Genomic DNA, 57,671 nt, shown 5'->3' on the forward strand with positions numbered 1-57,671 from the left:
CTGGGCCGCTGAAGAATGGAGAATGATACTCGTACTATGAGTTGAAATTCAAGATTCTTCCGATTCAAACCAAAATTTGTGTTGGAGGGGTTTTTTTTATGGGTAAAATCAAGTTCGTTTCTATAAATCAATCAAACAATCAATCTAAGGGAGGAAACAAAATGAATAAATCATTTTTCAAAAAAATCGTTGTAAGTGCTGTGGCTTTCGGTATCGCTGCAACTGCACTTAGCACACAGTCATTCGCTGCTACTGATGCAACTGTTTCAGGTGGATCATTAACAGGTGGAGGAGTTACTTTTGCTCCACTCACCGCTACACTTGATGGTTCTAAAGTTACAACAGCTGCAGATTGGAAAATCGGTGAAATAATTGATGCTCGTGGTACTGGTGATGGTTGGAACCTAACCATGACTTTAAAACAATTCAAGGAATATGACACAGTAGCCAACGATTATGTAACTAATGGTAAAGTATTGCCTGCTGGTTCTCTGAAAGTATCAACAGCTCCTACAATTTCAAAGAAAGATTCTACTTCTTCTGAAATAACAACAATCACGCCTGTTGGTTTAGAAAAAGAACTTGATACTGGAAGCCCTGTAAACCTATTATCTGCTGCTGTAGATGGCGGTATGGGATCTTACACGTTCGGTGATTTAGGTGTACAATTAACAATTCGTGCTGATGCATATGCAAAAACTTACAAAACAGATGCAACTGTTACTTTAAACACTGCTCCTTAATAAACGGTTAATTTTCTTAAAGTCCTCCAATACTAAGGGGGACTTTTTTTATAGGAGTGGTTATATGAAATACCGAAAAATCCTTTCGATATTGTTTCCCCTAATAATCATATTTTTCCCTTCTTTTATGATTTATGCTGAAGGAAATGATTTTGAATTTCGGGTGGAACCTATTTTTCCTGAATCCCAAATTGGAAATCAAGGTTATTACCACTTCAAAGGTAAACCGAATGAGACGATTACGTTACAAGCAAGAATAATTAATGACAGTAAAAATGAGTTGATAGTTAATATCCGCAGTTTGAATGCTTATAGTGGAAATCAGGGCATTATCTATCAAGAAGAACCTATTTTAGAAGGAGCCTCAATCACAAATGACTCCTTTCAATTTAAAAAGGCAACCACAAACCCTTCTTCTGAAGTAACCGTTGGTCCTTTGGAATCAAAAGTTGTGGAGTTTACGATAAAAATCCCTGAAATAAACGGAACTCTACTTGGTAGTATGGAATTTCGAGTCTTTCAAGGAACAGAAGAATTGACACAAAAAGAAGAAAATTCCCAGCTATTAATTGATCAATATAAAGCAGTTAATCTTGGAGTACAAGTGGATGTAACAGATTATAAAGAAACACAGACTCTAGCGCTAGAGGATCCATTATACTCTCCCGAACAAATGGCTATCATGGTTCCTATTGACAATTCTCACCCTGTTATCGTGCCTAATATAACAGGAACGTATAAGGTTACAAAGAGTAAAGATGAAGCCTTTTCCCTTACAGGGGACATTCCATCATTTAAAATGGCTCCGATGACAGCCTTTCATTACCCGATAAGATGGTCAGGAGAAGCTTTAGAGAGCGGTGATTACCATGTCACGTTTACACTTGATGTGAACGGAAACACTCAAACCTATGAACAATCCCTAACCATTAAAAATGAAGAAATAAAAGAAACCCAACAGAAGATGGAAGAACGTGGAGAAGTAACGGTTGCACCTAAAACATTCCCATGGACAACTGTAATAATTGGTATCCTAGTGGTCGTTATTGTGATTTTGCTTTTGTTGACGAGAAAACCTAAAACCCAAAGGAAAGACCGTAAGTATCCTGGTCAAGATCCAAATGGAGCTTAAAGCTTTATCAAGATAAATGGGGTAACCTACGCATAGGCTCCGGATAGCAACCAGCAAGGTATTAAATGAAAAGAAGTTGATTCTCTATATAGGGTAGGGAATCAACTTCTTTTCTCCTTTGATTGGACTTTTTAGATATCTTGTTATTGGGATGGAAAATGTAAAAGAACGAGAGAACTGTCCGCTTGTTTACTTAATAAAAAAATCGGCCACGGCGAAAACGAAAACCAGGGCCACGACGAAAACCAAAGCGAGGACCAAAAAAGGGACCTCGACGGAAACGGAAACGAGGACCACCTACGAAAAATGGCATAATAAAACTCCTCCTTTATCAAATGATAATGTAGGTTATGCCACAAAGGGGTTCGGGGACTGAGACAAACATGGAGAAATCTAAAAATCAGGTGAATTATTTCATATTGAGAATCTAAAAAAATCCTCTGTAACCCACAAACAATTCTCCACCATAATCATCAAGTGTAGATTGAATGAATGAAATGAGTTCAGTTTTATCATTTGTATTCATGTATGTCTTTGTAGATTCCACCAGTTTTTCACACATATCTTTATCATAGGATTTAAGGTTTCTTACCATCCACTTTCCTTCACCAAGCCATTTTCCATTTGCCCTTAAAATCAGTTCAGTTAGCGTATTTATTACCTTATTTAAAATAAATAAACTTTCGGCAAAGTCTTCTGAGCTTTTAAAGTCTGACAAAAAATCTGTAATTTGATACCTTACATCATTTATTTTGTCTTCATCCCATGGCTGTGGACCCTGTTCATACAGTGCTTTTGCCTCTTTTTGGAGTCCCTTTCCATTCCCTTGTTTATCTTCTATAAGCAGACCCTCGGCACACATTTTAATGATGGTGGGCATCCCTCTATATCTAGCTGTTTGAAATTCAAACTCTAAAGATAAAGGCGTGTAAATAAATGCTTCTATTTTCCACCCAAGAAAATGATAACATTCAAGTCTTGGTGTTTCTTTTTCATCAATAATAATTAAATCTATATCAGATTCTGTCGTTACATTTCCAGAAACTGCACTACCACCTACCCAGACGATATCGGATTCAGGATAGTGGGAAACGATAAACTGTTGAGCTATTTTCTTGATTGAGTCCCTCAAATAAAACACCTCCCATACCAAGATATTCACCTAGATGATTAGTGTTCTATAACATTGGTAGTAACTGTAAAATAAATCCTGACCATTTTTCTAAGACCCTCAATATACTTTAGCCAAACCAGCAACATTCCAAAATCAACTAAATCAAAAAAGGTCAGCCCCCACTTTCATTAGTATTTAAAGTGAGGACTGACCCTTTTATTTAACGAACTGCAACAGGTTCTTCAAGTAGCTTCAAATTTCCATCATTCATTTGATAAACTTTGTCGCAATATTTTAATAAGCGTTCATCATGGGTGACCATGATTGCAGCTTTGTTTCGAGACTTCACACCTTTAGAAATAAGCTCGACAATTTCAAAGGCACGCTGTGTATCAAGACTTGCGGTAGGTTCGTCAGCAAGAATGATGTTCGGATCATTCATGAAAGCACGAGCCACCGCTGTTCGCTGCCGTTCTCCACCTGATAGTTGATCAGGAAATTTTTTCAGTTTATCTCCTAATCCTACTTCCTCTAACAACTCTTTAGCAAAAAGCTTATCTTCATTTGTAATAGAGCCTTTCATTTTCTTTACAACCAAAAGTTGATCAAGAACCGTTAAATATGGAACTAGATTTGAGGTTTGTAAGATAAAACCAATTTGCTCCAATCGCAATTTAGAAAGGTCCTTCTGCTTCAAATCGGATAAATGGACCCCATTAATTGTGACGTTTCCTTCAGAAGGTTGAAGAAGGGCACCTGCAATCGAAAGGAAAGTACTCTTTCCAGATCCTGAAGGACCAATTACAGCCACAAATTCGCCGGGGTTAACCGAGATGGAAACATCGTTTAAAGCTATAAACGTATTGTCTCCTTCTTTATAATACTTGGATACATTTTCAAACTGAATTCCATTCATTACTCAACCCTCCCAATCGCTTGAAGTGGATCTATCTTTGTTATTTTTCGAACAGAAAGAAGAGTACTCAATACAGACACGACTAATAATACAAGCGCATAGATGAATACGAGCATAGGATCAAGCGCAAAAGGCATCGCTTCTGGTAAAATCGCTGCTGTTCCATACGTGAGTAAAACTCCTAAACCAATACTAATAATAGCTAGCAAGAATACTTGGGAAACGACAGCTCGTCCAAGAAATGAATTACTTGCGCCGATCGCTTTCATAATTCCAAACTGATTCGATTTCTGCAACGTGATGACATAGAAGAAAACGGTTATGACAACAGCTGAGATTGCCAGGAGAAAAGTAAGCATCATCATGATCGTTCCATTTTCAGCCGTGTAGCCAGGTAGTCCATTAATTGCTTCTTGTTTCGTTGTTGTTTCAATTCCTTCTACTGATTGATCAATGTCTTCTGGAATAATATTTTTCCCTTGAAGCATAATGGCATTAACCGGGCTGTTGATGCCCATATCTGAACCTGGTGCAGCAAAATGAATCGTACGCCATAAGTCCATCTTCATAAAAATAGCTGGCAAATGGTTAAAGGATTGGTCTTCAACAAAACCAATGACTTTAATGACTTCAGTTGTGCCTTCAATTTCAAGGGTATCGCCTAGTTTAATACCTTTATTCTGTAACACATTATTGACGATAACCTCTTTGTCTTTTCCTTTTGTGAGTGGATTCCCCTCAATAACTTCAGGTTCTAAGAATGTTCCTGGATTGATACCAAGAAGGGAGACATCGATTTTTTCATCATCAGATGTTGCATTTTCTTTAAGCACCACTGCTGTACGAGTGCCCATTGGTGCTACATCGTTTACATGTTCCTGATTTTTGAGTTCTTCGGTTAAATCTTCAGATATGACCGACCTTAGCATAGAATGACGCGCACCGTCTTCAAAGACAACATAATTAGCCTCCATATTTTTGAAAGCTGAAGCACTTAGTGAAGAAAGGCCATTCCCTAGTCCCGATAAAATAAAAACAAGCCAGGAGATTAACACTAGAATCATACCAATCATAAAAAAACGTAATTTTGCATGCTTTAATTCTCTTAATGCAAGAAACATATTTTCACCTCTTTGTTTAATTTACTAGATTTTTGAAAATGTACTTGAAGCCCAGAAGTTACAGAAGTGTAACTTTTGATAATAGTAGGACAAATGTGCTACTTGTTCAGTGTAATCAAAAGTAACACAAGTGTCAATTATTTTTCATTAAACATTCCACTACATAGAAATTCCATAACTAAATTCTTCCAGTCTTGTTCGGGTAATTGAGAATAATTAGGGATATTAACCGTTTGAAAAATAAACCCTAAAATAAGGTGATTGGGAAATTCAGATTTTAACAATTTGTCTCTTTTTCCCAATTGGACAAAATCATTTAAATAGGAATACATTTTTTCATGTTGGGTCTCTAACAGTTCAAGAGCCTCATTCACTTTTACATGATTGGATTTTTGAATTTGAAAGATCATTGAAAGAATTTGATGGATTCTACTATATTTAAAAATTACCCCAAGTAAATAATCCAATTGATCCTTGAAGAGAGGATACTCCTTCATTTTTTGAAGATCCAGCAAGAATCGTTCCATTTCTTCGACCATATATTCCGTAATCAATTCATCTTTATTATCAAAGTACTTATATAATGCTGCCCTTGTTACATTCAATTGTTCAGCCAGCAAGCCAAAATGAAATCCATTATAGCCATATTGCAATAATAGTTGATTGGTTGCCTGATACAAATCGCTTTTTGTAAATTTACTTTCACGTCCCATCCTATCACCCCTTTTATCATTATAAGCGAAATAAAGAGAATTTCCGATAAAGATCGTAATGGAATATGACTCATAGTTTTCCTAATGAAGAAACTTCTAAAATGGCAGCATTTTATCCCCTGTATTTAATTGCTAGCCCTTTTAAGAAGTTTCTGGCGAAATTATCTCCGCATTCTTTATAATTCTTATGTCCTTCTTTTCGTAATAAAGCACCTAGTTCTCCTTTTGTTACCCTTAACCCTGCACAGTCAAAAATATCTAGCATATCCTCAGTCGTTAACGCCAGTGCGATTTTGACTTTCTTTAAAAGGAGGTTATTCACGTTTCCACTTGTCTTTAGAGGAGGTTCTGGTAGATTCGGCTGTCCTGGTTTAGGCTCTTGTTTTCCCCTTTTGTAAATAATAAGCCCATTTAAAAAGGAGTCTAACATACTGTGAGTACATTTTATTTGATCTTCGTTCTCATAATCATCATCGTCGTATGTCTTTGTAAGGATTTTTATCACCTCTGGTACGGTTACTTCCACGCCACCAAGTTTAAAAATCTCAACCATTTCTTTATTTTTTATTTCTAATGCATACCTCAACCGAATTAATATATCGTTATTATCCATTCTTTGAGCTCCCTTTTTTTCAATTAGTAGTCATTCAACTTTGGTTATGAAGCCATTCTTTCGGCTGTCTTAGTAGCTTTATTCCCTTTTCCACGATGATTCAAAACAATAATACCGATTGCGACCATGGCAATAGCCACTAGTTATTCTTTCACCCGGTATGAAAATAGCAGACAGGATGGTGTCAACTCCTAAAAAATCATTCCACAAATAAGTATATCCTATTGCATTGTCAGGGTTTTGGCAATGTATGTTTTTGGGAATACCAAGGGAACATCGAATTTTAAGAGTGCTCGGCACTCCCCAATTTTTTGTTTCACAGAAGCCTCCACGAAAAAAAAGATGCCTGGCAAACAGTGTAACATAACCAGTTAAACACTGTTGTCAGGCAAGATTGGTTTATTTTTTTAACTAGCAATCGACTGCTTTGTAGATTTCTCCTTCTCTATAAACCTTCCAATGATTGCTCCACCGATGAATCCAATTATTGCTGGAATTAACCATGCGAACCCATTACTGCTCAATGGAATCATCCCAATTAAACGAGATATAAATGGTATATTTATAGCCGCTGTCAATGCTTGAGCAACGCTAATAATCACTGTTAATAACACGGCACCTTGAAAGGAGGCAGCGTTTGGTAAGTGCTTATGGAAAATCCCAACCAATATGACCACGATACAAATCGGATAGATTGCCTCATAAAGCGGAGTTGCTAAAAATACGATTCGATCTACACCTAATAATGCAATGGCAATGCCAAGGACGCAAACGATGGCCGCTGTTGTTTTATAACTTAGCTTTCCATTTGTGAAACCATCAAAAAATTGAGCAACAGCTGTAGTCAAGCCAATCGCAGTAGTCAGACATGCTAATGCCACCACAATCCCTAATCCGTAGAGCCCGCCTGTACCTAATATCGATTCTACAATTCCTAATAATAGTTCAGCCCTATCTACGTTTTGAGGATACATCCCACTAACTGAAGCCCCTAAATATAAAAGACCCGAATAGATGATAACTAAAAAGATAAAGGCGATAAGCCCGGCAAATGCGGTCATTTTATTTCTTTCCTTTACAGACCGGTATCCTTTGCCAACAATATGTGAAATAAACACACTTGCAACCATAAAACTTACTAATAAGTCTCCTGTTTGATATCCGCCAAGAAATGCATTAACAAAACTACTTGAAATTTCTGTGTCCACTGGTTGTCCAACTGGATTAATGACTCCACTTATGATGATAGCAATTAAAATGACAACTAATGCAGGTGTTAAAAAAGTTCCCACTTTATCGATAACATTGTTCCTGTCATTTACAAAATAATAAGTTAACGCGAAGAAAATGATAACAATAGGTGCTGCTGGAATCGATGGGAAAACTGCCTGAAAACCTAATTCATGGGTAACAGCCCCCGTTCTCGGTATGGCGATAAAGCTTGAAAATAACATGATGCCCAGGAGTATCCATTGCGAAAATTTAGGATGCACTTTTTTAGTCAGTTGATCTACAGTACCACCTGCATAAGCGATAATATAAATCGCCATTATAGGGAAAAAGACCCCTGTAATAATGAATCCGATGTTCCCGCTAAGCCAGCCCGTCCCGGACTGTAGCCCTAAAAATGGTGGAAAAATTAAATTCCCTGCCCCAAAAAATGTGGCAAAAAGCGCAAGCCCAATAATACTACTATCTTTTAGAGTTTTTTTCATATGTAAGTCAGCCTTTCTCTTTTAATGTCTCAATTTGCTTGAATCCTTTTCTAAGTAGTACATATTTCATAAATATTAGGAAATAGTATAAACTATCTTCTTCCAATAATTGATTCTACTATTCCTCCTTTTCTGAAAAGTCTGGATGCACTTCACCTGATTGTCGCGCTCACTAAACCCCAGGTAGGTTAGCCTCGCTTTGTTCTCAAGAGGTGAACTTAACCTATTATACGTTTTTACTTTTTTAGAATCATATTTTGTTAGTCAAATATTTTTATAATATACCATATATTTTTAAATAGTGGAAATTTTGAGAATGAAGGATAGTACTGTGGGTCACACCGATATGGTTCACAATCATATTTGAGAGGCAAAAAATTTGCATAGAGACAAAGTCTAACGAGTTCAGTTTATAGAGAGAAGAACGTATTATACACATAAATTTTGCAAGTAAATTTCCACAAAATTAATAAAGTACCCTTTAGGTAGACGCTTTTTGAATGTCTACTCTACAGGGTACAGTTAGCTAAAATGATTGGTCTAAATCCACAACTCAGGTTGGCTAAATGTGATACAAAAGATCAGCAACTACTAAAATTATTTCCTTAGTTCCAGGATGGAAAGTAAAAATCAAATGAAATTTACCTTGAACACCTACATCATAAAAACCTCCCAACCCCGAAAAATTCTCCTTCAATAAGTCACTCGTTACATTGTATACATAACGCTTTTCATCTAATTTAAATTCTTCCTGCACAACAGAGTCTTTTGGTAAATGATCCTTTAATAATTGGAATGCCTCCTCTGGTGTGGTAGGATTTTCTTCTCCCTGAAAGTAATACGTAGATTTTACACAGATTCCATTATCCCCTAAACAATTGACTTTTATATCATCAAGTACATATTCACGGGAAACGGAACTCGTTTCAACCAACTCCATTTGTTTTTCTATAAATGAATACGAGTCCATTATGCCTCCTTTAAGACTGGTTGAAACTTCATCCTCTGGTAACTTATCAGCCTCAACTTCAGCCTCAGGTAATTGATCAACCCCAGCTTCAGTAGGATCCGTTACATGCCAAACCTCATCATCTTGCTTTGGGCTATCGTCTTTTCCAAAATAAAAAAAGATCATAACTACAGCAATACACAAAACCAAATAACTAAGGAACCTGACAATCTTTTTCAAATGGCTTTCTCCCCCTCGAAAAAACTACTATCTAAAATTGGCGGCTAGTTCTAACAATTTATTAAAGTCTATGAATATAATATCAACAAAATTAACTTTTCTCAATATTCAGTCGTATAACACGTACTTAATTTGACTATTCAGACATAAAAAAGTGCATGACCACCAATGCATGAACGCTTTAGTTTACTGAAGGTCAGGCACTGTAATTTACTTATTCATCACCAACTTTGCAACTGCCTCAACATGTCCGGATTGTATGTAGCATTACATGGAGTGCTGGTGACTATAGCACGTAAAAAAAGAAGGAGAAGGTTTAAAATCCAACCTTCTCCAAATACAACCCCTCAGCATCTGCCATACGACCTGTTTGAATTCTTTCTTTAGATTCAAGAATACTTGGTATTGCAGTAGCGTCTTTTTCACCTAACCCTACTTCAATTAACGTTCCTACAATTTTTCTCACCATATTGTAAAGGAAGCCATTGCCTCGCACTTTGATTTCGATAAAACCCGCATTTTTCTTTATCTCAAGTGAGTATATTTCTCGCACCATCGACTTTTTCTTCGACTTGGCATTTGAATAAGAAGTAAAGTCATGCTTTCCTAAAAAATGTTGAGATGCTTTTCTCATTTTTTCGATATCCAGCTTTTCCTCTACATGCATACTGTACTTTCGCATGAAGGGATGTGTATATGGCTCGTTCCAAATCTTATATAAATAGGTTTTATCTTTCGCATTATAGCGTGCATGAAAACGATCGTGAACGAACGTTACATCCACAACGCTAATGTCATTGGGAAGATATCTGTTTAAATACTGCATCACTTCATCTTCCGTTGCGTGTTTGCGCATCTTAAAATTAGCGATCTGAGCAAAAGCATGTACACCTGCATCCGTTCTTCCAGATCCAATGATTTCAATCTTTTCTCCTGCCAGCTCTGTTAATACATTTTCAATTTTCCCTTGAATCGTATTGTCACCATCACCCAGTCGCTGCCACCCCTTATAACGGCCGCCATCATACTGAATGGTTAATTTATAATTGTTCATTGCTTTCTCCTTGTGTAATTACTTTATTGCTTAGTTATCTACAGTAGTTTGTTATTTACTTTATCATTTCGGTTTCCCTTCCAAGCGTAGCCATTTGTTTAGCATGTTGAAACTTCTTTTCTTTTTCCAACCATTTTGTTAATGCTTTTATCGTAGAGGCCATATCTTGTAGCTTTGTTTTACTGACTCTATCATTTATCTTATATATTCCATTTGAAAGAAACTCTTGCCAAAAAGAAAAATTACACTCGTCCCAATTCTTTACTTTGCTTCTTTCCAAAACTTCTCTTATATCATAAAGACTATTTTGGTATTTTCTTTTAGTACCTTCAGACATCCCATCGGTTTTTTCTTTATAAAAATTAATGAGATCCTTTGTATAGAAGTTATCAATCGTTTTCGGAGTAAAGCCTAAGTTTTCATAAATCGGTATATCCTGTTCCAAAATAACCGTTTTACGTTGTTCCTCATTAAGTACCGGAAGAAGTTTTGAATGACGCTGCTTTCCGCCTGTAACAAAAGGTGAAAACTCCAAGCCTAATTCTCTTCTTACAGTATTAAAATCAGCTGTGATCTCTACATTTCCATATTGTTGATAAACAAGGAGATATGAGGCATATTCCGATTGTTTTAACCATACTTCAGCTAAATCTTCCTTTCCCTTTTCAACTAATTGCCTTAATGACAAATTATCAAACATTGGAATCGGCTCATCTACTTGTAAATTCCATTTATTTTGAGCAATTATTGCAAAATATTCTGGTACACCCTTTTCAAAAGAAAGTGATAGTTGTTGCACTTCAGCATTTAACGGTAAGGTAATTCGTTCCTCTTGATCATCTACCAACTGAAATGCTCCTCTAGCCTTTTGCAGTTTTTTTAGAAACTGGTTAACGATACTCAGGTTAGTAGAGACAAAGGTTAATGATTTGTTTTTAAGTTCCATGCTGGCCAGAACTTCCCCAATATGAAGATTGCCCTCTAGTTCACTATCTTTATAAATTTGTATATTATCCAGCCAAACTAGTTTTTTATTAGAATCCTCCCAAGTATCAATCATCAAACATTCTTCGTTATATAAGAAATTCTCCCCAACCACTTTGTCATTAAGTAGGAATTTATAAGTATATTGAACCAATTCCTTTTCACCTAAATCTTCGTCTCTTTCATCTCGTAAAGCTACCAGTAATTCAGGATAGTACTCAATAAATATTTGTTCGTGATCCAGTCCTGTTTGCTTCATTAGACTTTGTACTAAAATTGTCGCTTTATGAAATCCATTTGGACTTGCAAGAGTTCTAACACCATTAAAATAAAATTCGTCTTCGAATAGTTCAAGTAAAGCTAACGTACTATACCAGGGAGTAAGGAATTGAATATTTTCATGATAGGCAGATACTAGAAACTTTTCTTTTGTGAAAAAGTCCAGAAAAACTACCTGAGAATCCGTTTTATCAATAGCTTGAACAAGCCTTGGTCTAAGCTCGTCCCATCTTTTAGCCATTACTAGCTCTTCCCCTGAGAGTCGCTGCCCTTTTTCGGTTAAAAACCACTCAATCCCACGCATACCATTTTCATAACGGTAGAAAAAATAGAGCCAAAAGTCAAAAAGTCCACCTAGGTCTTTATCAGACTTCAATTTTGCTCTATCTTTAAATTCGGATTTCAATCGGTAATAAAGATTACCTGAAACATTCTCATAGATAAAGTCACTGAGTAGATTCACTAGACTAAGCTTTTGTTGATAAAATTGCTCTACTTTAAATTCTCGTAACTGCACGACGTTATTCTTTTTCATACAACATTTCTTATACTTTTTCCCACTCCCACAAGGACATGGATCATTTCTTCCAACTGTCATTCATATTCCTCTTTCTGCTTTAAATAAAATATAAACGGTATTTACGCTTCGCTTGGAAGCAGCCTGACCCCAAGTGCGTTACTACTTTAGCTTACTGGGGATCAGGCACCTCTACCCTATTAAACAAAGCAGTCCTTATTGACTGCTTTTACTAAAATTATTCATTGTTATTCTTATAATCTTTAATAGGTTCAGAACTAATTCCAAATAATTGCTGCATGTAATTCTGCCTTTCATTTAACACACGTATAATTCGAATTTTATCTAACTCAAGACGGTAAAATACATAATTCTTTTCCGAAAACAAGTATCTGTATTCTGTTGGAACATTAATGACCTTTCCCAAATCAATACCTGAAAACGGATATTGTTCGAGTCTTCTAATATCGGATGTAATCTTTTTCAGGACTTTTATCGTAACATCCTCTCCCCAATCATTAGATATATAATTACGGATATTTTGTTGTAAGTCTTCCAATGCAGCTGGTGAATATTCTACCTTTAGCATAGTTATAAACCTAAGTGCGTTTCAACATCATCTGAAGACAACCATCCTTGTTCTCTGGCTAATTTCTCTCCGGCCTCTAGTTTTGTCAATAATTTGACTGCAGCTTTTAATTTATCTAATTCCTCAAGTTTTACTATTGCGTATTCTCCACGTCCGTTTCTAGTTAAGTAAACTGGACTACCTTCTGCAACTTCATTGAGTACCTCTGTGTAATTTCTTAAATCTGAAACCGGCTTAATATTTGTCATAGTCACATCCCCTTATAATTAGTATACGTCATATGTTGTAAAATAACACCTCAAACTAACATGTTTTTTTGCAGCAACCCCTGTTATCAGTGGCGCTGGATTAAGACGTTCACATTCAATAAAGACATCGAAAGTAAGGCCTGACCCCCAGTACGCTAATGCTCTAATACAAAGGGGGGGAGTCCCTTTAATTATTTGCTTTTATGATATTTTTAGTTTTGTGTACTGAAAATATAAAAGCCTGTGAAATTTACGACAAAATTTCACAGGCTTTTTCATTTTAGAGGATTGTTTTATCCCAACCTCTATCTTTATAAAAAGTAAACGTACATTTATTCAAATACTGCTACTAAGCGTCCTTTTACTTCATGATTTTTCAGTTTTTCAATCCCTTTGTCGACCTCTTCAAACGGGATTGTGATAAGAGCTGGACTCATTTTTCCAGTAGCGAAGCAATCATATACACCTTTTAAGTCTTCTACGGAACCACCATTGCTTCCTAAAAGCTTAATTTCTTTTGTAATCATTAAGTAAGTATTGATAGTAGATTCTAATTTACCCATACCAACAATGACAACTGTTCCTTTTGGTCTTACAGCTTCTAGTGCGTCAGAAGTTGTTTGTCCAAATCCAGCAAAGTCAACAATGACGTCACATTCTGCTTCTTTCATATCTAGAACAGTATCGTAAACTTTATTAGCTCCTAGTTCTTCAGCAAGTTTTCGAGCTTCTGGAGATACATCTGTAGCGTATACTTCGCAACCTTTAATCAATGCCATTTGTAGAGCAAATTGACCAAGTCCACCGATACCGATAATTCCTAATTTCGTACCTTCTTTTGCTTGTCCAATACTGAAAAGAGCACGATACGCTGTGATTCCAGCATCTGTTGAAGCTGCCCCTTCTACAAAGGAAACGCCTTCAGGAATGATCACTAATTGATCTGCTGGAACACGTACTTTTTCTGCATACCCACCGTCATAGTTATACCCAGCAGTTACTTTTGTTTCTCTATTCATTGGGTTAGCCCCAACGCGGTCACCAACTTTAATACTTTCAACGCCTTCACCCACTTCAATAACAACCCCAGCAAACTCATGCCCCATAATAACAGGACCATTTGGGAAAAGTGGCATCCAGCCTGGATCTTGTAATGCTGCAACGTCTGAATGGCATAGACCAGCAGCTTTAACGTCAATCACAACGTGACCTGGAATCGCTTTCGGATCTTCTTTTTCAATCAATTCTAGTGGTTTATTTGTACCTGAAAATAGCCAACCTCTCATACTATCTCCTCCAAATTGTTCAAATATTATTTTTTAATAATTCTATCTACACTTATAGTTTACTAGGTTTCGCTTTCTGTAAACCATCCTTAATATTTGCTATAATGTTGAAGAAACCAACATTTTCATCAAATCTGTCTAATAGGAGAGGAATATGATGAAATCCAATTCCACCCAAGCGATACGGACAAAGAATTTCTTAAAAAAGGCATTTATTGAAATGGTACATAAAAAGGGATTTAGTGCTGTTACGGTGAAGGACATCGTTGATTATGCGCAATATAATCGAACAACCTATTATGTGTATTATCAAAACATATACGAGCTTGTTGAAGAGTTAATGGATGAGATGTTTGAATCCATTCAGTATTACAGCATGTCTAAATACCAAAGCGAGAGTCGGGTAAAAGTAGAAGAGTTAACAACAAACTCCTTCGATTTGTTGTATTATATTTACGATCACCGTGATTACTTTACATTATTATTTTTAGAAGATACCTTGCCACATATTCACCAGCAACTGCCTGAAGCGATATTTAATTTATTGAAAAATAAATTTGATATTCAATACGATGTGTCTTCTGTTGATGATTACCACCAAAAACGTTATATGGCATATGGTACGGCGGGGCTAATTACGGACTGGATTGCGCATGATTTTGATGTGACACCCGGTGAAATGACAGATCGTCTCATACGTATTTTAAATACCTTTGCAAGAGGGTTTGTTATAAAAGAAATTGACACTTAACAAACGTTAGAAATATGTATTTTCATATGTTGCGTGAATAGATGATTATTAATAACCTTGTAAATTAAAGAAAATGACGTTTGCCAATTCATACGATATTTCTTATATCATCATTTAAAATTAGTTGGGAGATATACTCACCTTTATAAGTAAAAAGAACGAATTCCACCAAAAATTGGAATTCGTTCTTTTAATGTAATTATGATAACTCCAACTGCGCTACCGCTTCGACTTGGCTTGAGTGCTAATTCCCAGATTATTTTAAAACTAACTGCAACACACACTCCACATGGCTTGAGTGGTGATTGCAGACACATTGATGTAGTAGTGTTTACCTTTTTCACTTGTATTTACTTATGATGAGGTTCTCCGTAATTGACCAAAATGATTTATACAAAGAACCATAACACATACTTAGCATAAAAAATCATCCAATATCTTCCCTGCCGTTAGTGTGTCGAAGCAAAAGCAGTGGAGGTTGAAAGGAATGCTAGCAATGTCTGAAGTTAATTGTATCAAAATATTACAACTCATAACTCTCAACCTATAAATGAAATTTAAAAACATTTGGGATCAATTGGCGAACTGCAAATATGAATATGATGTTCATTTTCTTCATATAATTAACCATATTTTAACCCTACTGTAACTTGTATCAATGGAATATTTTGTACAATAAAACTAAAAAGTTTAGGAAAACGGTAGGCGTTGTTATTAAAAGAGACTATTGATGATTTGGTTGGGATGACGGAAAAAAGGCGCCTAATCTCAAACAAATTAAGAATGGCCCCCAATGGAGATATTTTCCTGTTATAATCTATGTGATTAGGAAAGGAGGAAGTTTGATGGGAAGAAATAGCATTAAAACAGGAAATGAAATTATTATTCCAGAAAATCCTGTATCCTCGTATTTATTTAACAACACACGTTCTGCTTGGATTTGGTTAATTATCCGTTTGTATGTTGGATACATTTGGTTGACTTCAGGATTAGGTAAATTTGGAAACCCAGCTTGGACAGGAGAAAATGCCGGTACAGCCATTAAAGGCTTTGTTGGTGGAGCGATTGAAAAATCAGAAACTAGCGGTGATGTTGTAGGCTGGTATGCAATGTTTTTAGAAAACATGGTACTGCCAAATGCAACTGTCTTTTCCTATATGGTTGTATTTGGAGAAATAGCAGTTGGCTTAGGATTAATCTTAGGACTGCTCACAGGAATTGCTGCTTTCTTCGGAAGTATTATGAATGCTACATTTTTATTTGCAGGTACATTAAGTGCAAACCCTGTACTCTTTATTCTTGCAACCTGGCTAGTTCTAGCTTGGAAGGTAGCAGGCTGGTATGGACTAGACCGCTGGGCATTACCACGTTTAGGTACACCATGGACACGAAACAAACAATAAATTTAGTCACCATCTTTTTTATCACCAGAAGCAGGATTTCCACTTAACAGGAACCTGCTTCTTCTTTTATAATCACTTCACATAAAGACTTGATTCTTTTCCTACATTTGTTTCCAGTACCATTTCAATGAAATTGAAATATTAGATTTTTTGATAGTCTAAGAGATGTTAGGATATTGACATTGTAGTCTCCATAGTGTCATCTGCTAGCACGATGAAGTTGTATTGAGAACCTAGAGAAACGTCTAAGCAAGTGGCAATACTTCCTAAAGCAACGAAAATAGCTCAGATTTTTTGGATGTTTCTTTTCGCTGCTTGCTAATACTTTCCGCGAAATATTCCTCTTCTTCTTCTAATTCCTGATAGTATAACTCCTCCAATTTTTCTGGTTAATACCCCGTAAAAATAGGCAAATGGATTATCAACTGTATTCCTCTTTAGCTTGATAACCATTTGTTTAAAGGCTTTGATTGATAGCTCAATCATATCTAGACATTTTCCGTCACGGTTGTTTTTACTAGCTGCAATGGTCGACATTTTCCAGTACTCTTCGATTATGCTTGCTTCAGGAAAAAATGGTTTTACTGCTTCCACAAAAGAAACAGGAACCCGATCACTCGTAAATGTGAAATCTAGAGGAGCGTCTTTACGTTCTTTTATATTTTGTTTAGTTTTAAAAGGATTACTAGTTTCATTATGGTGGTTCAAAATTTCCTTTTTAGGTGGTTCATGATGAGTTGAAGTCATTTTAGGGTAACGATTAAACACGTAAAGATTACTTGATTGTGAGCCATTCATCACCAACTCCAAATCACTTTGACCAAAGTTAAAATAATAACTCCATCTATTTCAACACCAACATCGCAACCGCCTCCACATGGCTTGAGTGGTGATCGCAGATAACTCGATGTAGTAGTGTTTACCTTTATGATACGACAGATATTCCAGTTTCCCTAGTAGTTTCAACGAATGATTTAATTTCTTTTTCAACTTAAATACTTTATACATCTTGTTAATTTAAAATCTATTAAATAGTAAAAGAGCAATCCTACTGAATCGCTCTAATAATGGACAGATTGCCAAGTTATAACAGGTTCACTATATATTCAGATTACCGCAATGCTCTTATCTTAATTATTTTATTAAATCTAACCTTTAATTTCTAAATGAATACGATGATAAAGTCCTTTATTTTTCATCTCTTCAATTATCATTGCTACTTGTACTTCCATCGCATCCAATAGCGTTTTAACCTTTTCATCAGCAGTTTCGATATCAGGAATAATAAACCTTATAAAAGCAGGCTCTTTCTCCAAAATATAATCCTTTATATTAGTTAGTGCCATTATCGAATTTATAGTACCAATGAAAATTTGTGAAAAAACGGCATTGTAAATGTCATAACCTTTTCGAGCAAGATTTAAATATCCACTTACTTGATATCCATAAATTTGTTTATATTGGTTTTTATAAATGATAATTTTCAAACCATTTTCCGATTGGATTCTTTCTATCGGAATCATTTCTTTCATTCCTTTTTGTATAACCGCAATATAGGGGCTAATTCTCCCTATAATAACCATAAATAAAAAATCAATTTCCATACGTGAATGTTTCAACATATTTTTAAGTAGTATCTTATCGTCTCTTGATGGTGTTGGAACATCTTCTGGATGTGAATGCCATTCTCCGAGATATATTCTTTCACCTTTTGACTCTTTCCATGCCTGTTCTACGATTTTTTGAGCCCTTTCTACATTTCTAACAAAGTAGAAACGTCCGGACTTATCTTCTATAGATGGCTCTGATATTTGATCAATAATAAATAAATCATTATAAACTTTACCTAATAAAATACCTCCCGACTCATGTTGTGTGTGATTTAATTGCTTATACTTATCAAAAACCTTAGTAACTTCATCGGTAAATACAACAAATTTGTCTCCATACTTATATATCATTGTTTTCTACACTTTCTTTAAAAGTTTCTAGATAATTGTGTCGTATTGAAAAATCAGAAGCCCCCACCCATCGTGGTTCTAAGTATCTTTTATTTTTTCGCTGCTTTGTTAAATTACCCAGCCATGTAAACACAATATTTTCCTTCCTATCCTTTTCCCATTGTTGGCAAATAAATAATAATGTATCAGTAGTAAATTTCTTTAATTCTAATGCACCATACGGAACATAGGAAGTGCTACATCCCAGTTCATATTTTGTATATTGATTTCCATTTTTAAGTACCTGATATTTAAATTTACCTTTATCGAAAAGCGAACTTATATTAATTTCACTGGTAGATTCAATCCATATTGCATGTCCTGCTGCCAAATAAGGTTCTACCCAAATATTTAATACGGGTGGCGTTATAACTCCTTTTAACTGTAACTCATTCATTCTTTGCTCAATTGGTGCATTACTAATAGCAGAAATTATTAAGTCATATGAATTTAATCCTTCAGGATATAACGTCAAAAATGTCGTAATATCTTCATTGCATACATGAATTTGACTAGTAGGATAATGCCTTCTCAATTTGTTTTTTATCGCTTCCGTTTTTTTTGTTCCTACGTCACTAGCACCACAAATATGCCTATTAATATTTTCAAAACTTAACGTATCGTAATCTATTAAAAGCATATGTTGTACACCTATATCAAAAAGCCCTTGAATTAATTGACTTCCTACTGCACCGCAACCTATAACAACGACTTTCCTTTCATGGTTCTTTAAATCGCCATCTCCACCACGTATTTTTAATCTTGAAGCTCTAACATCCTCAACAAAATATTTATTAATTTCTTGTTCAGGAAAATCTCTAATTAATTCTAACCTCCCATTTCGAGTTTTCTTTCTAAATCCTTTTAAATTTCTTTGGGTTCTTTTCCTACCCTTATATAAAAGAGTACTCCTTTTAAATGGTTCAGTATGTTCCCAAATGCCCCATGTATTAATACCGTCTATTTCAATTGAAAACAATACTTTTGATGGTCTGTTTTTTTTATTGAGATAATTAAAATACTCATTTAAATTAGGTAACTCATTTTCTTTTAATAAATGATATATTTCCTTATTATTTTTAGGAAACGGAAATGACATTGGCTTTTTTATAGGTACATATAATGTTTCAGTAATTTCTTCTTCATCATATCTTCCGCCTATATTTTGAATCCATTTTATCGCTTCACTTGCTTTATCAGAAAAAATACCTCTTCGATTTGGGCGTTTCAAATCACACGGAATTAAAAATATTGTTTTTATTTCTTCTGACGGTTCCACTAGTGATAAAAACAAACCAACCTCGCTTTCTTGCAACCAATATGAATTGAACTCTTCTATATATTCATTACCATTTTGTTTTGCAATACCTTTACTCAAAATTTCTAATGATTTTTCCATTGTTATCTCTAATAAACCTATAGGGTTTCGAGGATTGGGACTAGCCACTACATCATCAAAAAGGCATAGCGTTTTAAAAATATCTAAATGGGGTATCGGAAAAACTTTTTCGAAAGAAAGTTTATCTAACTTAACTTGCGGAAAAACGTCTGGAAAATTAAATGGGATATTAATAATTAAGGATACTACTAAATTTTGCACTTGTAGCTTAAGTAGTAGGGAGGCTGGATATTTAACTTTATTTTCAGACTCTATAAGCACTGCACCATAATTAGTTTGCAAGTAATTTATCGCAACTTCCCTATACTTTTCATAAATATTAGTTAATCTATGAAGATCTTCCATAGTTTCCTAACACAGGAGGTTCAGTAGTTTGCAATGCGTATCCTTTATCCATCCTATTTTCTTCCTTTGGAGGTGTATATTTAGGTAATCTGTCTCCAAATACTTTAATCCAAATTTTAGACGCTTCTTCCTTATTTTCTTCCTCTAAAGCCTTCTGACCATTTGTAATTAATGTAGATAGTTTACTTAAAAAATTGTTTTTTGCTGTTTCAGACCAACCTTCTAGTAATTCCTCTTTGGGAAATACAGGTCTATCTAATGAAAAATTCTCATCCAAGGTATCATAAATTTCCTTAGCAACAGCTACAAAAGCAGAATCGTCATTTTCTTCATAACCTTCTACATAATGATTAGCGGTAAGTATTGTGAAAATCATTCCACTTGGGAATTTATCTCCGTTAGCCTTGAAATCCTTCCATGCTTTAAAATAACGTACGATCCGCTTCAATTGATCACTTTTTTCTTTTACTTCATCTGTAAACCACTTAGTTAATTCTTTAGGGTCACTATCAATCCAACCTTTAGATTTATGGGCTAATTTCGGATGTTCCATATCCTTATTTTTTATATAAATAGGTAAATCCACATGATAATCATCTTTATAAATTACACGTATACATGTATTTTTATCTTGTGGTGGGGTGGAAGTTCGATTTTTAACAGCATTCTTAATCCAATTATGTACCGTACTTGTTGCTGGCCAGTCTTCTTCTTCTACATCCGATAAATGCATTAGATAAACACCACTATCCAAATCGTATTCTCCCTCAATTGGATTAATTATTGTATTCATCATATATGAACCTTGTCCCCAGAATTTCGGCTTCGTTACTTTTAGAGTCTCATCGAAATATTTCTGAATATCTTTCCCTACAGCATTTCTAGATTTACGTAAAGATTTCTTTTTTTCTGAACCCAGTTTAATTTCATCATTAAACTTTAAAAATAAATCATTACATTCTGCCATTTAATTCACTCTCCTAATTTATTATTTTGATTAAAAAACTCCTGAATTTCTGAACTGTTTATATATTCTATTGCACTTTGATGTCCCTTCTTGATTAATAAATCAAGAGATTTTTTACTTGATTTATCTAATGCGATTAATTTATTTTCTTTTTTCGTAAGTATAGGTGTTGAAATTCTTAGATAATTTCCTTTTAATGTTTCATTTAGATATTTAATGTGAAAGTCGGTTGATACGCTCAGTAAATCCATCATTAAGGGAAGTAACTTAGTTCCCCACAGTATTACAGGACGTTTAAAAACTTTTAATCTTCTTTTATATGAAAAATTCTCATGTAAAGTGGGAATAGAAAAAAGACTGTATTTCTTATAATTAGTATCTGGTTTATTAATAAAATAACGATACGCTTCTTGAATTCCATGTAAAGAAGGATTGTTAGCGAATAGCCCACCATCCACAAATTGATGTTCAGGATTTGGCATGGTTGTTATGCTCTGAATTGGAAAATATGTAGGAGCAGCAGTAGTAGCAAGTGCAACATCTACTAATGTGTGTCCATTGTCTAAGGTTAAATTCGGGCTATGATCGTTTTTAATTATACGAGGCAGCCCTGTTGTTATGTTCGATACAGGTATTAATACATTTGTTTCACACTCTGCCAAGGTTTTATTGCCAAATACATTAGTGAGTGCTTCTCTTAATCTACTTTCGGGGTATTTTGAACTAAAAAAAGCCTGTTTTATCATGCCCCAAAATCTAAATGGTTTTGTTCTATACGGAAATATCTTTGGTCCATATTCAATGTATAAATTTACAATTTCTTTTGCTGGAATTCCCGCTGCTAATGCTAAAGCAATAATACCACCTGTTGAAGTACCACAAATTAAATCAAAATGCTTACTTAACTTCCCATACTTTTCTTCAAAATCTGCTAAGATTACTGCTGAATACAACCCTTTTATACCACCCCCGTCTATAGATAAAATTTTAAAATTCTCTTCATTTCTCAATACTCAAAACACCACCTAAATTTAGAAGTTCGTTATAATTATTTTACTACATATTTCTGATTAACAGACATAAAAAGGAACAAACGTTTGTGTTTTTTATTTCATAATTACCCTATTAAATTTTTAATTTATACAAGTGATAAATTCATTATCTTTTTATCAATTCCTGTAAATAAACTATGTAGTAACTGTTGCTTAAAAAGACATAAAACTAGCATAATTCGTTTTACGTTATTCTGTATTGGTTACCTCTAAAGCTTAAAACGGCATTATTTCCACTCGTCATAATAGGGGACAATCCCATATTAAAATCACTACGGTCTCTACTTTACCATGATGTTCGCTAACCAACTGATATAGATTATATTCATAGTTACAGGAACTTTAAAAAGGCAACCCCTCAGGTTAGTTGCCTTTCTCTTTTGTGCTGTGAAAAACTCTTTCTCCTTTTATCCCACTCAAACCCATATACCACCGTTCGCCAGAAACATAAACTCACACCATTTTTTGCATCAATTTTCACACTTTTTTCTCTCGTTATTTCTCCTTCATCAATAACTTTGCCTCTTTTAAATCTATTTTTGCCTTATGTCCATGTTTATGGAGTAAATGCAATAGATTATTGCCGTTAAGTAAAGTTAATGGTTTATCTTTGGTAAAATTGTATGCATCAGGACCGAAATCTGCAGTAGAGACTAATATCCCCTTTGTTGCTCCCTCATTCATAACTGTTCCATATAAATCTCGAACCGCTGATACTCCTACAACATTTGTATACCGCTTTGCCTGTATGACAATTTTCCCTCCCCTAATAGGGTCTGGATCGAACGCAACTGCGTCTACTCCACCATCTTTACTCGCTCTTGTGATTTTAACTTCTCCACCAGATGTATTAAATTCTTTCTCGAAAAGTTCTCTTATTAAATGCTCAAAGTCCTGCCAATCCATTGCCGCTAGATTGGTTTCTTCATCAATGTCTCCTGTTACATTATATGAATCAACAAAACGGCTATCTTCCCTATTAATTTTTTGAATAGGTGCAATTGGGGTAAGACTAGATAATTTACTGCTACCGATACCTTTCAGATTCTTAAAACAAGTTTTTGAATCTACCATTTTTAAATTTATTTTATTAAACTCATCTTTTTGTGTTTGAACTGATAATATGCATATATTCTCCTTATTACCAGTTGCCTTGTTAATAGTATTCACCCATCCATTAAACACTATAGAATCTATCGCATTTATTGCATCTGCTTCAAAAAGTTCATGCAAAGTACGCAAAGTAATATCATAGAGTAATTTATCATACATCTTTCTAACTGCAGCCTCGGATAAAAAGGATTCTTTATACTCGTCCTTTGAAGCAATATATTTAACCTCTTTCAAGGTTGGTAAATCTGACATATCAGGTAGTATGTACTCTACAATTACCGTTCTGTTATTCGAATTATAATCAATATCAAAATCTTGAGGGAAATAATCAGGATAGTCAGAATTAGACAAAACCATATCACAATACTCAATTATTGATTCACTTTCACCGGCTAAATATTGTTCCTTTTTCTTTTCAATAGCATCATTTTTCTCTTTCTTCTCAAGTTCAAACTCTTGATTTTTCTCCTCCCATACTCTAAGCTGTTCCTCAAAAACTTCTAGTTCTTTTTCATGCATTGACTTTAAGTCTTCTGTTTCTTGTCTCCAGTTATTTAAAGCGTCTTCAAATATCTTTTTAGATATCCCAATTTTCTTCTGTTTGCTTGAGGAAGAAATTTTATCCCACAAACCTAATTTAGGCGCAAAGTTTTTTCCATCTGGCTCTTTGGGGAACGTCGGCTCCTTAGGTGATAGTGGCTTTGGTACCGAAAAATTAGATACATCTTTTAAAGAATCCCAGTCGATCTTGTCATCTATGTCTAAAGTATGTACTAATGTCTGGTCAATTAATTCAAGTTCATTTAATGCATCTTGTGTCTGTTGCTCTGCCATAGCTTTCTTTTGAGCCTTTTCCATCGCTGCATTTTCACGTTCCCGCTTTTTTCGTTCTGCTGCTTGCTTTTTCTCCCACATTTCGTCCCATTGTTTCAATTGTACATAAGCCTTTTGATCAACTACATACCTATCATTACCTTTAATTACACGATACTTATGTAAACCTTTGTGCTCTATCTCAATGGAATACATTTGGAACACTCCTTACAATTTAGTTATTGGAAAATCCAACCATATATACAGTATATAATAACTAAACTGCATTTTTCGACACTTTCATTAAATCTACTTCTATTTTTAGTATTAGATACATGTGCGGATGAAAAATTAGTATTCTATTTTTATACGTAATGCTATTTATCCAAAGAAAAGAGAGAATTTATTAATGATTACTTAAATCTAGTTGTAACAAATTGCATTTTACGACTATGATTGTAATAAACTTATGAATGTTTTATATGTTCAAGAATAACAGATAGCATCTAAGTTTATTTTGAAATAAAGATGGTGATTAATTTGAAACATAAAAAGACATATAATTTCTTTTTTGATGAATCTTCTCATGATCGAAAAGTAACTAACACAGATAAAGGAATTAATATATATCGCGAGGGAAACAATGATCTTTTCGTAGGAGTGTTTTGGGGAGTAGATAACCGTTTTGAAAAAAAATATAAAGAAAACTATATAGCCATTGAAAACCACGGAAAGGAGCTTCTCGGATTAACTGAAGATCAGGAATTAAAGGGAACGAATATTAATAAGTCTAATTTTAAATATGGAATTACATCGTTCAATAAGAATGCACTGGATTTATATAGTAAAATTTTCAATCTCATTGATAACAATGTAATGCTCCATATCAGTCTCTTTAGTAAAACTGAATTCTTGATTGTCCATTATTTTCGAAGAATTAAATTTCCAAAATATATAATCGTCAATTACCACTCCCTCATCTATTCAATAATAAAATTCTTATTTAATTATCGAAATACAAAGCTATTGCAAAAAATATTTTCTGAAAATCCCCTATCCACTGAGGATTTTCTAACCGAGTTAAAAAATATGTTGAAGGAAATAATCCTCAAAATTCAAAAAGTGAAACGAAAACAAATGGAATTACCTGTTCTGGAAGAACTATTATTCATCTTAGAACAATCTGATATCGTATCATCCCCAAGTAATAAATTTAATTGGGATTATCAAATCCTCTTTGATGGTTTTAATTTATTTTTAGATGAATTATCTATTAAATCTAATAGAATTAATTTAACTCTTGATAAGGAAGGAACAGGAAAAATACTAGAGACAGCAAGAAAACAAGGCTTTAAAAAAGAGATTGAAATAGATTCCAAGGTAGATCCTTGTGTTAGACTTTCAGATCTTTTAAGCAACTTTTTTAATCGTTTATCCTACGCGCTATATGAATCATTAAAGGAGAATGAATTCTATGATTCAAATTCATTTGATTATGAAACCAAACATGTTTTAAATCCCAATTGGTTTAAATTCAATAGTGAAAAGCCCTTTTTATTGTATAAAGCACTATATAACATATTTGCCGAGCGAAAAAATATCTACTGGACTGGTTTCAGTGGAGTCTATTTTGATTATCAAGTTGTGCTCTTTTCCCTAATCAACTATATTGGCGGGGATTATAAAGATTTAAATTCATTTCAAAAACATAGTACAAATTCACATGTAGAAAGATTCAATAATTATTGTGTAAAGAATCTTAAAGGACAAATGGATAAATTTTAATTTTACAGTATTTCAGAAAGATTTTTTCCAATTTTTTTAATTCTAAGTACCATTTCTTCGTATACGTAAAATAAGAGCCGTCCAACTCAGGAAAGGCTCTTTACTCACTGTTACATCTTTAATTATCTTTCCTTACAAGTAGTGAACAGCACTCCACATGGCTTGAGTAGTGATCGCAGACATATTGATGTAGTGGTGTTTACCTTTTTAACTTGAAATTAATTATGATATGGTTCAGCGTGGTTATTTAAGAGGCAAAAAACAGATAGGATAAACATTTAGCTTAATGAATTTAAAATAGGACAAATCAATCTTGAATTTGGTCAAGAAGCTTTGGATTATACACAAAAAGATACCCTTCATAGAAGGAGGCCGCTGAAAAACTGGCGTTTTTTATAGGTATCTAAATTTCTGTAACAAAAAAGACGACTCAAATTCATTTTTTGAATTTAAAGTCGTCTTTTTTATCCGTATCATACCATTTCATTCCTGGTTATAAGCCTAGTAGTTTTAAAATCCGTTTTATATTTACTGTAAATATCGCCATGGCACCTTGTAATTCCATACCAATTAGACCCGAGGATTTCGCAACATCATACCCGTGTCTATGTTTTAGTTCACTATTTTTAGCTTCTATTTTATAACGTTCTTTGGACTTTTCCTTGAAGTATTCACTCTCTTGGAAATTCATCTGTTCAGTATGTACATTTGATTTAATAATGACAGAATAGGTTTTACTTTTAGCACCTTCCTTATAACATCCTTCTTTAAATGGACAGTGTTTACACTTTTCGATATCAAAATAATAGGTGTCAACTTGATTGGCAGCGACCCCTTTTTTACCTTGTCGAGCTTTTCGAATAGCCATATGTCCTGCCTTACAGACATACATTCCAGCATCTTTATTAAATTCAAATTCATCCTCTTTCTTCCGAGTACCTTGAGTAACAGATGGGTTTAATTTAGCAACTAGTTTTATTTCATTCTTTCCAGTGTATTCGATATTTCCCTTTTCAGAGTAAGCTGTATCACCTTAACTGCTTCAACATCTATTCCAGCCTTTTTACTTTTTTCAATTAGTGTTTCTAGTTGTTTACCGTCGTTTTTCTCGCCTGAAGTTACTGTCGCAGCTGTTATAAGACGTTCTTCACTCATGGCTATATGCGTCTTGAACCCCAAAAAAGCGGTGTCGGCACTTTTGTGCCCAACTTTCGCATCTTGATCCTCGGAGATCTGTAAATGTTCAATGTCATCGGCAACAGTTTCCTTCAAGAGGTTTAATTGTTCCTTAACTTTTGGGTATTGAGTTAAAGTTTCCTCTTTTTCGATTACATCAATAAGCTTTTGGCTATACTCAATTTCATCCTCAAGAGAATTAGTCGTAGTTTTCGCAGGGAACTTCTCTTTCATTGTTTCGTCTATTTTATAGATAGATTTTCTTAGTTTTCTTGAACGATCCATTAAGATTTCTTTAGGTGATTTTTGGTTATACCGTGCTTTTGTGTGGGTAGCATCTACTATAATACTTTTACTTTTGATGATTTCCTTTTCAATCGCGATTTCTACGGTTTTATTGATTAATAAATCTAATAGGTCAACATTTTTTAAACGCAGTTTTCGAAACTTAGTTAAAGAACTTGGGTCGATCACAGGCTCTTCAGGAGCCATATCCAGAAAATACTTAAAGGACATGTCATATTTAGAACGCTCCAACAATATCAACATCAGACAAGTCATGGATAGTCTTTAGCAATAAATATTTGAACATGCGAATAGGGTCGACAGCATTTCGACCGTTATCATGACAATAATTTCCCTTAAGCTCTTCATATACGAAAGAGAAGTCCACAAGTTCATTAATTTTCCGCAGCATATTATCTTTCGGAACGACTATATCATAAATCTGCATAAACGGACTAAAAGTCATTGATTGTTGTTTTTGAATCATAGTATCCACCCACATTAAATTGATACTATAATTATACAATGAAAAAAGGTATCAATTTCTCAAAAATATTGAGAAATGATACCTTTTTTTACTTACGGGGACTTTTTCTGGTTTTTTAAAATCTTTATAAGCAACTTTAAAGGTTCTCAAATCATTAGGAAACATTAGATTCAGTCTTTACTTTTATGGGCTTTCTCGCTGGAATACCATCAATTAATTTAAAGTGAGCAAGTTGGTTGCAGAAAAAACAGCGGTGTTCCCAATATTTTTGGGATAGTTTTTGAATATGTGGGACATTTAGTAACGTTATTGCCTCTTTTATATGCTTTTCACAAACCGTTATCATTACAATCCCTCTCTTACATTTTATTAAGATGTCATGAATTATTTACCTCAGTACTAAATACGGCTAGGACTCTTCATACTCTTCATCATAAGCTTCTGAAGTTTCTTCACTGCAATCCCAACATACAACTCGATTTCTTTCCATTTTGCATAACTCCTTTTCACAAAAAACACAAGTATCCATGTTATTAACCTCCTAATTAGATTATTTAGGAGAGCTCCTGGAATAGTAGATTCCAGGTAGCCCTTCTTTAAAATTACCAATTTTTTAAGCCTAAAAGTTTTTCCCCTAGTTCAGTAAGTTCCGCTCTTTCATACTTCACTTGCTCCCAATTACGAGGGTCTCCAGGGAATGCGGCTCCCTCTGGCTTAATCCTTTCACTCCATGACTTAATTCTTGATTTTCGCAATTCCTCATTTCCTTCCTGAGCTGGGAACATGGAGATATATTGTGCCAATCGTGGCTTATCTGAATTGTTTGGACGGATTCCATGCGGCTGCATCGCGTTAAAAATTAGCAAATCCCCTGCTTTTGTCACTATTTTAGTTGGCGTAAAGCCAGTTGTATCCGGTTTATACGGATCTCTATCAGCTGGCTGTGTTTTTACCCAGTCATCAAAAGTTCTGTAAAGTTCAGGGATACACTGGAATCCACCCATCTCTTCTGTAGTATCACATAAGGATAATACTCCTTGAACATTGACTGGTTTTGGATCCAACGAGGAATCTACATCCCAATGAATAAATCCATCATATTCATGACCAGGACGGATTGGTAGATTTAGATTACAACGGTCAATACTGGTCCATAGTTTTTCCGTTCCCCAAATATCTACAAACGCGTTATAGATTCTTTCGTACATACGGTTATCCCACAGGTACTGATGGTTATACAATTCAACCATTCCCGTGTTATTTAGCTCTTTCATTTGCATTTCACGCCGTGGTGCTGTGTACCATGTTGATGGATCATTAGGGTCTTTTTCTTCAAACTCCCAGACTAAACTCACTAAGTGGTCAATATGCTCCTGAGGAATTGCATTGCGAATAATGACATAACCGTTTTCCTTCCAAAACTTCCAATCCTCTTCACTTAATACACGAAGCGGCTCATTATTTGAGCGTTCATTCAGCGGAGTTTGAATTTCAAGAATATTATTTAGCTGCTTTTTCATAAAAAATTCCTCCTCTTTAATAAGTAAAATGAATCGTTTACCACTTTTTAAGACCTAGTAATTTTTCACCAAGTTCTGTCAACTGTGCTCGTTCATATTTTTCCTTTTCCCAATTTCGAGGATCTCCAAGGAATGCAATCCCCTCTGGAATTTCACGGTCTCTCCATTGTGTAATTCTCCAATCCCTTAATTCTTCATTCTCTTCCTGTGCCGGGAACATGGAAATATACTGATGAATATTTGGTGTGTCCAATGTGTTTTTACGTAAGCCGTGAGCTTGCATAACATGGAAGATTAATAGGTCACCAGCTTTTAATGTGACTGGAGTTGGCGTATATCCCGTATAATCTGGGTGATATGGATCACGGTCTTCCGGTTGTGTTTTCACCCATTCTTCAAAGTCTCGGTATAATTCAGGAATGACGCTTAAGCCACCGCTTCCTACTTGTGTATCCGTTAAGAAAAGAATACCTTGAACATTCTCGGGACGAGGTTGTAAGGATGTATCAGCATCCCAATGAATAAAGCCTTCAAATTCGAAAACTCCTGGTTTGCTTGGGAAGCTCATATTACAACGGTCAATGCTGCACCATAATTTTTTGGTTCCCCAAATATCAACGAATGCATCATATACTTTTTGGTGCATACGGTTATCCCAGAAGTATTGATGGTTATATAATTCCACCATTCCTGCTCCACGAAGCTCAGGCATTACATGTTCACGAGCAGGTTTTGAATACCATGTAGAAGGATCATTAGGGTTCTTTTCTTCAAATTCCCAAATTAACTTTTTTGTACGTTCAATGTTTTCTTGTGGAACCACATTAGGAACCACTACATACCCATTTTCTTTCCAAAACTGAAATTGTTCCTCTGTTAATACCCTTAGCGGTTCATTATTTAGACGTTCATTTAAAGGAATATTAATCTCTAAAATATTATTTACTTTTGTTTTTGCCATGCTAATTCCTCCTTTGTTTTTAATCATCAGGTCACGATTTCTTAGTTATAGAAAGCGTTTACTAACAGTTGTAACTCAAGGACTCTATTGTTAACCTGCATTTCTACTTTCTCAACCACCTGACAATATTAATGTACTATTTACATAGGGGTAATACTATAAACTAACGTGCTTTGTTGTATTATAAAAGATAATATATTGCTTTTTCTTCACTTTTTTTAAAGAATTCTAAAGAGATTTGTTGGATATTAGAAACATTTTATACCATAACCGACAAATATAAGCGCTTTACAAACCAAATCCCTTCATGTTTATGGCCGAATTAAAACTATAATTATATTGTTATCACCATATAAAAAATACATTATATTGTTATTGAGGTTAAAAACCCAAGCTATACTTATCCATTACAAATGCTTTTAAACGCAAAAAAGAGATACCGAGATCCACGTCTTGATCTCTTAGTATCTCTTCTAAAATTTTTAGATAACTTTCTCATTAAGTTCCAATTCTTTTTCTTCCTTTTTCTTAACTGATTCCGATCCTTGTTTCGAATTTTTAAAGAAGAAAAAGAATACTACTGCCACAACGCTCGCAATTACACCTGGATAAAACCAAAATACTTGCCATTGTTCCAAAGCTCGTGCTCCTTGATTCGTTACTGTTTGATTAAACAGCTCTCCGGCTAAAAAAGAACCGACAAGCATTCCAATTCCTTGCGTAAACATGATAATTAGCCCTTGCGCTTGTCCCTTTATTTTTTCATCTGCTACCGAATCCGTGTAAAGATATCCTGTTACGAAGAAAAAATCCCAACAAAGTCCATGCAATGCAATCCCAATATAAATCATGCTAATCATTGCATCAGGTGCTCCTACAGAGAACAATGTCATTCTTAGTACCCATGCCAGCATTCCAATAAAAAACATCCATTTGTAGCCTAATCGTTTAAAAAAGAAAGGAATCAGCAGCATAAAAACAACTTCAGAAAACTGGCCAATTGTCATAAAAGATGATACGTTTTCAATCCCAGCGTCACCAACAAAGACGGAGGCAAAAGAAATATAAGCTGCGTGATCAATAAATAGTACGGTCGTGCAAATGATAAAGACTAAATAGTAACGATCCTTCAATAGCTTAAATGCATCAAGACATAATGCATCCCGAAAGGAAAACGGTTTCCCTTTACCTGGTGCAGGAGTGTTCGGTAAAGTAAAGCTATATATTCCAAGTATAATAGACATGATGGCACCTACATAAAAGGCGGATGGACTACCTGAAAGCCCGAGACTGCCAACGAGAATACCTGCTGCAATAAAACCAACGGTTCCACATACACGGATAACCGGAAAATATTTTACAGAGTTCTTCACATTGCTCATGCTTATATTATTGGTTAAGGAATAAGTTGGATTAAATAAAAGCATGTACAGAGACATGAATAAGATAAAGGCTGTCCCATTTTCCTCATGTATTTGTACTGGGAGTAACCATAATAAAATAGAACCAATGAGGTTCACAAGACCTAACACTTTTTGTGAAGAGATAAAGCGGTCAGTAATCATCCCTAAAAATACAGGGGAAATAATAGCCGCAATTCCACCAACCGCAAAAGCAGTTCCTATTATAGAAGACATCCCATTTTCACTAAGAATTAATCCCAAAGTAGCAAACCATGATCCTAACACAAAATATTGAAGGAACATCATGGTTGAAAGACGTGAAATAACGAAAGAGTTCATTTGCATTTTATTTTCCCCCCGCTGCCTGATTAAACATTTCAATAAATTCCTTTCAATTACGTAAAAACGCGAAAACACTTTTATCTCGGTCAAGACCCGTTTATTTTCTTTCTATTTTCAATGTCAATCACTCTCTGTGTCCTTTAGCAACTCCCGATAATCCGTGTAAACCTTTCCATTTTTATTAAAAGTTTCAGCAGACTTTTTGCATTCTGTTTATTTCCACTACAAAACGCGTCTACTTCTACCTTTTCACCTAACTTCATTAAAGCTGGAAAGTGTTTTTGCATCGCAATGACACCACAGCCAATTATCCCAACATTTAATTTTCGCATAATACCTCCGAAAATTTGTAGAATTCTTATTAAACGCTTACAATCATGATAAAAATTCAATTAATTAATCATCAACGTTGTTTAATGATAATATTTTCATAGTGTTAATACTATTAAATATTGTGCTCTATTTTCAATAAAACTATAATATCTTGCTTTTTATACTCAAAAAACTCTTCAAAAACCGATTATTTGCTACTATGGATGGAAGAAGAGGTATAAAATATATAAAAATATAATATCTTGCTTATTTGGTTATTAAACTAAGAAATTAATTTAAAGGAAGTAGACAGATAATGGAGAACACTACTAAAGAAATGGAATTATATTTACAACAACCATTAACGTTTATCACCCCTCCTGTCCTAGCATATGCTGGTCAGGTTAGAGGAAATCCCAATTGGAACTTTCCTAGCCATAAACATGATGATTTATCTGAAATGATTTATATTCGTAGTGGTGAAGGAACCTTTTTGATTAACAATCAACTCTATACAGCTAATGAAGGAGATATCCTTATTTACAATTCGGGAGTCATCCATGAGGAACATTCAAATCCAATGAATCCTCTTGAGACATTCTTTTGTGGGATTACCAATGTAGCGATAAAACATTTAGATAAACTTTGCATTACTCCGTTAGATATTGAGCCAGTAATTCGCAAAAATAAATATTCCGATCTCATTGGAACTTATTTTTCGACAATATTCGAAGAATCGTCCCTTCAAGATACGAACTATCAAACCCTTTGTAAGGGTTTACTCATGTCCTCTATTGCTTTAATTCACAGGGCGATTCAATCGAAGCATGTGAAGAATGAAAGCACCGAGACCAATCAATTGGCCATACGAATAAAAGAATTTATTGATAAAAACTATAAAACAAATATAAAACTTGAGGACATTGCAGATGAACTCTTTATCAACAAATATTACTTATCCCATGTTTTTAAAGAGCATATGCAAATCTCTCCTATTAATTACTTAATTAACCGACGTATAGGAGAGGCCAAAAACATGTTGGTATCAACAGAATTAAAAGTAGGAGAAATCGCAAAAATTTTAGGGTATGAGAACCCTAATTATTTTTCTCTTCTATTTAAGAAAACTACAGGGGAAACACCGAGACAATTTAAAGAAAACCATAAGAAAAATCTTTACTATAATAAGAAAACATAGACCAAGGACTTCTCCACTGAATCGTTATGCACACAAAAAAAGCTGCTAAGTACGCAGCTTTTTTGAGTTTCAATTAGAAAGAAAAGAATAGAAGCGACTCAATTTCTTTCATTACCATTTCTTTAAACCTAATAGTTTCTCTCCTAATTCAGTAAGTTCTGCTCTTTTATATTTTACTTGTTCCCAATTACGAGGATCCCCTGGGAATGCCGCTCCCTCAGGTTTAATTCTCTCGCTCCAGGAATGAATCCTAGTATCTCTCAATTCTTCATTATTTTCCTGTGCTGGGAACATGGAGATATATTGAGCCAATCGTGGCTTATCCGAATGATTTGGACGAATCCCATGAGGCTGCATCGCGTTAAAGATAAGTAAATCTCCCGCTTTTGTCACTACTTTAGTTGGCGTAAAGCCTTTCGTATCCGGTTTATACGGGTCTCTATCTGCTGGCTGTGTTTTTACCCAGTCATCAAACGTTCTGTAAAGCTCAGGGATACACTGGAATCCACCCATCTCTTCTGTGGTATCACATAAGGATAATACTCCTTGAACATTGACTGGTTTTGGATCCAACGAGGAATCGACATCCCAATGGATAAAACCTTTATATTCATGGCCAGGACGGATTGGTAGATTTAGATTACAACGGTCAATGCTCACCCAAAGTTTTTCTATTCCCCAGATATCAACAAACGCATTATAAACTTTTTCATACATGCGGTTATCCCAAAGGTACTGATGATTATATAATTCAACCATTCCAGTATTCATTAACTCTTTCATTGCCATTTCACGGCGTGGTGCTGTGTACCAAGTTGATGAATCATTAGGGTCTTTTTCTTCAAACTCCCAGATCAAATTCACTAAGCGATCAATGTGCTCCTTTGGAACGGCATCGCGAATAATGACATACCCATTTTCCTTCCAAAACTTCCAATTTTCTTCACTTAATACACGAAGCGGTTCATTATTACGGCGTTCGTTTAACGGTGTTTGAATTTCTAAAATATTATTTAATTTCTTTTCAGCTTTCATTTAGTACTCCTCCTTATATTCCTTTTTATAACTTAAGGATTTTATTACTTAAATTGATTTAAATTTTCTTTTGTTACCAATTGGAACGGTATCATATTATCTTTTTCAACTGATTCTCCCTTTGCTGCTTTAAACGCTACATCAACTGCCATTTTCCCTTGCGCATCCACATCCTGAAAGACAGTAGCGGCTAACTCACCAGCTTCAATAGAATTTAGTGCGTCCGGAATGGCATCGATTCCAAGTACTTTGATCTCGTTTAATTTTCCAGCAGCACTTATCGCTTTGATTGCACCTAATGCCATTTCATCATTTTGTGCAATAATTGCATCTAGTTCTTGCGATTGTAGCCAGTTTTCGGTTAAAGATAGTGCTTCCTCTCTTGAGAAATTTGCCGTCTGGTCTGCAGCAATCTCTATATCAGGGTAGTCTTTTAACACTTCCATGATTCCTGCTGTTCTATTGACCTCTGCTGAATTCCCGTTTGGTCCGCGAATAATACCTATTGTTCCTTTACCTTCCAATAATTCTGCTGCATGCTTCATCTCAATTATCCCAGCCTCTACATCGTCTGAGCCAACATGTGCTGTCAATTTATCTATATTCGAAACCGTTGCTAGAACAGTAATAATCGGAATGTTTGCTGCCGCAGCCTTTTCTGCAACTGCTGCACTTCCATCTTTATCAGCCGGATTTAAAATGATGGCATCCACCTGTTGATTAATGAGATTTTCAACCTGACTAACTTGATTTTCAGCCTTACCTTCGCCATCTGATTCTATTAATTCAGCCCCAGCTGATTCAGCATACTTTCTAATTGAATCTTGCAAATTAACAATATATTCATTTTGTAGGTTTTGATATAAAACTCCGATCTTCACCTTTCCTTCTGCTGCTCCACTAACCTTTTCTTCTGTATTACCAGCACATCCACTTAATATCCCCAGAAACATTAGCAACACGAATGCTATTCCCTTTACCTTTTTCATATCCCCACTCCTATAGATTTATTTATTTTCAATGATTGTTTTTTCTATCAAGAAGTACTGCAATAACGATAATTGCCCCTTTTAAAATTTGCTGATAGTAGGAAGAAACATTTAGCAAGTCGAGTCCATTATTCATTACACCAATAATTAATACACCCATAAGTGTTCCAACAATGCTGCCCACTCCACCAAAAAGACTTGTTCCTCCAATAACAACTGCTGCAATAGCGTCAAGTTCATAGCCCTGACCTAACACTGGCGAACCTGACATGATCCGAGAGGATAGAATCATTCCTCCGATGCCGGCTAATAATCCAGCAATCGCGTATACACCAATCTTGACTGAAGTTACATTAATACCTGATAATCTCGCAGACTGTTCATTCCCACCAGTTGCAAAAACATGTCTTCCAAATACAGTAAATCTAAGAAGAAAAATCCCTACGATGGCTATGAAATTGAATACAATTATAGGAATTGGAAGGCCAATTATGTGACCGCTTCCAATATTGTTAAAAGAATTACTTAGTCCGATAACTGGGCGACCATCCGTATATACCATCGCCAAGCCTCTAGCTGCAGTCATCATTCCTAAAGTAGCAATAAATGGAGCTACCTTCCACTTTGCAACTAAGACACCATTAACGATTCCACAAGCTAAACCAACGGTTATTCCGGCGAGAATTGGTATGATAATAGAATAACCACTGTCCGCCTGGGCAAAGCTTGCAGCAACAACTGCTGATAGTGCCATTATCGATCCGACAGATAGGTCAATACCTCCCGTAATAATTACGAATGACATTCCAATAGAAACAATACCGATAATGGATACTTGCCGTAATATATTAATCATATTTGTAGAAGTCAAAAATGAATCAGATGTGATAGATAAAACGATAAATAGAATTGCAAAAGCCATATAAATTCCGTATTTAGCAATAAAGTTACCCTTACTTACTGTTTTCATTACTGAACGAGCATTAACCATATCCAGTCCATTCATTTTTGCAGCTGGTTTTTGAACATTCATCCGACCTTTTCTCCCTTCGTCATTCCCGCACAGCACGCCATAACTTTTTCTTGGTCAAATTCTTCTCGGAGAAATTCTCCAGTCTTTACTCCCTCACACATGACCATGATCCGGTCACAGATCCCAAACAGCTCAGGCATTTCTGAAGAGATAACAATTACTGCCTTACCTAAACTAGCAAAATCGTAAATGATTTTATAAATTTCGGATTTGGCTCCGATATCAATGCCTCTAGTTGGTTCATCCAATATTAAAATATCTGGCTTATTTAAAAGCCATTTAGCAATGACAATTTTTTGCTGATTTCCACCGCTTAGATTTTTTACCAACATGTTCCGATTAGGTGTTTTGATTTTAAATGATTTTATTTGTGCATCAACAGTACTGCTTTCTTTTTTTCTAGAAATAATATGGTTAAAAAAGGATAACTTCCTTAGGTACACTAAACTAATATTATCTCTTACATTTCCAGCTAAATTTAGTCCTGTCTGTTTACGATCTTCTGTCACTAGTGCTATGCCATTCTTAATCGCTTCTGAGGGATGTTTATGAACCACCTTTCTTTGATTCATATGTATTTCTCCCGTTTGTGGAGGGTTAATCCCAAAAATACTTTCCACTAACTCCGTTCTTCCTGCACCTACAAGCCCTGCAATACCAAACACTTCACCTCGATGCATGGTAAAAGAGATATTTTCAAAACTACCCTTTCTTGTTAAATTTTTCACTTCCATAAATACTTCTTCCCTTTTGGAAGTTCTAGTTTGATAGACATCTTTTAACTCTCTGCCAACCATTAAGGAAATCAGCATGTCATGATTTAAATCCGTAGCTGGTTTACTATCGATATAACACCCATCTCGTAAAATCGTAATATCATCTGCGATTTTAAAAATTTCGTCCATTTTATGAGAAATATATATGATTGACTTTCCTTGGGAAGTTAGCATTTTAATAATGCTAAACAGTTTTTCGACTTCTCTATCTGTAATGGCTGAAGTTGGTTCATCCATTACAATAATATCCGCATTATTAGAAACCGCTTTCACAATTTCCACCATTTGTCTATCTGATACAGAAAGTGTGGACATCTTTACTTTCGTATCCAAGTCAATATTTAATCGTTGTAATAGCTCACGGGTGTCTTCATTTTGCTTCTTTTTGTTTATAATCCTACTTTTACCAATGCGGGGTTCTCTGCCAAGAAAGACATTTTCCGCAACAGTTAGTTCTGATACAAAGCTTAACTCTTGGTGAATCATACTGATTCCATGATGTAGTGCCTCACTAGGACTGTTTAACACAATTTTTTCTCCTTTTAAAAAAAGTTCCCCCTCATCTGGTTGATAAATTCCAGCTAGTATTTTCATCAGTGTAGATTTACCTGCGCCATTTTCCCCCATGAGTGCATGAACGCTTCCTTTTTTTACATTAAGTGAAACATGATTTAGTGCTTTTACACCTGGAAATGACTTAGATATATTTTTCATTTCAAGTGCATACACATTTTTCTCTACCACCCCTAAACGTCACCCCTTCATTTAAGTAAGTTCTAATCAAAATTTTGATACTGTTCTGATTAGTTGAATAATACTATCGACATAGTGTTTATACAATTAAGATTCTTGCTATGTTCATTTAAAATCTCTATTATCTTGCTATTTGAGAGACTTTCTAAATAATTTGAATGGAAATGAGCATAGTAGTTCATATACTTGGAATTTAATATAAAAAAAAACCCCCGTTCTACATTCAAACGAGGATTTTCTCATAATATTATTGATGATTATTCTTTCATCATAATTTGCTTAATGTTTAAAAACCATTCCTCAAGAATTATAGCGTGAGGATGTTCAGGTTAAAAGTATTAAAATTAATAAATTAGTGGGGCAGCAAATAAATGCAGCAGACCTTCCTATTCTGGGCCTGCTGCATCTTTTAAAACTTTCTTCGAGACGCACTCACAAGGTTTGAATAGTGATTTATCTTAGTACCAATTGCGCAACTGCCTCTACATGCGCCGTATGAGGAAACATATCCACCGGCTGCACATACTCCACACGATAGAGCTTAGACAATACTTGAATATCCTTCGCTAAAGTCGATGGATTACAAGACACATACACCATTTTCTTCGGTTTCACTTTCAATACAGTTTGTAAGAATTGATCGTCACAGCCTGTTCTCGGTGGGTCGACGACGATGACGTCTGGACGCCAGCCTTCGTTTACCCATTTTGGAAGGAGCTTTTCGGCTTTTCCTACTGCGTAGGTTGCATTCTCGAAGCCATGTTTTTTTGCATTTTTTCTTGCGTCCTCGATGGCTTCTGGTATGATTTCGATTCCGCGGATTTCTGCTGCACCGTCTGCAAGCCACAACCCAATCGTTCCCACTCCACAGTACGCATCGACGATCTTTTCCTTACCTGTTAATTGAGCTGCCTTTTTTACTTCTTCATATAATTTAACGGTTTGCTCTGGGTTTAGCTGGAAGAATGCACGAGCAGATAACTCGAATGATAGGTCTCCAAGAGTTTCTTGGATAACCTCGCTTCCGTGTAGATGAATCGATTCGTCGCCAAAAATGAGTGATGTTTTTTGTCCATTGATGTTTTGGATGATTGATTTTACTTCAGGCAAACGCTTTGTAATTTCGTCTATCAATAAGCTTTTTCGTGGGATTTCTTTTTTAGCTGTAATTAAGACGAGCTGTACTTCTCCCGATTGAACGCCGACTCTTGTAACAATTGTGCGGACGAGCCCTTTTCGATTTTGTTCATTATAAATTGATATTTTTAAATCCTGAAGGATCATTTTTACCGTTTGAGTGACTTTGCTTGTTGCTGGATGTTGGATCATACAGTCCGCGATATCAATCAGTTTGTGTGAATTCAGTCCATAAAGTCCCGCTATCACCTTTGTCTTTTCCAATCCGACCTGGAACTGACTCTTGTTTCGGTAGTTCCATGGGTTTTCCATACCAATTGTTTCTTTAATATTGAGCTTTTCAATGGGTGTTTTACTATATCGTTCAAACGCTTGGACGACGATGTCCCGCTTCTCTTTTAATTGCTGACGATAGTCCAAATGCTGCAGCTGGCAGCCTCCACATAAATCGTAGATTGGACATGGTGGCTTTACCCGATGCTCTGATTTTTTACGGATTTTTTTAATCCTGCCTTCAGAAAATTTCGGATGAACCTTCGTTGCTTCGACAACTACCTCTTCACCAGGTAGCGCCCCCGGTACGAAGACGACCTGTCTTTTAAAATAGCCGACACCTTCTCCGTTGATTCCGAGTCTCTTTATTGTAAGGGGAAAGGTTTGTCCCACCTGTAATTTTGCTTGGTTTTCTTTTTGTTGTTTCATTCATTACACACAACTTTCTATTCGATGCTTCGCCATAAATACAAGGAGGCATAGCTTAAGTATGGCTCCCATGGCTTGCTGTATTCTTCCATTTGTTCATAGGTTGGCTTTTTTTCCAGATTGTATAATTTTTTGATGGCATTTTGGATTCCGATATCTGCCATCGGGAACAGGTTCGGTCGTCCCAATGCGAATAAAAGAAAATTTTCTGCGGTCCATTTGCCAATTCCGCGGATTTTTACGAGCGTGTCCATGACCTCTTCATCAGTTTTTGATTGAAGATCCGGAAGAGTTAACTCCCCAGAGGCAATCAACTTCGATGTATCAATGACATATTCCGCCTTCCGACCGCTGAACTGCAACTCCCTCAAGTCTGAAACAGACAACTCAGCTATTTTTTCGGGGCGAGGATGGGTCCACGTTCCTTCGATTTCTTCGCCAAATGTGGTTACAAACCTTGATGTCAGGGTATAGGCGAACGTCATATTGAGTTGTTGATGGATGATACATTTCATCAAGCAAAAATACGGATCGAAATCTAAGATCAATGGCGTTCCACGATGCTCTGTGAAAATATCTCGAAGGTCTGTTTGTAAAAAATGGTCTTGGATTTCCCCCAACGATACGTCCCATTGAAAAATATGTGACACTCGTTGCAATGCATATTCCATTGAATCTTTATGAGACCCCGTTACTACGAAACTTGGATCATCCGTTGTTCCTGCTGCTTTCACGGTGACAACCACGGGTTCATTTTCAAAATAAAACGGTACTTTCACCGAGCGTTCGTCTTTATTTAATTTTATAAGTGGATTTATTGATAGCCGGTCTAGGACGCGATCAAAATTGTATGGCGGCTGTACATGCACTGTTTTCTCCCACATGGTACCAACCTCAATTCATAAGTGTTAGTACACATTATACCATTTGAGCGCCAAAAAAATCCCCCTGCACGCAAGAGGATTCGTATGTTTATTTGTTTAATAGATCTTCACGAGGCGGTGTAAAGGTATCTAGCAAAATACCTTCTTCTAACGCTACAACGTAACGGCTCATCAAGGAAACGATGCGTAGCCGACCTGACTTACATTATATAAGGAAATGCGCCTTTATTAAAGCGCTTTGGCTTTCGGATTTTTTTCCACTTCTTCTTTTTCCGAAGTGTTTAATAAAATGACACCGCCGATAATTAAGACAATGCCTGCTAGTTTAAGAGCGGTAAACACCTCATCCCACACAAGCGCTCCAATGACGGCCGTTAGTGCGGTTCCTACTCCAGACCAAATCGCATATGCCAAACTTAGTGGAAGAGTATTAAGACATATGGATAAACAGTAGAACGCGAGTCCGTATCCCACGATGACACCGATCGACGGAACTAGAATGGTAAATCCATCTGACATTTTTAGCATGGCGGTTGCAAAGATCTCACATATTATCGAAATCGTTAATGCTAGATATCCCTTCATTTAATGACCCCCTCCAATATTGAGTAAAATGACGCCACCAATAATTAGCAGGAATCCTAGGATTTTTTTCATATCAATCGTTTCTTTATAGATGATAATGCCGACTAATGCGGTTAGCGCTGTCCCGACTCCGGCCCAGATTGCATATGCCATCCCAAGTGGCAATGTCTTTAGTGATAGTGATAAAGCATAGAATGCTAGACCATATCCGATCATGACTCCCATTGAAGGCAGGAATTTTTTAAAGCCATCTGTTGCTTTAAGTAGCGAGCTACCGAATACTTCACTCATAATGGCTATCAGTAAAAGGATGTATGCATTCATGGTGATTCCCCCTGCCTAAAAAAGTCTCTTTCTCCATTTTACCTTCTATTTCAATTTTGCGGAATATAGGACCTCCGTTGTAGTGAAAATTACATCTGTAGCACATTTTTCAAAGATCTTCCTCAGCGTAAAATAAATGTTGCTGGTCAGATAACATGAGGAGGTAATGTAACATGAAAAAAATCGGACCTAAAGGGATGAAATGGTTAAAAATTATCCACGTTTTTCTAGTCGTTTTATTTTTCGGAGGAATTTTAAGTTCTCTTTCATTAAATCTCTATCTTGATTTTACTGAATTTAATGAGTCATATCTAGGATATAAAACGATCGTTATTATTAGTGATCATATTGTTCGCTGGGGGGCAATTGGCACTTTACTAGTGGGACTCATCTATGGATTTTTTACAAATTGGGGATTCTTCAAGCATCGCTGGGTTGGCACGAAAATCGTACTCTATATCATTCAAACGATTGTCGGGATTTTTATTATAGACAAGCTTATGATCACAAATATGGAGTTGCTTGAAACTCAACGAGAATTAGCCCTGACCAATCCTGAATTCATTCAAAATCACGTAATCAGACAATATGCAGTCTATTTTCAGATAGCTGTTACCATTTTTATTTTCATCATTTCATATATAAAACCTTGGCGGAAGAAAAAGGAAATACGTAAAAAGAGCTGAATCTACAGCTCTTTTATTGTTTTTAGGCTATAATTTGAAGATAATGTTAAGTAGTTATACATAAGAACAAAATGACAAGGAGTTTTTGCAATGAAAAAGGTAGTACTGTTGACTATTTTGTTCGTGTTGTTGGCCGCGTGTGGGAAACCAGATAAGGAGACCAGTTCTCAGCCGGAAGAACCAGCTAAGAGTGCGGTTGCTGAGGCGGACTCTGAAAAGGTAAGTGACAAGGCTGATGTTGCGGAAGAGAGTAAAGAGACAAATGCTTCAGATGAAAGCGCGGATACCGAGTCGCCGGATACTAGCGTCCAAGGAGCATCGGAAAATAGTGCTCTTAAGGAGCAATATTTAAACGAACTCGCTGCGATTGAAGAAGAAATTGAAAACAAGCCTGAGGGCGAAACACAAATTGAGATGGAAGATATCGCTGCAGGAATTTATGAAATATGGGACGACGAACTTAATAAAATTTGGAAGGAACTTGAGAAACAACTTCCAACAGAGAAAATGGATAAACTGCGGGAAGATCAACGCCAATGGATTAGAGAAAAATATCGGATTGCAAGTGAAGAAGCGGAACAATACAAAGGCGGCACAATGGAGTCTTTAGTAAAAGTAACCGCACAAGCAAAGGTCACCAAAGAAAGATGCTATGAATTAGTTGAAAAGTATATGTAGTGGGAAAAGGACTTAGATGCGATTCTAAGTCCTTTTTTGTTAGTCCAAGTCAAATAATAGCTCTTCCCTAATCGTTTTTTCCGCCATTAATTGATCTAAGCTTCGGAAAGTATAACCTTCTTCACGCAGGTCATCGATTACCTTCCCAAGGGCTTCGGCATTGTCCCTCGATACAGTATGTAGCAAAAGAATCGCACCTGGATGAATTTGCCTCATGATGTTGTTGTAAGCATACTCCCACCCTTTTTGGCTATTGATGTGCCAGTCGACGAAGGCGAGCGACCAAAACACATTTTGATAACCAAGATTGTTGGATAAAGCTAATGTTCGTTCACTAAAGATACCTCGTGGTGGACGAAGATACGTCACGTCCTGACCGGTAAGCTTTTTTGTTTCCTCCCGAACTGAGTCTAATTCTTTTCTGAGTCGTTCGTCACTTACTCTTGTTAAATCCGGATGATACCATGAATGATTCCCAACGATATGCCCTTCTTTTGCCATTCGTTTGACGAGGTCAGCTTGATCTTTTAAATAATGCCCTGTGACGAAGAATGTCGCGGGAACCTTTTTCTTTTTTAGCACATCAAGAACTTGTTCGGTATAGCCATTCTCATAGCCGTTATCAAACGTAAGGTAGATGTCTCTTTTTGAAGTATCCCCCAAATAAAAAGCGCCATATTTTGCGAGTAGTTTATCATACTCCTCACCTGCTGAGGCAGGTTCATGGTTTTTGCTCTTTTTGAAGCCCCAATGGATGGGTGTGTTTGAATAAGCTGCTGCAGCATGTGGAGCAACAGTCAATGAAAAGGTAACAGTCAAAAGAAGAAGTATGCCACAAAGCCTTTTCAAAAATAAAACCTCCTAAAACTCCGTTAGTAGTAGAGTTAGTTTTTACCACATTAAGGGAGTTCATGCAGGAATAGATTGCCAAAATGTAACCATAAAAAACCCGCTACGCCAAAACGTAACGGGCCACAATCCATTTTTATGCAAATACACGTTCTTTGAATTGTTCTAGTTTTTCTAATGAGGATTTGTCAACATCCTCGTGAAGGCTGTTTCCGTGTGAATCCATAGTGACAACGGCTGTGAAGCCTTCAACAGATAGATGCCACATTGCTTCAGGAATACCAAACTGCATGAGGTCCACACCATCAACAGACTTGATGCAGTCTGCATAATACTGGGCAGCTCCACCGATCGCATTCAAGTACACTCCACCATGCTCCTTAAGTGCAGCAAGTGTCTTAGGCCCCATTCCACCTTTACCAATGACCGCTCGGATGCCAAACTTTTTCATGATATCGCCTTGGTAAGGCTCCTCACGAATACTCGTTGTTGGACCAGCCGCTTTCACGTGCCAGTTGCCATCTTCATCCTTAAGCATAACGGGACCACAGTGATAAATGATTTGACCATCTAAATCTACTGGTACATCATTTTCTGAAAGATGCTTATGGATGGCGTCACGGCCTGTGTACATCCGACCATTGATTCGCACTACATCTCCAACTTTAAGTTCACGGATTTGTTCTTCAGTGATTGGTGCTTGAAGCACGACTTCACGGGTTTCTGATTTTACTTCTTGCACTTCTTCTTTTTCTTTAGAGAAATCAATTTCTTCTCCATCTTGGTATAACCACTCGTTAATGTCACCTGTTTGGGCATCAAGAGTGACACCTAGACGGCGATATGCCCAGCAGTTGTAGGCAACAGATACGAAGAAACTTGCTGGGATACGGTGCATAACACCCACTTTACAACCAAGTAGAGTTGTTTCACCGCCGAAGCCCATTGTTCCGATTCCAAGCTTATTCGCATTTTCCATCACATATTCTTCAAGCTTGCGAAGATCTTCGTTTGGATTTTCATCCTCAACTGAACGGAAAAGCTGTTCTTTCGCTAATTCGTAGCCAGACGTACGGTCTCCACCGATTCCAACTCCGATGAAGCCTGCACTACAGCCTTGTCCTTGGGCTTGATACACAGAATGCATGATACACTTGCGAATTCCATCTAAGTCACGGCCAGCACGACCAAGTCCTTCTAATTCACATGGTAAGCTGTATTGAATGTTTTTATTTTCACATCCGCCACCTTTTAAAATAAGGCGAACATCGATGTAATCCTTTTCCCATTGTTCAAACTTAATTACTGGCACACCTTCGCCAAGGTTGTCCCCGCTATTTTTACCAGTTAATGAATCTACAGCGTTTGGACGTAGCTTCCCGTCCTTTGTTGCTTCGACAATCGCTTCACGAATAGCCGCTTTAATTTTTAATTGGTTCACCCCAACAGGCGTTTTCACTTTAAAAGTTGGTAGACCTGTATCCTGACAGATTGGTGATACGTTTACGTCTGCCATTGAAATATTGTTGGTGATGGTTGAAAGAGACATAGCAGCACGAGTACCGGCACTTTCACTCGCCTTTGCACGAGCAACCGCTCTACGTACATCCTTTGGAAGTCTTGTTGATGTCTCTACAATTAACTTGTACATACTTTGTTGTAGCTTATCCATCTGTATTCCCCTTTCCCTTATATCCCCGATATTATCTATAATCACAATTTTCATTATACTCCTAGAAGTTTTTTTCGGAAAGGGATTTGCAAACGATTCCAGTTTTTATTCCTTTATTAAATTCACCCCAATTAAACCCGCGATGGAAAATATCAAGGGAATGATGAAACCGAAATAATATCCAGACGTAAAATGGTCTAACACAATTCCAAAGAAGGCTGGCAGTAGGACCGCACTTAAAAACCCGCCCGTGTTCGCAAATCCAGACACCATGCCTGATTCGCTTATCGGAAAGGTTTTGCGCACAGTTGCAAAGGTTAAGGAATTAGAGCCAAACGCAAATCCAATGATAATAAAAAGAGGAATGAGCAAGAATAATGGAGGTCCCTCACGAAATAAAAGGAAAGTTGACCAACACAAAACAGTAACCATATGAAAAAAGAGATACGGTCCTTTAATCATCCCTAATCTACTTGAGATCCAACCAATCAACGGAGCACCCAATAGTGCCCCAATTAAACTATACATAATAAGCTGACTTGCGCCTAAACGGGTCAAGCCGTACACATCCATCCCGTAAGGCACTGCCCATGAACCGATAAAACCTAAATACCCTCCAACAAGCCCGAAGTGACAAAGAAACAATGCCCATGCTTGCCGACTTGAAAAAATTCGACGCAGCAGTACCGATGTTTTCTCACGGTGGACTTCATTTTTCTCAATCATTGGGTGGTTTGGTTTTTTTACGAGGACAAAATAAAGAAAAATCCCACACAAACACAACAGGATTCCCCCTGAAAGAAAGGCTCCACGCCAGCCAAGTAAGACAATCAATGCTGAAAAAGGAACAGTTGCCATCAGGAAACCGAGGCTCCCGGTCATTCCCGCTACTCCAATAAGCCGGGTGAACTCTTTTTCGTTAAACCACTTGCTTAAAATGAGGACTAAATTCACCCAAATCGTCGCATCTCCTATTCCCGTTAGGATTCGTGCAAAAAAGAGGACAAATTCATAGGTTCCAAGGCTATACATGATCGTTCCAACACCTGTTAGGATAGCACCAATAATGAGGAAAAAATTAGGGCCGTAGCGATCCGCCAAGATTCCCATCGGCATTTGCAAACCTGTGTATACGAAAAATTGGATGCTGGTCAAGAGCCCGATTGTTGTTGCCGTGACCTGAAAGTCCGTCATCAATTGGTCTGTAATCAGTCCGGGTGCGGTGCGTTGGGCTGACATCACTACATATGTAAACAAGACAGAAGCAAAAATAACCCACCTAAATTTACTATTTTGTATGCCCACTGATATCTACCCCTGTTTGTTTTTTTTATGTTATGTATATGGGTTTGTGACTCAGTCGTGCTCATACACCTGGTAAAAAATCAATCATTACAATTTTGAAGTCATACATGTATAATCAAAAAATGGGAGTTGAGATCAAATGAATAAAAAAGACATCGCAAACATCCGCAAGCAATTTAAGTTAAATAATCAATACTTACACATCAAAGAAATTTTCAATGTGTATGTTAAAAAAGAATCCAATGAGATTTATCACCATATTTGTCAGCCGTTCGAGCTGTTGGAGCAGGAAGCTCAGGAACTATTTTTAGATAACTTTAAAAAGACTTTGGCTGGACAACTCGATACGAAATTGTTTGAATTGAAATTCCAGCACGATGTTGAGAATAGTACGCGTGACCTTTTGTATGATGGGCTGCAACTGGAAGACACAGAAGATTGGATCGAGCAAATGCTGCAGATTGTGGAGAAAATGTATGCTACTAAGGTTTATGAGTTTGACACAGTGGTTACATTCATCCGTGCAGAATACCGTAAGCCGACACGAAAACGCGACCCTGAATCAGAACAAGGCGGCTCTGACGAGGTTTATTTTAGCCCCCTCATTCTATGCACCTTAAATAAAATTGATCAACCGAAAAAGACGTTGGTGTTTGATTATATTGAACGGACATTTAAATCAAATACTGAGCTGGATCCTGTTATTAACTTGACCGCTCCGTTAACAGGTTTCCTTTTTCCGGCGTTTAACGACAATGCCGCAGACGTGAATCATATTCTTTATGCGGCCGGGAAAGCAAACGAGCCTAGTTATAGTTTCATTTCCGATGTATTAAATTGTGAAGATATCATGACCGCAGAAGATGATAAGATCGGCTTCGAGATGATCTTGAAAAATGTTATTGGGGAAACGGTAGAATCTGAAGTTATTTCGAACGTGTACGAGGAAATCGACCGTTTTGTTCAAGAAAAAGAAGAAGAGGAACAGGAAGATAGCGAGCCACCTATGATTAACTATCAAGACGTTGAGCGCATCTTGAAGGTGAGTGGCGTAGAAGATGTGGACACAGCAAAGGTGGAACATGCGTTTAAAAGTGTAATTGATGATGAGCATCACGAATTCAAAGCAGCGAACCTTGTTCCAAAATCAATCAAAATCAACACAAAAGTGGCCAAGCTTACATTAAGTCCAAAAGAATTACGATACGTCAAATACATCATGTACCAAGGCAAACGCTGCTTGCTACTCGAAATCGACGAAGACGTCGTCGTCGAAGGCCTAACACTCGAGACCAAGAATCAAGGCGACCGCAGTGACAGTGGTAACCAGTGACCGCGGGGCCAGGCGACCAAGGGGGCCAAGAGGGCCAAGGGGGCCAAGGGGACGGTTCTTGTGGTCCCGTCCTGCGAAAAACAGTGGATTCTACATCAGAATCCATTGTTTTTGTTTGGCGTAGCCAACCATAAGGCCAGCCTCCACTCATCTCTACGATTTCACCTTTTTCGTTACCCTTTACTCCTTTTCTTTTGCCAATCAGGTATGATTACGACTTTTGCGTTACCATTTGCTTCTTCTCCTTTACCAATCGGGCACGATTCCGACTTTTACGTTACCTTTCGCCTCTCCTCCTTTGCCAATCGGGCATGATTCCGACTTTTACGTTACCCTTTACTTCTTTTCCGGTGCCAATCGGGTACGTTTCCACCTTTTGCGTTACCTTTGCCCCTCCTCCACTCTGCCAATCGGGCACTATTCACCCCTTCTTAGGCAACCGCTCCACCCTGAAAAACAAAAACGCCCAGCACTGACCTGAGCGTCCATCAAACATAATTATTCCTTCCAATCCTTCCTAAACCGTTCATATTTGCCTTCCAAGTCATCGATCATCTCAATGAGGCGGTCAATGTCCTCTAAATCGGTGGATTCAGGGTCCATCGAATCAATCACCTCTAAAAACATATTTAGGCGATTTTTTAAATAAGATATTTGTGAGTCTTTATCATGTATCGCATTTCCCAAGCTACAACGTTCCTTTCGTATTTCGATCTTTTTTATCTTATAAAAATGTATCTACATTGACAACTATTATTCTTTTCAATACAATGCCTAATGGCGATTTGTGTTTTAGCAAATCCGTAAAAAGGAGCTACAAAATGACAAATTTACAATCTTCTATTCGAATTTCTCCCGCATATGACCCGTGGGAGGCCTATTTAGACGTTGAGCAATATGGCTCAATGCAGCTAACCAATATTGAATTTACAACGACCTATCTCTGCAATATGAGATGTGAACATTGCGCAGTTGGCTACACATTACAACCGAAGGATCCTAAGGGCTTACCGATTGAGCTTTTGCTAAAACGCCTTGACGAAATTCCGAAGCTCCGTTCCATAAGCATAACCGGTGGCGAACCAATGCTTTCAACAAAATCTGTGGACCATTATGTGATTCCTCTTCTTAAGTATGCCCATGAGAGAGGGGTTCGTACTCAAATCAACTCGAATCTCACACTCGACCTGGCACGATATGAAAAAATTGTCCCGTACTTAGATGTGCTTCATATATCACATAACTGGGGAACGATCGATGATTTTGTTGAGGGCGGATTTGCAATGATGGAGAAAAAGCCTTCATTCGAACAGCGCGAGCGCTATTTCCAGCGAATGATTGAGAATAGCAAAGCTTTATCAAGGGCGGGTGTGATGGTTGCGGCGGAGACCATGCTGAACAAACGAACTCTCCCACATTTAGAAACCATTCATAAACAAATTGTGGAGGACATGGAGTGCGGCAGGCATGAGGTGCACCCCATGTACCCAAGTGATTTCGCAAGTAATCTCGAAGTACTTACACTACAAGAAATTCAGAGTGCGATTCATCATTTACTTGATATCCGCAATGAGGATGTATGGATGTTATTTGGTACTTTGCCATTTTATGCGTGTAGCGACAATGAGGAAGATCTCGTATTACTTAAAAGACTCTATGCCAGTAAAAATGTAACCGTGAGGAATGACCCTGATGGTCGATCGCGTCTCAATGTGAATATTTTCAATGGAGATATTATCGTGACTGATTTTGGGGATACTCCTCCACTCGGTAACATTCAAACAACTTCACTTCAAGATGCATATGACATCTGGTCGGAAACAAAAATAGCGAAGGAAATTAGCTGTCACTGCCCAGCCGTAAAATGCCTTGGTCCAAACATTCTCGTGAAAAATGCGTATTATAAAAAAGACGACTTCATAAAACGTCGTGCAAAAATGTAAAAAGTCGGGCGCCTACTTAACGCCCGATTTTCTTTCTATCTCGGAGTTTCTGAAACGAGGAATCCGTAGGAAACGTGGTCTTGGACGGGTATCCAGGCGCCAATTCCTTGGTGGGTTACGTTTTTAACAACAATGGACTTTTTGCTCCCTTTCAAAACAAGGTAAACTTCTCCATATGTAACCTTCCCTTTTTCATTGACTGCCGGCGCATAAGCATATAAATATCCTAGCCTTTTTGGAGGTACATTATAAACTTGATCCTTTTTGGTTGCACCACCAATAATCGTTGTAAAAGAGAGTGGAAGCTTGGTCTTTTTTGACGCCTCGATTAACATCATTTTCTTTACTTCGTCTGCATCCTGAATTTCTGCAGTTAATCCACCTCTGACAATCTTCTGCATTTCTTGTTTGTAATGGATTTTAAATGGAGTCTTTCCACCACGATTGTCATAGTAGTTTGTATTGATTTTTTCATACTCCCAATTCGTGCTTGTCTCAGACGATTCATAGTTTAGTGGCCACTGACCTAAGTAAATGGTGGCACGGTATCCTAGCGCAAGTGGCGACGTTTGGATGGCCGACTCATTTAAAATACGAATAAGGTCTGGATTTTCTATTTCTACATCAGCACTATTAATAAGCTCTTTTGTGAGCTTACTTGGCTGGAGATATGGCAAATCCTGTGTTGGGTTCGGATAGGTGTTATCCTGTGAAATGTCTAAAACAGAACTAGGAATTTTAAATTTATCTGCTTTTTCACCCTTCGATTTATTGGTACCTTCCGCCATTACGGTTCCTGCAAATAAACCAAATATCAACATGACGGCAACTATAAAAACTAATTTTCGTTTCATAGATGGTACTCCTTTCCTTGGCTTTGTGCTTAGTGTTTTCGAAGGTTTTGTAGATTATCCATCCTTTTATTAGAAAATTTTTGAGGGTTTTGGTAAAAAAGGGAAATGCCAGAAGAGTTTCTGGCCATTTCTTAAGGAACATTCATGCAGTTTTGGATCGTCTATCGATTTTAGCCCAAATTCCCCCTGGAACCACTAAGTCCTTTCTCCATCAACCTCTCGAAATACGGAAAAAAGAACTGGATAATGGGACCAATCCCAAAAGTAACGACCAAAGTTCCAATCCCGATCGGACCTCCAACCAAAAGTGCCAAAATCAGCCCTGTTGCTTCTGCTATTGTTTTTGCAATCCCAAACTTTAGTTTAAATCGTGAACTGATCGCAAGCATCAAATTATCGAGTGGCGAAAGTGGAAACTTTGCCTGCAAATAAATGGCGATCCCAAGCGAGGCGATCACTAATCCCCCTAGCAGAGTTACAATCTTCACGGCTAAGCCTTCTAAATTCCATTCGTCCAACGCGATTAATAACCAAAAATCAATAAAAAAGCCGATTAAAATGATGGTTCCAATCGATAAAAATACAGGTCGTGCACGTAGCAATAATGCATTTACAAACATGACTAATATACCTACAATCATGACCCAGGTGCCGACAGTGAGGCCAATTGTTTCGGATAGCCCGACATTAAGCGCATCCCAAGCACCTGCCCCAATATCTGCAATTATCATTAAACTGATTCCCAGTGCCAAAATAAACAACCCAATACCAAAAAATGCAATTCGTCTAGTCAACATAGAGGTGCTCCCTTAATTTCAGATATTGAAAACATTGTACTTTATTATAATGGACACCAAAAAATTAATCGATATTTTTATTTTTAACTGAATATTTTTAATCTTAGGTAAATATAATGAAGTATACCTTACTTGAAGGAGGGATAAAGAGACCATACCTTAACCTTAGCGACAGGGGGTATGCTATCGAATTGACGGACGAAGAAAACACCATTGAGAGTTATCCCTTAAAAAGTACTTAGAAGAAAGCCATAAAAGACAGACGACTCTGTGTAGATTAAAACTGCACAGAGTCGTTTTTTTGTACTTATAATAGATAAAACCCAATCCCCATAATGGCGTATGCCGCTAACAATGTACCACCTTCAAACCAGTTTGTCTCCCCATCATTCGTTAAGGAAATCGTTAAAAATACTGCGGTAATCATGGCAATTAATTCTGGCATTGAAAACACAAGCGCCATTTGAGTATCGAGGAACAATGAAATCAAGACTAAGAGTGGTGCCACAAACATGGCGACCTGTAAGGTTGAGCCAATGGCAATTTCGATGGCAACATTCATTTTATTTTTATACGCCATCATAACGGCAGAAGCATGTTCAGCCGCGTTACCAACAATTGCTACAATAATAATCCCGATAAAAATTTCACTCCAGCCAAAGCTTTCCGCCACAACCTCAAAGGTATGAACGAGATTTTCAGATACATACCCAACAGCAACCGTCGCTAACGCTAAGATAATAAGCGCCTTCCACTTTCCCCATTCGGGCTCCTCATGCTCTTCATTTTCCTTTTCCACCTGTTCGGAATCCTGTTGATAAATCCCGCGATGGGAAACAAGCTTAAAGAACAACCCAGCTAAATATAAGAGGATTAAAATAACCGAAATACCGATACTTAACGTAAATGTATCCTGATCATTCATCTCCATTGAAAAAACCTCTGGAACTACAAACGCTAAAATGATGGAAAAAATCAGCAGCCCTGAGTTATGGCGGGCATCATGGACATTAAATCTTTGTCGCTTAAACTTTATACCCCCAACGAAAAACGAAAGTCCTGCAACGAGTAAGAGGTTGCCAAGCACTGAACCAGTTAGCGAGGCAAGTACAACTGTAACAAGCCCAGCCTTTAATGCAAAAATAGAAATAATAAGTTCGACTGCATTCCCGAACGTGGCGTTTAACAAACCACCAATCCTTGGCCCGGCAACTATCGCAAGGCTTTCGGTCGCTCTTCCCATAAAACCAGCAAGGGCAATAATGGTCAAACAGTAGACAACAAACATGATGACAGCTGGCCAATGCATGAGGCTACCAATCACTGAAAGTGGAACACCAATCACAACCATAATCAAAAAAAGACGATTCATCGTGCCACAACCTTCCTTTAACCTAAAAAAACTACGCCCAGAATTTGCGTAGTTTTACTCTCTATAAAAATTATGTACTTTTATGGTGTTTTTATTCATGAATGATTTCAAATGTCTCTGTAATTTCAATGCTTCCCTTTACCGATTGTGCCATTGGACAATTGCGAGAAGCAATCTCGATCGAACGCTCAATTTTTTGTTCATTTAAATCGGTGCCTTTTATGATGTAGTGGAGATGAATTTTTTCAACTCGATTCGCTTGCGCCTCATTTCTTTCAACCTCTGTATGAATGGCGATGTCCTCCACCTGCATTCTCTTTTTTTCGAGAATTTTCCGAAGCGTGCCCCCACTACAAACTGCGATTGAAGACACTAAAAGCTGATAGGGCCTAAACCCATATGCTTCATCCCCCGCAACATGTAATTCCCCGTACTCCAAGTCTGTGTAAAAGCCAACTTCCTTCATTTTAAAGATCATGAAAAATTCCCCCATTCTCTTAAGTTATCATTAGTTTACTCTTGTTTTACCCCAAATGAAAAGAAAATCAAATGGTTCATGGTATTTTACGCCTATGAAAATCTTTGAAGTCAGAGTAGATCGCATTAGGAACAATAGCAAAATTAATAGGAGCAATGTCTTTACTGACATTGCTCCCAAATAAACAAAGACTTACGTAGCGCTCTTTGATCCTTTGACATTACGCAGCTGACGTTTAAGAATTTTGCCACTGGCGTTGCGCGGCAATTCTTTCACGATTTCGACCTGTTTCGGGACCTTGAAGCTAGCTAAATTGTTCCTGACATGCTGGAGGATCTCCTCTTCGGACACTGGAGCTTTGATGACAACGAAAGCAGTGACTGCCTCGATCCATTTTTCATCCGGTACACCGACAACTGCAACCTCTGCAACCTGTGGTAGCTCGTAGATACAGTCCTCTATCTCACGGGAGGCTACAAGCACACCGCCAGTGTTGATGACATCCTTCACTCGATCAATTACCTCGATATATCCATTCTCGTCCATCTTCACGAGATCCCCAGAATGGAACCAACCACCGGCGAACGCCTTTTCCGTCGCTTCACTTTTGTTCCAATACCCAAGGCAAAGCTGGGGTGAACGGTATACAATTTCTCCGAGTTCACCAGTTGGCACAGGATTACCCTCGGCATCCACGACGCGCGCCTCAACGAAAAGCATTGGTCTTCCTGCGGAACCTGGGTGGTCTGCGTGCTCCTCAGGACGTAGGACCGTACAGGCAGGACCCATTTCAGATTGGCCGAACACGTTATAAAAACCGAGCTCTGGCAGACATTTCTGCAGCCGTTCGAGTATTGGTCCAGGCATAATTGAAGCTCCGTAATAGGCCTTCCGTAGATTCCCGAGATTTCGAGAGGTTAGTTCAGGGTGATTCGCGATTGAAACCCAAACGGTTGGCGCGGCGAAGAACGATGTAATTGCGTCCTGTTCCATGGTTTCAAGGACAGCACCAGCCACGGGAGCAGGCAGTACCTTGTTCCAGCCGCCTACCAACAGTGCCGGCAGCATGAACACATGCATCTGCGCGGAATGATAGAGTGGCAAGCAGTGGAGCGCACGGTCTGACCCCTTGATGTCTAGCCCATGGATGCAGCTCATGTAGTGGTGCATCAGGGCACGATGTGTCATTATGGCTCCCTTTGGATCCGAAGTGGTGCCCGACGTATAGAGTAATTGAGCGACATCCGTATCCTCAACATCGAATTCATCATCTTTTAAAGGACCGTTATCGTTACTGGAAACCCAGTCCATGAGTTCGTCCTCGAATTGCAGGATCTTGCGATGACTGTTTGACTTTGTCTGAGAGATTGCATCGGCGAGTTCTCGGTCAGCGATGATGAGAGCTGGATCGGAATCACTTAAAATGTAATCGAGTTCTCCGGCTCGGAGCTGGAAATTTACCGGAACGTGGATCGCTCCCATACGTGCAGTAGCCAAAAACAGCAGCACGTACATATCGGAGTTTTTACCGTAAGCGGCCACTCGGTCTCCCTTTACCACCCCATGTTCACGCAGTTGGCGCGCGATACGGGTGACCGCCATGTCGAGTTCACGGTAACTCCATTCCCGGTTATCAAATACAACGGCAGTATTACGTGGCACGCGTGCGGCCGTACGACGGACCGCCTCAGCAATAGTGCTTGTTCTCATCTTATTTTCAGTCCCCTTTCAAAATAGGTTGGAGCACAACACTTATAAAACCAGGACGTCTGCGATGAAGTAGGATATTATGTAACCAAAACAAATTATTATTCATAAAATTATGAATATTATTTTAAATATAAAACTACTCTTACTTACCTGTCAATGTAATTATGAAGACTCTTGACCACTATTAAATTAGTTTTTTCAACTTGCTTAGAATTTTTTGCCCTTCTGAATATTGTTAAATCTTTTCAATTCCCAACCCTGGAATATTTTTGTATGATTAGATTGGAAAATGAACTGGGGGAAAACAACATGAAATTGCGTTTTTGGATATTAGTAAGTATAGTGGCGGTCTCGGGGTTCAGCCAGGGAATGCTGTTGCCTTTAATTGCGGTTATCTTTGAAAATAGCGGACTATCATCCACCTTAAATGGATTAAATGCAACCGCCCTCTATATTGGAATCTTATTTGTATCACCCTTTATGGAATACCCATTGCGCAAATATGGCTATAAACCTGTTATTCTATTTGGCGGATTGCTTGTGGTTATCTCCCTCGCCTTATTCCCACTATGGAAGTCGTTTTGGTTTTGGTTTGCATTGCGACTCTTGATTGGGATTGGGGACCATGCCTTGCACTTTGGAACTCAAACATGGATTACGTCGTTTTCGCCAGAGGAAAAGCGCGGAAGGAACATCTCGTTATACGGCTTGTTCTTTGGGCTAGGGTTTGCCACAGGTCCATTAATGACACCATTGATCCATATCAATGAAGCATTGCCATTTATCCTGTCTTCAGTCCTTTGTTTATTCGGATGGTTCTTTTTATTCCTATTAAAAAATGAGTTTCCTGAAACAGAGTTGGGTGTGAACTCCTTTAAAGAAACGATCAACCGGTTTTCTAAAGCCTGGAAATATGCATGGGTTGCTTTTTTGCCACCAATGGCCTACGGATTTTTAGAGTCATCCTTAAACGGAAGCTTCCCTGTGTACGGGTTACGAATTGATTTACAGGTTACATTTGTATCCATTTTATTAACGTCATTTGCTCTTGGTAGCATCATCACCCAGCTTCCTTTGGGAATTCTGAGCGACAAATATGGACGAAGAAATATTTTAACGATTGTTCTATTTTTTGGATTTGTAAGCTTTACTGCTGCAAGCTTTCTAGAACACTCTCATGTTGGACTTTGGCTCTGCATTACGTTTGCGGGGATGGCGGTTGGATCCACATTTTCACTCGGTATCTCTTATATGACAGATTTAATGCCAAGAAATTTACTTCCAACGGGTAACCTTCTTTGTGGCATCTTTTTTAGCATTGGTAGCCTGGTGGGACCGTTTTTCGGTGGCTTGTTTATTCAATACTTTGAAAACATTAGCTTTTTCAATGTCATCGGGACCATTTTGTTTGTCATCTTTATTGTGATAGGTGTTTTTGGTTCGAAAACAGCTCCTAAAACGGTTGAAAGTTGAGACTTCCTTATGTAAGGGAGTCTTTTTTGTGCGCTTTTAGCGATAATCAGTGAACACCTGCGCTTTTCTTCTTTCCCTATGATTTTTAGCCTATTTTTCAGAATTTCGTTGACGTTTTTTAAAGGACTGTTATATAATACAATTAATTATAATATACTGTATTAAAACAGATGTGTAGGACGAAAAATGAAAAGGGAGATGATTGGAATGAGTAGGCAAGAACGCAAAAACATGATTGAGTTTATTGAGAAGGTTAAAGGTATCGATAAAACGGAGCTTATGTATATGACAGATGCAGATATCGAGCATATCTATGACACAACATATTATTACTTCGAGGAAATTGCAGAATAATGGTATAGAAAAAACTCGCCGCTTGGCGAGTTTTTTATTCTTGTTCGTCTGGTCTGTATTCTAATATGTCTCCAGGCTGGCAGTCGAGCGCTTTGCAAATCCCCTCTAATGTAGAAAAGCGAACCGCCTTTGCCTTTCCATTTTTTAAAATGGACAGATTGGCCATCGTGATTCCAACTCTCTCAGATAGCTCTGTTACACTCATTTTTCGTTTTGCGAGCATGACGTCTATGTTAATAATAATTGCCATTGTATTCACCTCAAACCGTTAAGTCGTTTTCTTCTTGGATTTCAATGGCATTTTTCAATAGCTTTTGAAGCACGGCTGCAAAAACTGAAATAACAAAGCATGCACAAATAATGACCAATGCAATCAGCAGGACACCTGGGTGGCCTGCATTTTGTGAGATTACGAAAAAGAAGC

54 protein-coding genes, 1 pseudogene and 1 riboswitch (2 of these 56 cut by a window edge) are annotated in these 57,671 nt (G+C 37.1%); of the genes and pseudogenes, 12 read left to right on the top strand and 43 right to left on the bottom strand.

Translation table 11 applies throughout. The features are described 5' to 3' along the window. Positions 1-13, top strand: a riboswitch (cyclic di-GMP riboswitch) (it extends 76 nt beyond the left edge of the window). A gap of 85 nt (positions 14-98) precedes the next feature. Then, entirely contained in the window at positions 99-743 is a 645-nt protein-coding gene (locus E1I69_RS07440; protein WP_136378976.1) for a WxL domain-containing protein, read from the top strand. Positions 744-807: 64 nt separating this feature from the next. After that, positions 808-1,875 (top strand): WxL protein host-binding domain-containing protein, encoded by a 1,068-nt coding sequence (locus E1I69_RS07445; RefSeq protein WP_136378977.1) that lies wholly within the window; start codon positions 808-810, stop codon positions 1,873-1,875. Positions 1,876-2,302: 427 nt separating this feature from the next. Here the strand turns inward: E1I69_RS07445 and E1I69_RS07450 are convergent, their stop codons facing one another. From E1I69_RS07450 to E1I69_RS07505, 12 genes are all read right to left on the bottom strand, one after another. After that, the gene (locus E1I69_RS07450) at positions 2,303-3,016 is read right to left on the bottom strand and encodes a nucleotidyltransferase domain-containing protein (RefSeq protein ID WP_242634557.1); all 714 of its coding nucleotides are present in this window, start codon (positions 3,014-3,016) and stop codon (positions 2,303-2,305) included. Positions 3,017-3,209: 193 nt separating this feature from the next. Further along, complete coding sequence (locus E1I69_RS07455; protein ID WP_136378979.1) at positions 3,210-3,905, bottom strand: ABC transporter ATP-binding protein; 696 nt, start codon at positions 3,903-3,905, stop codon at positions 3,210-3,212. Further along, the gene (locus E1I69_RS07460) at positions 3,905-5,026 is read right to left on the bottom strand and encodes an ABC transporter permease (protein ID WP_136378980.1); all 1,122 of its coding nucleotides are present in this window, start codon (positions 5,024-5,026) and stop codon (positions 3,905-3,907) included. Before E1I69_RS07460 ends, E1I69_RS07455 begins: the two co-directional genes overlap by 1 nt. A gap of 137 nt (positions 5,027-5,163) precedes the next feature. After that, positions 5,164-5,739, bottom strand: coding sequence for a TetR/AcrR family transcriptional regulator (locus E1I69_RS07465; RefSeq protein ID WP_136378981.1), 576 nt, complete (start codon positions 5,737-5,739; stop codon positions 5,164-5,166). Positions 5,740-5,851: 112 nt separating this feature from the next. Then, the gene (locus E1I69_RS07470) at positions 5,852-6,352 is read right to left on the bottom strand and encodes a DUF1456 family protein (protein WP_136378982.1); all 501 of its coding nucleotides are present in this window, start codon (positions 6,350-6,352) and stop codon (positions 5,852-5,854) included. 407 nt (positions 6,353-6,759) lie between these two features. Then, positions 6,760-8,067: a branched-chain amino acid transport system II carrier protein gene (gene brnQ / locus E1I69_RS07475; protein ID WP_136378983.1), complete on the bottom strand. Its 1,308-nt coding sequence runs from the start codon at positions 8,065-8,067 to the stop codon at positions 6,760-6,762. A gap of 562 nt (positions 8,068-8,629) precedes the next feature. After that, on the bottom strand, positions 8,630-9,256 hold the full coding sequence (locus tag E1I69_RS07480; protein ID WP_136378984.1) for a hypothetical protein: 627 nt from the start codon (positions 9,254-9,256) through the stop codon (positions 8,630-8,632). A gap of 316 nt (positions 9,257-9,572) precedes the next feature. Continuing rightward, complete coding sequence (truA, locus tag E1I69_RS07485) at positions 9,573-10,310, bottom strand: tRNA pseudouridine(38-40) synthase TruA (protein ID WP_136378985.1); 738 nt, start codon at positions 10,308-10,310, stop codon at positions 9,573-9,575. Positions 10,311-10,365: 55 nt separating this feature from the next. Continuing rightward, positions 10,366-12,171: a YecA family protein gene (locus tag E1I69_RS07490; protein ID WP_136378986.1), complete on the bottom strand. Its 1,806-nt coding sequence runs from the start codon at positions 12,169-12,171 to the stop codon at positions 10,366-10,368. Positions 12,172-12,328: 157 nt separating this feature from the next. Beyond that, positions 12,329-12,679 carry a type II toxin-antitoxin system RelE/ParE family toxin gene (locus E1I69_RS07495; RefSeq protein WP_136378987.1) on the bottom strand — a complete coding sequence of 117 codons (351 nt, stop codon included), beginning with the start codon at positions 12,677-12,679 and terminating at the stop codon, positions 12,329-12,331. 2 nt (positions 12,680-12,681) lie between these two features. Then, positions 12,682-12,927, bottom strand: a complete 246-nt coding sequence (locus E1I69_RS07500) for a type II toxin-antitoxin system prevent-host-death family antitoxin (RefSeq protein WP_136378988.1) — start codon at positions 12,925-12,927, stop codon at positions 12,682-12,684. Between the two features lie 332 nt (positions 12,928-13,259). After that, complete coding sequence (locus E1I69_RS07505) at positions 13,260-14,213, bottom strand: zinc-binding dehydrogenase (RefSeq protein ID WP_136378989.1); 954 nt, start codon at positions 14,211-14,213, stop codon at positions 13,260-13,262. Between the two features lie 154 nt (positions 14,214-14,367). Here E1I69_RS07505 and E1I69_RS07510 point away from each other — a divergent pair, with 154 nt between their 5' ends. Both E1I69_RS07510 and E1I69_RS07520 read left to right on the top strand, forming a co-directional pair. Then, positions 14,368-14,964: a TetR/AcrR family transcriptional regulator gene (locus E1I69_RS07510; RefSeq protein WP_136378990.1), complete on the top strand. Its 597-nt coding sequence runs from the start codon at positions 14,368-14,370 to the stop codon at positions 14,962-14,964. 845 nt (positions 14,965-15,809) lie between these two features. Beyond that, positions 15,810-16,367 carry a DoxX family membrane protein gene (locus E1I69_RS07520; protein ID WP_136378992.1) on the top strand — a complete coding sequence of 186 codons (558 nt, stop codon included), beginning with the start codon at positions 15,810-15,812 and terminating at the stop codon, positions 16,365-16,367. A 318-nt stretch (positions 16,368-16,685) separates the two neighbouring features. Here the strand turns inward: E1I69_RS07520 and E1I69_RS07525 are convergent, their stop codons facing one another. The 6 genes from E1I69_RS07525 to E1I69_RS07550 form a co-directional block, all read right to left on the bottom strand. Further along, positions 16,686-17,165, bottom strand: coding sequence for a hypothetical protein (locus E1I69_RS07525; RefSeq protein ID WP_161974856.1), 480 nt, complete (start codon positions 17,163-17,165; stop codon positions 16,686-16,688). Between the two features lie 350 nt (positions 17,166-17,515). After that, complete coding sequence (locus E1I69_RS07530) at positions 17,516-18,328, bottom strand: ribosomal-processing cysteine protease Prp (RefSeq protein WP_136378994.1); 813 nt, start codon at positions 18,326-18,328, stop codon at positions 17,516-17,518. Then, positions 18,318-20,111, bottom strand: a complete 1,794-nt coding sequence (locus E1I69_RS07535; protein WP_136378995.1) for a ThiF family adenylyltransferase — start codon at positions 20,109-20,111, stop codon at positions 18,318-18,320. The genes E1I69_RS07530 and E1I69_RS07535 overlap by 11 nt, the downstream gene beginning before the upstream one ends. Then, positions 20,095-21,078, bottom strand: a complete 984-nt coding sequence (locus tag E1I69_RS07540; RefSeq protein WP_136378996.1) for a CBASS cGAMP synthase — start codon at positions 21,076-21,078, stop codon at positions 20,095-20,097. Before E1I69_RS07540 ends, E1I69_RS07535 begins: the two co-directional genes overlap by 17 nt. 5 nt (positions 21,079-21,083) lie before the next feature. Continuing rightward, on the bottom strand, positions 21,084-22,088 hold the full coding sequence (locus E1I69_RS07545) for a CBASS cGAMP-activated phospholipase (RefSeq protein WP_136378997.1): 1,005 nt from the start codon (positions 22,086-22,088) through the stop codon (positions 21,084-21,086). 537 nt (positions 22,089-22,625) lie between these two features. Continuing rightward, the gene (locus tag E1I69_RS07550; protein ID WP_136378998.1) at positions 22,626-24,272 is read right to left on the bottom strand and encodes a restriction endonuclease; all 1,647 of its coding nucleotides are present in this window, start codon (positions 24,270-24,272) and stop codon (positions 22,626-22,628) included. Between the two features lie 324 nt (positions 24,273-24,596). Between E1I69_RS07550 and E1I69_RS07555 the strand changes: the two genes are divergently transcribed. Continuing rightward, on the top strand, positions 24,597-25,841 hold the full coding sequence (locus E1I69_RS07555) for a hypothetical protein (RefSeq protein WP_136378999.1): 1,245 nt from the start codon (positions 24,597-24,599) through the stop codon (positions 25,839-25,841). 493 nt (positions 25,842-26,334) lie between these two features. On the opposite strand, the pseudogene E1I69_RS07560 reads toward E1I69_RS07555, so the two are convergent. The 5 genes and pseudogenes from E1I69_RS07560 to E1I69_RS07580 all read right to left on the bottom strand — a co-directional run bounded on the left by E1I69_RS07560 (position 26,335) and on the right by E1I69_RS07580 (position 32,347). Further along, positions 26,335-27,789 (bottom strand): annotated as a pseudogene (locus E1I69_RS07560) (IS1182 family transposase). A gap of 602 nt (positions 27,790-28,391) precedes the next feature. Then, on the bottom strand, positions 28,392-29,309 hold the full coding sequence (locus tag E1I69_RS07565; protein ID WP_136379000.1) for a phytanoyl-CoA dioxygenase family protein: 918 nt from the start codon (positions 29,307-29,309) through the stop codon (positions 28,392-28,394). A gap of 37 nt (positions 29,310-29,346) precedes the next feature. Further along, entirely contained in the window at positions 29,347-30,270 is a 924-nt protein-coding gene (locus E1I69_RS07570) for a phytanoyl-CoA dioxygenase family protein (RefSeq protein WP_136379001.1), read from the bottom strand. A 482-nt stretch (positions 30,271-30,752) separates the two neighbouring features. Further along, a complete protein-coding gene (locus E1I69_RS07575; protein WP_136379002.1) occupies positions 30,753-32,018 on the bottom strand; it encodes an MFS transporter in 1,266 nt (421 codons plus the stop codon). 137 nt (positions 32,019-32,155) lie between these two features. Then, on the bottom strand, positions 32,156-32,347 hold the full coding sequence (locus tag E1I69_RS07580; RefSeq protein WP_136379003.1) for a hypothetical protein: 192 nt from the start codon (positions 32,345-32,347) through the stop codon (positions 32,156-32,158). Positions 32,348-32,643: 296 nt separating this feature from the next. Here E1I69_RS07580 and E1I69_RS07585 point away from each other — a divergent pair, with 296 nt between their 5' ends. After that, positions 32,644-33,525 carry an AraC family transcriptional regulator gene (locus E1I69_RS07585; protein WP_136379004.1) on the top strand — a complete coding sequence of 294 codons (882 nt, stop codon included), beginning with the start codon at positions 32,644-32,646 and terminating at the stop codon, positions 33,523-33,525. Positions 33,526-33,636: 111 nt separating this feature from the next. Here the strand turns inward: E1I69_RS07585 and E1I69_RS07590 are convergent, their stop codons facing one another. From E1I69_RS07590 to E1I69_RS07625, 8 genes are all read right to left on the bottom strand, one after another. Beyond that, positions 33,637-34,560 (bottom strand): phytanoyl-CoA dioxygenase family protein, encoded by a 924-nt coding sequence (locus tag E1I69_RS07590; protein WP_136379005.1) that lies wholly within the window; start codon positions 34,558-34,560, stop codon positions 33,637-33,639. A 44-nt stretch (positions 34,561-34,604) separates the two neighbouring features. Beyond that, entirely contained in the window at positions 34,605-35,549 is a 945-nt protein-coding gene (locus tag E1I69_RS07595) for a substrate-binding domain-containing protein (RefSeq protein WP_136379006.1), read from the bottom strand. 28 nt (positions 35,550-35,577) lie between these two features. Beyond that, positions 35,578-36,519 carry an ABC transporter permease gene (locus E1I69_RS07600; protein WP_207308521.1) on the bottom strand — a complete coding sequence of 314 codons (942 nt, stop codon included), beginning with the start codon at positions 36,517-36,519 and terminating at the stop codon, positions 35,578-35,580. A 59-nt stretch (positions 36,520-36,578) separates the two neighbouring features. After that, positions 36,579-38,102 carry a sugar ABC transporter ATP-binding protein gene (locus E1I69_RS07605; RefSeq protein ID WP_347561797.1) on the bottom strand — a complete coding sequence of 508 codons (1,524 nt, stop codon included), beginning with the start codon at positions 38,100-38,102 and terminating at the stop codon, positions 36,579-36,581. Between the two features lie 462 nt (positions 38,103-38,564). Further along, positions 38,565-39,950 carry a 23S rRNA (uracil(1939)-C(5))-methyltransferase RlmD gene (rlmD, locus tag E1I69_RS07610; RefSeq protein WP_136379007.1) on the bottom strand — a complete coding sequence of 462 codons (1,386 nt, stop codon included), beginning with the start codon at positions 39,948-39,950 and terminating at the stop codon, positions 38,565-38,567. A gap of 17 nt (positions 39,951-39,967) precedes the next feature. Continuing rightward, positions 39,968-40,834 carry a DNA-3-methyladenine glycosylase family protein gene (locus E1I69_RS07615; protein WP_136379008.1) on the bottom strand — a complete coding sequence of 289 codons (867 nt, stop codon included), beginning with the start codon at positions 40,832-40,834 and terminating at the stop codon, positions 39,968-39,970. 228 nt (positions 40,835-41,062) lie between these two features. Then, positions 41,063-41,419 carry a DMT family transporter gene (locus E1I69_RS07620; RefSeq protein WP_136379009.1) on the bottom strand — a complete coding sequence of 119 codons (357 nt, stop codon included), beginning with the start codon at positions 41,417-41,419 and terminating at the stop codon, positions 41,063-41,065. Then, entirely contained in the window at positions 41,420-41,743 is a 324-nt protein-coding gene (locus E1I69_RS07625) for a DMT family transporter (protein WP_136379010.1), read from the bottom strand. Between the two features lie 173 nt (positions 41,744-41,916). Here E1I69_RS07625 and E1I69_RS07630 point away from each other — a divergent pair, with 173 nt between their 5' ends. Continuing rightward, positions 41,917-42,429, top strand: a complete 513-nt coding sequence (locus E1I69_RS07630; RefSeq protein WP_136379011.1) for a DUF2269 family protein — start codon at positions 41,917-41,919, stop codon at positions 42,427-42,429. 90 nt (positions 42,430-42,519) lie between these two features. Continuing rightward, a complete protein-coding gene (locus E1I69_RS07635; RefSeq protein WP_136379012.1) occupies positions 42,520-43,107 on the top strand; it encodes a lysozyme inhibitor LprI family protein in 588 nt (195 codons plus the stop codon). Between the two features lie 39 nt (positions 43,108-43,146). On the opposite strand, the gene pdaA is transcribed toward E1I69_RS07635, so the two are convergent. The 3 genes from pdaA to E1I69_RS07650 form a co-directional block, all read right to left on the bottom strand. Then, positions 43,147-43,926 carry a delta-lactam-biosynthetic de-N-acetylase gene (gene pdaA / locus E1I69_RS07640; protein WP_431731868.1) on the bottom strand — a complete coding sequence of 260 codons (780 nt, stop codon included), beginning with the start codon at positions 43,924-43,926 and terminating at the stop codon, positions 43,147-43,149. A 166-nt stretch (positions 43,927-44,092) separates the two neighbouring features. Then, positions 44,093-45,628: a fumarate hydratase gene (locus E1I69_RS07645; protein WP_136379013.1), complete on the bottom strand. Its 1,536-nt coding sequence runs from the start codon at positions 45,626-45,628 to the stop codon at positions 44,093-44,095. Positions 45,629-45,733: 105 nt separating this feature from the next. Beyond that, positions 45,734-46,933 (bottom strand): MFS transporter, encoded by a 1,200-nt coding sequence (locus tag E1I69_RS07650; protein ID WP_136379014.1) that lies wholly within the window; start codon positions 46,931-46,933, stop codon positions 45,734-45,736. Between the two features lie 139 nt (positions 46,934-47,072). On the opposite strand from E1I69_RS07650, the gene E1I69_RS07655 reads away from it, so the two are divergent. Next, the gene (locus tag E1I69_RS07655) at positions 47,073-48,266 is read left to right on the top strand and encodes a DUF4317 domain-containing protein (RefSeq protein ID WP_136379015.1); all 1,194 of its coding nucleotides are present in this window, start codon (positions 47,073-47,075) and stop codon (positions 48,264-48,266) included. A 277-nt stretch (positions 48,267-48,543) separates the two neighbouring features. Here E1I69_RS07655 and E1I69_RS24375 read toward each other — a convergent pair whose 3' ends face one another. After that, complete coding sequence (locus E1I69_RS24375; RefSeq protein ID WP_154670401.1) at positions 48,544-48,684, bottom strand: hypothetical protein; 141 nt, start codon at positions 48,682-48,684, stop codon at positions 48,544-48,546. A gap of 80 nt (positions 48,685-48,764) precedes the next feature. After that, positions 48,765-48,953 carry an SE1561 family protein gene (locus E1I69_RS07660; protein ID WP_136379016.1) on the bottom strand — a complete coding sequence of 63 codons (189 nt, stop codon included), beginning with the start codon at positions 48,951-48,953 and terminating at the stop codon, positions 48,765-48,767. A 134-nt stretch (positions 48,954-49,087) separates the two neighbouring features. On the opposite strand from E1I69_RS07660, the gene yfkAB reads away from it, so the two are divergent. Then, positions 49,088-50,209 (top strand): radical SAM/CxCxxxxC motif protein YfkAB, encoded by a 1,122-nt coding sequence (gene yfkAB, locus E1I69_RS07665; RefSeq protein ID WP_136379017.1) that lies wholly within the window; start codon positions 49,088-49,090, stop codon positions 50,207-50,209. A 35-nt stretch (positions 50,210-50,244) separates the two neighbouring features. Here yfkAB and E1I69_RS07670 read toward each other — a convergent pair whose 3' ends face one another. From E1I69_RS07670 to E1I69_RS07690, 5 genes are all read right to left on the bottom strand, one after another. Then, complete coding sequence (locus E1I69_RS07670; protein ID WP_136379018.1) at positions 50,245-51,063, bottom strand: YfkD famly protein; 819 nt, start codon at positions 51,061-51,063, stop codon at positions 50,245-50,247. Between the two features lie 170 nt (positions 51,064-51,233). Next, a complete protein-coding gene (locus E1I69_RS07675) occupies positions 51,234-51,860 on the bottom strand; it encodes a YczE/YyaS/YitT family protein (protein ID WP_136379019.1) in 627 nt (208 codons plus the stop codon). A gap of 307 nt (positions 51,861-52,167) precedes the next feature. Then, positions 52,168-53,232, bottom strand: coding sequence for a calcium/proton exchanger (gene cax, locus E1I69_RS07680; RefSeq protein WP_136379020.1), 1,065 nt, complete (start codon positions 53,230-53,232; stop codon positions 52,168-52,170). Positions 53,233-53,323: 91 nt separating this feature from the next. Continuing rightward, positions 53,324-53,710 (bottom strand): OsmC family protein, encoded by a 387-nt coding sequence (locus E1I69_RS07685; protein WP_136379021.1) that lies wholly within the window; start codon positions 53,708-53,710, stop codon positions 53,324-53,326. Positions 53,711-53,902: 192 nt separating this feature from the next. Then, positions 53,903-55,420: a fatty acyl-CoA synthetase gene (locus E1I69_RS07690; protein ID WP_136379022.1), complete on the bottom strand. Its 1,518-nt coding sequence runs from the start codon at positions 55,418-55,420 to the stop codon at positions 53,903-53,905. A gap of 309 nt (positions 55,421-55,729) precedes the next feature. Here E1I69_RS07690 and E1I69_RS07695 point away from each other — a divergent pair, with 309 nt between their 5' ends. After that, on the top strand, positions 55,730-56,893 hold the full coding sequence (locus tag E1I69_RS07695; RefSeq protein WP_242634555.1) for an MFS transporter: 1,164 nt from the start codon (positions 55,730-55,732) through the stop codon (positions 56,891-56,893). 207 nt (positions 56,894-57,100) lie between these two features. Continuing rightward, positions 57,101-57,247 carry a BH0509 family protein gene (locus E1I69_RS07700; RefSeq protein WP_136379024.1) on the top strand — a complete coding sequence of 49 codons (147 nt, stop codon included), beginning with the start codon at positions 57,101-57,103 and terminating at the stop codon, positions 57,245-57,247. 34 nt (positions 57,248-57,281) lie between these two features. On the opposite strand, the gene E1I69_RS07705 is transcribed toward E1I69_RS07700, so the two are convergent. Then, positions 57,282-57,497 carry a helix-turn-helix domain-containing protein gene (locus E1I69_RS07705; protein ID WP_136379025.1) on the bottom strand — a complete coding sequence of 72 codons (216 nt, stop codon included), beginning with the start codon at positions 57,495-57,497 and terminating at the stop codon, positions 57,282-57,284. A gap of 10 nt (positions 57,498-57,507) precedes the next feature. Next, on the bottom strand, positions 57,508-57,671 hold the end of the coding sequence (locus E1I69_RS07710) for a DUF2975 domain-containing protein (protein ID WP_136379049.1). The gene runs 322 nt beyond the window's last position; the window shows 164 of its 486 coding nt (coding positions 323-486); the start codon falls outside the window, past its right edge; its stop codon occupies positions 57,508-57,510.

The sequence above is a fragment of the Bacillus timonensis genome (genome assembly GCF_004799755.1).
GTDB lineage: Bacteria > Bacillota > Bacilli > Bacillales > Bacillaceae_L > Ferdinandcohnia > Ferdinandcohnia timonensis_A.

Excerpts from the sequence above, each read along its gene's own strand:
- E1I69_RS07565 (WP_136379000.1), bottom strand. The coding sequence starts at position 29,309 with ATGAAAAAGCAGCTAAATAATATTCTTGAAATTCAAACTCCGCTGAAT.
- E1I69_RS07690 (WP_136379022.1), bottom strand. The coding sequence starts at position 55,420 with ATGAGAACAAGCACTATTGCTGAGGCGGTCCGTCGTACGGCCGCACGC.
- E1I69_RS07700 (WP_136379024.1), top strand. The coding sequence starts at position 57,101 with ATGAGTAGGCAAGAACGCAAAAACATGATTGAGTTTATTGAGAAGGTT.
- E1I69_RS07540 (WP_136378996.1), bottom strand. The coding sequence starts at position 21,078 with ATGGCAGAATGTAATGATTTATTTTTAAAGTTTAATGATGAAATTAAA.
- rlmD (WP_136379007.1), bottom strand. The coding sequence starts at position 39,950 with ATGAAACAACAAAAAGAAAACCAAGCAAAATTACAGGTGGGACAAACC.
- E1I69_RS07615 (WP_136379008.1), bottom strand. The coding sequence starts at position 40,834 with ATGTGGGAGAAAACAGTGCATGTACAGCCGCCATACAATTTTGATCGC.
- E1I69_RS07550 (WP_136378998.1), bottom strand. The coding sequence starts at position 24,272 with ATGTATTCCATTGAGATAGAGCACAAAGGTTTACATAAGTATCGTGTA.
- E1I69_RS07455 (WP_136378979.1), bottom strand. The coding sequence starts at position 3,905 with ATGAATGGAATTCAGTTTGAAAATGTATCCAAGTATTATAAAGAAGGA.
- E1I69_RS07520 (WP_136378992.1), top strand. The coding sequence starts at position 15,810 with ATGGGAAGAAATAGCATTAAAACAGGAAATGAAATTATTATTCCAGAA.
- E1I69_RS07625 (WP_136379010.1), bottom strand. The coding sequence starts at position 41,743 with ATGAATGCATACATCCTTTTACTGATAGCCATTATGAGTGAAGTATTC.
- E1I69_RS07500 (WP_136378988.1), bottom strand. The coding sequence starts at position 12,927 with ATGACAAATATTAAGCCGGTTTCAGATTTAAGAAATTACACAGAGGTA.
- E1I69_RS07525 (WP_161974856.1), bottom strand. The coding sequence starts at position 17,165 with ATGAATGGCTCACAATCAAGTAATCTTTACGTGTTTAATCGTTACCCT.
- E1I69_RS07580 (WP_136379003.1), bottom strand. The coding sequence starts at position 32,347 with ATGCGAAAATTAAATGTTGGGATAATTGGCTGTGGTGTCATTGCGATG.
- yfkAB (WP_136379017.1), top strand. The coding sequence starts at position 49,088 with ATGACAAATTTACAATCTTCTATTCGAATTTCTCCCGCATATGACCCG.
- E1I69_RS07460 (WP_136378980.1), bottom strand. The coding sequence starts at position 5,026 with ATGTTTCTTGCATTAAGAGAATTAAAGCATGCAAAATTACGTTTTTTT.
- brnQ (WP_136378983.1), bottom strand. The coding sequence starts at position 8,067 with ATGAAAAAAACTCTAAAAGATAGTAGTATTATTGGGCTTGCGCTTTTT.
- E1I69_RS07510 (WP_136378990.1), top strand. The coding sequence starts at position 14,368 with ATGATGAAATCCAATTCCACCCAAGCGATACGGACAAAGAATTTCTTA.
- E1I69_RS07585 (WP_136379004.1), top strand. The coding sequence starts at position 32,644 with ATGGAGAACACTACTAAAGAAATGGAATTATATTTACAACAACCATTA.
- E1I69_RS07695 (WP_242634555.1), top strand. The coding sequence starts at position 55,730 with ATGAAATTGCGTTTTTGGATATTAGTAAGTATAGTGGCGGTCTCGGGG.
- cax (WP_136379020.1), bottom strand. The coding sequence starts at position 53,232 with ATGAATCGTCTTTTTTTGATTATGGTTGTGATTGGTGTTCCACTTTCA.
- E1I69_RS07535 (WP_136378995.1), bottom strand. The coding sequence starts at position 20,111 with ATGGAAGATCTTCATAGATTAACTAATATTTATGAAAAGTATAGGGAA.
- E1I69_RS07465 (WP_136378981.1), bottom strand. The coding sequence starts at position 5,739 with ATGGGACGTGAAAGTAAATTTACAAAAAGCGATTTGTATCAGGCAACC.
- E1I69_RS07530 (WP_136378994.1), bottom strand. The coding sequence starts at position 18,328 with ATGATATATAAGTATGGAGACAAATTTGTTGTATTTACCGATGAAGTT.
- E1I69_RS07595 (WP_136379006.1), bottom strand. The coding sequence starts at position 35,549 with ATGAAAAAGGTAAAGGGAATAGCATTCGTGTTGCTAATGTTTCTGGGG.
- E1I69_RS07470 (WP_136378982.1), bottom strand. The coding sequence starts at position 6,352 with ATGGATAATAACGATATATTAATTCGGTTGAGGTATGCATTAGAAATA.
- E1I69_RS07570 (WP_136379001.1), bottom strand. The coding sequence starts at position 30,270 with ATGGCAAAAACAAAAGTAAATAATATTTTAGAGATTAATATTCCTTTA.
- E1I69_RS07645 (WP_136379013.1), bottom strand. The coding sequence starts at position 45,628 with ATGGATAAGCTACAACAAAGTATGTACAAGTTAATTGTAGAGACATCA.
- E1I69_RS07495 (WP_136378987.1), bottom strand. The coding sequence starts at position 12,679 with ATGCTAAAGGTAGAATATTCACCAGCTGCATTGGAAGACTTACAACAA.
- truA (WP_136378985.1), bottom strand. The coding sequence starts at position 10,310 with ATGAACAATTATAAATTAACCATTCAGTATGATGGCGGCCGTTATAAG.
- E1I69_RS07505 (WP_136378989.1), bottom strand. The coding sequence starts at position 14,213 with ATGAGAGGTTGGCTATTTTCAGGTACAAATAAACCACTAGAATTGATT.
- E1I69_RS07445 (WP_136378977.1), top strand. The coding sequence starts at position 808 with ATGAAATACCGAAAAATCCTTTCGATATTGTTTCCCCTAATAATCATA.
- E1I69_RS07620 (WP_136379009.1), bottom strand. The coding sequence starts at position 41,419 with ATGAAGGGATATCTAGCATTAACGATTTCGATAATATGTGAGATCTTT.
- E1I69_RS07490 (WP_136378986.1), bottom strand. The coding sequence starts at position 12,171 with ATGACAGTTGGAAGAAATGATCCATGTCCTTGTGGGAGTGGGAAAAAG.
- E1I69_RS07705 (WP_136379025.1), bottom strand. The coding sequence starts at position 57,497 with ATGGCAATTATTATTAACATAGACGTCATGCTCGCAAAACGAAAAATG.
- E1I69_RS07440 (WP_136378976.1), top strand. The coding sequence starts at position 99 with ATGGGTAAAATCAAGTTCGTTTCTATAAATCAATCAAACAATCAATCT.
- E1I69_RS07635 (WP_136379012.1), top strand. The coding sequence starts at position 42,520 with ATGAAAAAGGTAGTACTGTTGACTATTTTGTTCGTGTTGTTGGCCGCG.
- E1I69_RS07685 (WP_136379021.1), bottom strand. The coding sequence starts at position 53,710 with ATGATCTTTAAAATGAAGGAAGTTGGCTTTTACACAGACTTGGAGTAC.
- E1I69_RS07675 (WP_136379019.1), bottom strand. The coding sequence starts at position 51,860 with ATGTTGACTAGACGAATTGCATTTTTTGGTATTGGGTTGTTTATTTTG.
- E1I69_RS07600 (WP_207308521.1), bottom strand. The coding sequence starts at position 36,519 with ATGAAAACAGTAAGTAAGGGTAACTTTATTGCTAAATACGGAATTTAT.
- E1I69_RS07575 (WP_136379002.1), bottom strand. The coding sequence starts at position 32,018 with ATGCAAATGAACTCTTTCGTTATTTCACGTCTTTCAACCATGATGTTC.
- E1I69_RS07655 (WP_136379015.1), top strand. The coding sequence starts at position 47,073 with ATGAATAAAAAAGACATCGCAAACATCCGCAAGCAATTTAAGTTAAAT.
- E1I69_RS07670 (WP_136379018.1), bottom strand. The coding sequence starts at position 51,063 with ATGAAACGAAAATTAGTTTTTATAGTTGCCGTCATGTTGATATTTGGT.
- E1I69_RS07590 (WP_136379005.1), bottom strand. The coding sequence starts at position 34,560 with ATGAAAGCTGAAAAGAAATTAAATAATATTTTAGAAATTCAAACACCG.
- E1I69_RS07630 (WP_136379011.1), top strand. The coding sequence starts at position 41,917 with ATGAAAAAAATCGGACCTAAAGGGATGAAATGGTTAAAAATTATCCAC.